This window comes from Salinimicrobium sp. TH3, from assembly GCF_026676115.1.
In the GTDB taxonomy this organism is placed as follows: domain Bacteria; phylum Bacteroidota; class Bacteroidia; order Flavobacteriales; family Flavobacteriaceae; genus Salinimicrobium.
The window spans coordinates 57,672-115,342 of the sequence record NZ_JAPONB010000003.1 but is presented as its reverse complement, the minus strand read 5'-3'; the positions used below and the strand labels follow the sequence as shown (position 1 = coordinate 115,342).

Sequence of the window (57,671 nt, the reverse complement as noted above, 5' to 3'; positions counted from 1 at the left end):
TGGGAAGGCAATGTAGCGCAGTAGTACCCGGCCCCAGATCAAAGAACTTCCCGGTTGACCTTGCGCTGTTGACCATTTGCTGCTTCTTAATCGAAATCACCTTGGGAGGCCCCGTGGAACCGGAAGTTTTTACCTCGATATAATCTTTGTCATTAAGCCAGTCAAGCAGAAAATTTCCCGCCTGACCTTCATATGGTTCCCCTTCCTTAATAAGACTATAGGCTACCGCAGCCAGTTCTTCATTGGTATAGTAGAGACCATTAAGCCTAAACTGGGGATGTGTTTCCGGTAAACTGAATTTAGTTTCCATAACTCTAGTCATATTTAACGCTTAAATGCTAAAGTTAACGAATTGTTCAGAACAAATTAAATCTCTTCAGGATAGTTTATGGTTTGCGGCGGACTCACCTTTCCAAAAATCCTTTCCTTCCAGTTATTCCACCTATAGGTTCTTGCCATTAGAAAAAGAAAGACAGGATAAACAACCAGAAGTGGAACAAGAATATCCCATCCCGCCGAAGGATCTGAAACATCTTTTAATACAGAATTAGTTTGAAATGCAGTCCAGTCGGCCGTAATTAATAGTGCTCCAATAAGGTTATTACCTGCGTGGAAACCCAGGGCCAGTTCCATCCCTTCGTCCATAAGTGTCATTATGCCCAGTAGAAAACCGGTACCAATATAATATGCCATAATAATGTATCCCAGTTTCTCAACCTCGGGATTGAAAATATGCATGCCTCCAAAGATCACAGAAGTTATCACTAGTGGCAACCACCTGTTTCCGGCTAAAACACCTATTCCCTGCATAAGGTAGCCTCTAAAAAGGTATTCTTCAAAACTGGTTTGCAATGGGACCATGATTAGAGCAATAGCTACAAGAATAAGAAAGGGAACCGTTTTAAAATTCCAAAGATAATCCTCGGGTTGCATGTTATAATCAACAATTGTGGTAACAAGTGAAAAAACGGCAACTATACTAAATCCAAAGAAAAACCTTCCCCAGTCCACTTTTTTTCGCGAAGTGGTAACGTCTTTGATCTTTTGTTCATGCAGGAATTTAACGACGAAAAAAAGTGTTGCCAGGCCTACAGCAAAGGACAGTAACAAAAAGAAAAATGTAAGATTTGAATCCAGGACCTGCATCATTTCCCCCTGGGTAAGTGTAAACACCTGGGGTCCTGCCTCAAGAACAAGAAGGCCCAACCACGGTAAAAACCCAAATAACTGCCACCCCAAAAAAATGATGATAACACCAATTAGATATCGCCACCATTCGGTTTTTGCTTTATAAGCTAATTTAATAAACATGATAAAATCTATAGGTTAAAATTCCATTTGTTGGAGGGTTGGCACCACAAATTTCCTTTCCTCACTTCAAGAGGAGAACTAAAGTTGTTGGTATACAAACCTCCTGTACCAAGGCCTTGTGGCATTGGATTTTCTAGCTTGAACGTATATTGTGCTATGGCATTTAACCCTACATTACTCTCCAGTGCACTGGTGATCCACCAATCGGTCTCCCTTGAGACCAGTAATTCTATCCACTCATTTGTTCCTTTTATACCACCTATTAAACTGGGTTTAAAAATTACATACTGTGGTTTTATTGTTTGTAAAAGCTCCCTCTTTTCTGTTACACCTGTCACTCCAATTAATTCCTCATCCAGTGCTATGGCTAGCGGGCTGGCTTCACAAAGTTTTGCCATTTCATGCGGTTGCCCTTGTTTAATGGGCTGCTCAATACTGTGAAGTTCCAGTTCACTAAGACGCTTCAGTTTTTCAAGGGCTTCAGAAGGCTCAAAAGCCCCGTTGGCATCTACCCTTATTTCTATTTCTTCCGAAGTGAATTCACGCCTTATGAACTTCAGCAATTTAATTTCAGTTTCGAAATCAATGGCGCCAATTTTCAGCTTTATACACCTGAAGCCATCTTCTATCTTCTCAACAATTTGTTGCTTCATGAACTCCTCCTCTCCCATCCAAACCAGTCCATTGATAGGAATAGAGGCATTACCCTGGGTAAAGTTTGAAGGAAACAGTAGAAAAGGATCTTTAGCAGCCAGCGACTTGAAAGCCATTTCTACTCCAAACTGTATACTGGGGAATTCCCTTAGCTCCTCCCACAATCTTTCTTCCCCCAGATCAATATTTTCGCATACCCATTTAAGCTTTTTCTCATAGTCGGGGCGGTCATCGTAACTAAGACTTCTTAAAATTCCGCACTCCCCTATTCCTGTTTTACCGTCCTGATTCAGAATTAAGAACCAGGTCTCTTTTTGTGTAAGGACGCCCCGGGAAGTACCACTGGGGCGTTTAAAATTTAGAATGTATTTATGATAATTTGCCTGCACAGGTTTATTTTAGAGCTCAATACTTTCCCCTGTCTCCAGCAACATGAGGTCTTTTCCTTTTTCGTAAAACTTTCTTTTTGCCTCCTCATGATCAATCTCTATATACCCAAAGGTATCATAATGGCAACCTAAAACTTTATCGCACTGCACAAAATCACTAGCAATAATTGCATCTTCAACCCCCATTGTGAAGTTGTCACCAATAGGAAGAATAGCAAGGTCCAGTTTGGTGTGCATTGGGATAAGTTTCATATCCATAGTGAGGGCGGTATCACCGGCGATATAAATATTCTTATGTTCCCCCTCTATGACAAAACCGCCGGGTTGGCCACCGTAACTACCATCTGGAAAGGAGCTGGTGTGAATCGCATTTACGTACTTCACAGTGCCAAATTCAAAGCTCCATTTTCCGCCGTGGTTAAGTGGATGTACTTCCAGGCCTTTATTCTCATAATGGGTAGCGATTTCAAAATTGCTAATTATTACAGCTCCCGTTCTTTTGGCAATGGCTTCGGCATCGAGCGTATGATCTTGATGTGCGTGCGTTAGCAGAATATAATCTGCCTTAAGATCATTAATATTTATCTTGTCTTTTACCTTTTCATTACCCGAAATAAATGGGTCGACCAAAAGATGAATTCCCTTAACTTCAATTGAAAATGTGCTGTGCGCGTAATGAGTGATTTTCATGATGTGATGTTTTCCAAACAAATTACAAAATCCTGACGGAAAGACCTTCCGAAAAAGCCATTTTTGGAACCTATAATATTTGGCCTATTCCAAACAGAACAGCCAATAAGAAAGTTCCTAAAGCCAGGGTCTTAAGTTCTGGATCCAGCAGAACGGGATTGGAATTTTCCATAACCCTTTTCAAGTGAAGCAGTAATGGAACAAAGGCAATGAGATACAAAAGATCATCCAATCCCGTGAAAGAAAACGCCGAATAAAGAATAATACAGGAGAAAGCCGCCAGCAGGAGAAAGTAATGATATTGCTTTGCACGAGCTGCCCCCATTTTTACTACGAGCGTATTCTTGCCGGCTTTAGCATCGGCAGCCCTGTCCCGCATATTATTAAGGTTAAGCACCCCCGAGCTAAGGAATCCAAAAGTAGCAGCCGGTAAAAATACCCGCCAGTCCCATTCAAGAGCATAGAGGAAGTAGCTGCCGTAGACCGCTACAATCCCAAAAAACAAAAAGACAAAAACATCTCCCAGTCCCCGGTAACCGTAAGCCGAATCCCCTACAGTGTACTTAACCGCTGCAGCTATGGCGGCTATTCCTAATATTAAGAACACAATTCCATAGAAAAGACTTCGCGTTCCAAATGCTATGTATATAAGGGCGACCGCAAAGAAAAAAGTAATTATTCCTGTACCCAGCATACCCCAGAACATTTCTTTCCTGGTAATCATCCCGCTTTGAAGTGCCCGTAGGGGTCCTACCCTGTCTTCATTGTCTGTACCTTTCACGAAGTCTCCATAGTCATTGGCGAAATTCGAGAGGATTTGTAGCCCAAGTGTAGTGGCCAGGGCCAGGGCAAAGATCACCGTATTAAATACATCGTGAGCTACGGCTATAGAACTTCCCACTAAAATTCCTGAAACTGAAAGCGGAAGCGTCCTTAATCTCGCAGCACTTACCCAGGTATCTATTGTTGCCATACTAATTAAAAATTTTTACAAGCAGTTCTTTTAAAAGATCTCCCTGCGGCACATTGGCAGCCCCTACTCCTTTTCCCTTCATATCGGCTTCCCTCAAAAAGGAAATAATACTACTCACCTTTTTCATATTGTAATTCCGCGCGGCAGAAACGTAGTCTTTTACAAAGAAACGGTTGACCTTAAGGACCTTAGCAACATTGGCTTCAGATTTATCATTAAGAGCATGATATTGCTGCAATTGAACAAAGAAACTAAACAACATACCCACAGTCATCACCATAGGATGGTCTTTCTCATTTTGAGAAAAATAGTTTATAATGCGGTGGGCTTTAAAATTGTCTTTACTACCAATCGCCTTTCGTAGTTCAAAAACGTTAAAATCTTTACTTATACCAATATTTTCCTCAATGAGTTCGGGAGTAATTGCAGTTCCCTTTGGAGCAATAAGCTGAAGCTTCTTTAGCTCATTATCTATCTTGTCAAGTTGATTTCCTAAAAACTCCAGGAGCATTTGTGCCGCCTTGGGAGCCATTTGATATCCGCGGGTATGCATCTCCTTCTGTATCCAGTCTACTACCTGGTTCTCATAAAGCCTTTTGTTTTCGTAAACAACCCCCGTTTTAGCAATGGCCTTGTGCAGTTTCTTTCGCTTATCCAGCTTTTTGTACTTATAATTAAAGACCAAAACAGTCGTGGGCTGCGGGTTTTCTGCATAAGCTACCAGTTGTTCAATGGTACGGGAAAGATCCTGGGCTTCTTTTACTATAATTACCTGGCGTTCGGCCATCATAGGAAAGCGTTTGGCGTTACCAACAATTTCATCTACGGTCACATCGCGACCGTAAAGCACCATCTGGTTAAAACCTTTTTCTTCTTCCTGCAACAGGTGATCTTCAATATAATCTGAAATTTTATCAATAAAATACGGCTCCTCTCCCATTAAAAAATAGATAGGTTTGATATCTCCTTTTTTAATGGCAGTCACAATACTTTTTACGTCATCCATTTACAGCTGGTTTTCGGGAGGGGATATAAAGAATTTTCTTCTGAAAAGTTCTACTTTTGAGCATGCATACACTTAACTTCCCCCGGTACTCATTTCGGTTCAAAAATAGCGAAAATAAAGTAGCTGTTTTTGATGAGCTTCGGAAAAAATTTGTTTTCCTTACCCCCGAAGAATGGGTGCGACAACACGTGGTGCAATTTCTTATACAGGAAAAGAAATTTCCAAAAAGCCTGCTCAATGTAGAGAAACAACTTAAGGTCCACGATCTCATTAAAAGGTACGACGTCCTGGCTTACCGACCCGATGGCAGCATTCACCTGGTGGTGGAGTGTAAAGCAGCTTCTGTTCCCGTAACCCAGGAAACTTTTGACCAGATCGCCCGGTACAATCTCGCACTGCAGGCAACTTACCTTATGGTTACAAACGGACTGCAGCACTACTTTTGCCAACTGGATTATGAGGCCGAAAAATATCACTTCCTCCCCGATCTTCCAGAATGGAGTTAAAAACACCCATTTTTGACACCCGGTAATGGAAGAGCTTAAAATCTCTCATTTTTGCTTTAATTTGCAGCAGTGAAAATAGCAGTAGTCATTCTTAACTGGAACGGAAGAGCATTGCTTGAGCAGTTCCTCCCATCGGTAGTTAATAATTCTTCTGAAGCCACTGTCTACGTAGCCGACAATGCTTCAACAGATGATTCTGTCCCGTTCCTGAAGAAGAATTTTCCGCAGGTAAAGATCATTCTCAATAAGGTCAACGGTGGATTTGCCAAAGGTTATAACGACGCCCTACGGGATCTTAAGGAAGATCTCTTCGTACTCCTTAACAGCGATGTGGAAGTCACCCCGGCATGGCTCCCGCCATTAATTGCCGAAATGGAAAATGATCCAGCCGTTGCGGCGCTCCAGCCAAAGATCCTTAACTACCGTAAAAAGGATTTTTTTGAATATGCAGGTGCCGCGGGAGGTTATATTGATGCTTTGGGATATCCATACTGCCGTGGCAGGATCTTTGAAACTCTTGAAAAAGACCTTGGGCAATATGACGATATCCGAGAAATCTTCTGGGCCACCGGGGCCTGTATGATGATAAGAAGAAATGCCTTTTTTGAGGCAGGTGGGTTTGATGAAGATTTCTTTGCTCACCAGGAGGAAATTGACCTTTGCTGGAGACTTTTTAATAAAGGCAAAAAAGTAAAAGCAGTGGGTGCATCCCGGGTCTTCCATCTTGGTGGCGGCACCTTAAATTCTATGCACCCCCGCAAAACCTTTTTAAATTTCAGGAACAGCCTTTTTACGGTTCTTAAAAATGCTCCCAAAAAAAAAGTTTTTATGCTGCTTTTCCTTCGATTAATACTCGATGGCCTTGCCGGAATAAAATTTTTAATCGCCCTCCAACCCGCTCATACTATTGCCGTGCTTAAAGCACATTTGGACTTTTACAGGCATTTACGAAAAATGTGGAATAAAAGAATTTCTTCTTCCAAAAACATAAAATATTACCACACTTCCTCCGTTGTACTTGCATATTATCTGCAGGGTAAGAAGACTTTTAAAGAAATGGAAAATATTTGAATTAAGTACTCTTTAAATTTCGCCGTGCCAACAGAATTTGTATTTTTGACACGTTTAACATTTAATCACAACAATTAAGAATTATGAAAAAATTCATGCTTTTATCGGCAACTGCTGCCCTCCTTTTTTCTTCATGTGTTTCATCGAAGAAGTATGCCGAGCTCGAAGCTCAACAACAGGAGACACAGGACAAGCTAAACACTGCCACCGTTAAACTTAACTCCTGTTTAGACGAAAAAGAACGTCTAAACCAACAAATTGGACAACTGAGCAATCAAAATACTGCTTTATTGAACAACGTTGGAGATCTTGCTACTTTATCTAAAAAAGAAGCTGAAAATCTTGAACGTTCTTTAGAAAGCATCAAGGAAAAAGATATGAAGATCCAGCGTATGCAGGATGCTATTACTAAGAAGGATTCAGTAACGCTTGCTTTGGTAACCAGCCTAAAAGGTGTGCTTGGAAACATGAGTGATGAGGACATCCAGATCAACGTAGAAAAAGGTGTTGTTTATGTATCTATTTCTGATAAACTACTTTTCGAAAGCGGAAAATACAATGTATCCGACCGTGCTAAAGAAGTACTAGGTAAAGTTGCTACAGTAGTGAAGAACCGTCCAGACATCGAGTTTATGGTAGAAGGTCATACAGATGACAAGCCAATTAGAAACGCAGTGCTTCAGGACAACTGGGATCTTTCTGTTAAGAGAGCAACTTCTGTAGTTCGTGTATTGCAGGAAGATTTTGGTGTTCAGCCACAAAGAATGACTGCTGCAGGAAGAAGTTACTACGTACCGGTTGCAACTAACGAAACTGAAGAAGGTAGAGCCAAGAACAGGAGAACACGTATTGTGATCCTTCCAAAACTTGACCAGTTCTACAATCTTATTGAAGAAGGTATGCAGACTGCCAAGTAAGCAGAAATCATTATATACTTTATAAAAGCCCGGCAGTTGCCGGGCTTTTATTTTAACATATTAATTTTCAGGCGATTCCATTTTTTAAGATTTTTTTAGTTAGATTCGACACTTTATTAATCAACTAAAGTTTATTATGTTAAAAAGTTTCAACAAAATTGCTCTGTTCTCTTTGTGCGTAGGCATCATTAGTGTTTCCTGTGAAAAAGATACAGAAGTGGAAGAAGTGATGGTTTCTGGATCTCCCGTTATGAATGCATCTCATTCTACATTAAATGTAGATGCGAAGGCCGCAATCAACCCTGATTTGACTGTTAATCCCGTTACCTATGATGGTCACAATCTTAGAAATGATGTTTTTAAAAAGAATGCTGTAGAACCTACTGATTGTAGCCCAACGGCGTTTAACAGCGAAATCAACAAAGTTATCCAACCGTTCTTCTCAGACCCTTTAGCTCTAACTTATTTTGATTTATATCTTGATTTAAATTTTTACATATCTTACCTCGATACTTCTGAGCAATATTTCGGCGAAAATGGTGAGTACACAAATTTCATGGCAAAAAGAGTCCGTGATCTTGAAAGATTTTGGGATATGCCTAATGAGATTCGTGTTAATGGCCAGCACACTGCAAGTTTGAACGATCGTGATAAATTGGCTAGTGTCTATATTTTCGTAGGTCTTTCGTCTGAAGTGGCCTATGCTAATGCAGATTTTCTTCTCTCAGTTAACGAGGCCTCACCTGTACTTCCGGAATCTCCATATTTTGCTATGGACGGATTTGCCACAGCAGGAAATCTTATTGTAATAGGTGATGGTATAACATCTGTTCTTTCCAGAACCGGAATCGATGAGGGTATTGTCTGGACTGGTATTCTTGCTCATGAATGGGCTCACCAAATACAATTCGACAACTATTCAGTATGGTATCCTGAAGGAGCTGCAGATAATCAACCCGAAGCTACCCGATACACGGAATTAGAAGCTGACTTTATGGCCTCTTACTACATGACTCATAAAAGAGGAGCGACTTATAACTGGAAAAGAGTAGAGCAGTTCTTCGAATTATTTTTCAACATTGGAGACTGTAGCTTCAAGAGCAACGGTCACCACGGGACACCACAGCAAAGAATGGAAGCCGCGCGTTTAGGATATGAATTGGCTAACGATGCTCAAAAGCAGGGACATATTTTAACCGAACAGGAATTACACGAAATTTTTGTTTCTGAGGTTATTGATGCTGTTGTAGCTCCAGAAGTAGGACCGGAATTTGTTACAAAATAATATTTTTATTTATACAGTATTAAAGCCCGGCAGTTGCCGGGCTTTTTGTTTTGTTTTCTATTTCAATACTTCCTTCAGCCTATAATTCATTAGCCTGTTCTGGAAAAGGTGCCTGCTATTTTGCAGTAATAAAGTTTTTCTCAAAGCACGTTATATCCTAATTGATACAGAACCTAAAGGATTTCAATACTACCTTTCCCTTCCCGTATAACTTCAGGTTCGGTGGTGGTAAGATCTATTACTGTAGAGGGAATATTGTCCCCATAACCGCCATCAATGACGATTTCTACCAGGTTATCCCATTTTTCAAGAATGAGTTCGGGATCTGTGGTGTATTCCAACACCTCATCATCATCACGAATGGAAGTGGAAACAATTGGATTACCGAGTCCGCTTACAAGTGCCCGGCAAATATTATTATCGGGAATACGAATTCCTACTGTTTTCTTCTTTCTAAAAACTGCTGGTAAATTGCTATTTCCGGGAAGAATAAATGTATACGGCCCAGGCAGGTTCCTTTTCAGGATCTTAAAGGTCCGATTATCTATTTGCCTCACATAATCGGAAAGATTACTCAAATTTTCACAGATAAAAGAGAAATTTGCCTTTTCAAGTTTTACACCCCTAAGCTGTGCTATGCGTTCTAAAGCCGCATTATTTGTTATATCACATCCAAGTCCGTAAACCGTATCTGTGGGGTAAATGATAAGGGCACCATCTTTCAAAGCTTCTACAACTCTTTTTATTTCTCTCGGATTTGGGTTCTCTTCATAGATCCTGATTAATTCTGCCATAATTAGTTTAGTTTAAATGCCTCCAAAAATTACGAAAATTCGGTACCATTTAATAATGGTTTCACAGAAAATTAATCATTCCTCTCCACCTCGCTCTCAAGTTTGAGAACTTCATTACCGTTTTCCTGCTGAATGAACAGAGCTTTATTGTCTGGCTTTCCCTTGCGGGTAACCTTCGTCCCTTTAATAGTGTGAGTAATTTCGTGATCAAAAGTGTTCTTTACCTTTCCATGTGCAACCCCTTTGCCCCACTTCCATTTTACTGCTGTGCCTTCTCTAATCATTTTTATTTTAAATATAAAAACACAAAAGCATCTAACCTAAAGAATAACAATTACTTAACCTCAGGACAGCATTTTCAGTTTTGCAAATTTTAGGAGCAGTTTCTTGATTCCACCTGTCTCAAAGTCGATTTCGGCCTTTTTATCCTGGCCCACGCCTTCAATACTTAAAACCTTTCCTTTCCCAAAGCGCATATGCTCCACTTCATTGCCGGCTTCCAGTTTTATGACCTCTGCAGAAGGAGCCGAAGTCTCTGGCGTGGTGGCAGGACGCAGCTTTCTTAACTTTCGCAGCTGCTCATCCGTAGGTTTATGCGACGGCGGCGGAGTTCCTTTGACTGGTTTGTTTTGGCGGAACTTGCTCTTGTCTACCTCACCAAATATATCGGTATCGATAAGCGGCTTGTACTTGTAGTCATCCTGCGGAATCAAAAAATCGAGGAACTTTTCATCAATTTCCTCAATAAAACGACTGGGCTCGGCATCCACCAGTTTTCCCCATCGATATCTCGATTGTGTATAGGTGAGAAAAGCTTTTTTCTCGGCCCGGGTGAGAGCCACATAAAACAAACGACGTTCCTCTTCAAGTTCAGATCTTGTATTCATACTCATGGCCGAAGGAAAAAGATCCTCCTCCATTCCCACGATATACACATAAGGAAATTCCAGGCCTTTAGCGAGATGTATGGTCATAAGAGCAACACGGTCATCATCCCCGGAGTCCTTATCCATATCTGTAGCCAGAGCTACATCTTCCAGGAATTCGGTAAGGGAGCCTGTAGCATCGGCTATCTCTTTCTGGCCTTCCACAAAATCCCGTATCCCGTTAAGCAGTTCCTCTATGTTCTCTATCTTGGCAATACCTTCGGGTGTACCATCCTTTTTTAATTCCTGAAGAAGTCCGGTTTTTTTAGCAACGGTTTCAGCAAGAGTAAAAGCATCGGCAGTTTCATTCATGATCTGGAAGCTTTTTACCATATTGATAAAGTTCTCCAGTTTATTTTTCGTGCCTTTGTTGATCTTCAGGTCAATTTTATCGAGGTTCTCAATCACCTCATAAATGGACCTTTTATAGTGGTTTGCCGCAATGGTAAGCCTGTCTACCGTGGTCTGCCCAATTCCGCGGGCAGGAAAATTGATCACCCGTTTAAGGGCTTCCTCATCTTTGGGATTGATCACCAGCCTTAAGTAAGAAAGCACATCCTTTATCTCTTTCCGTTGATAAAAGGAGAGACCACCATAAATTCGGTATGGAATGTCTTTTTTCCGCAGAGCGTCTTCCATGGCTCTACTTTGTGCATTGGTTCGATAAAGAATGGCAAAGTCACCATTGTTCATCTGGTTCTCCATTCGGGTTTCAAAAATAGATCCTGCAACAAACCTTCCTTCTTCCCCATCTGTAAGCAAACGGTTCACCACGATCTTTGGACCGTCATCATTGGCTGTCCATACTACCTTTTCAAGCCTGGTCTTATTCTTTTCAATAATGGAGTTGGCGGCTTCAACTATATTTTTTGAGGAACGGTAGTTCTGCTCAAGACGATACATTTGTACGTCATCATAATCCTTCTGAAAGTTGAGAATATTGTTGATGTTCGCCCCACGAAAGGCATAAATACTTTGTGCATCGTCACCCACCACACATATATTCTGAAATTTATCTGAAAGGGCTTTTACGATAAGATATTGGGAGTGGTTGGTATCCTGGTACTCATCTACCAGAATATACCTGAAGCGGTTCTGGTATTTGTGAAGTACATCGGGAAACCTGTTAAGTAATTCATTGGTTTTCAATAGCAGGTCATCAAAATCCATAGCTCCTGCCTTAAAACACCTGTCCACATACTCCCTGTAAATTTCACCCAGCCTTGGCTTTTTTGACATGGCATCGGCTTCCATTAATTCGGGATTTTGAAAATATGCCTTAACAGTGATCAGGCTGTTTTTATAAGAGGAGATACGGGAATAGACCTGTTTATATTTATAAACATCTTTATCCAGTCCCATTTCCTTAATAATTGCGGAGATAAGGCGCTGGGAATCCTGAGTATCATATATGGTAAAATTGGAAGGGTAACCCAATTTATCGGCTTCAAACCTTAGCATCTTTGCAAAGATGGAGTGAAATGTTCCCATCCAAAGGTTTTTCGCCTCACTGTTACCTACAATTTTAGCGATTCGCGTCTTCATTTCCCGTGCCGCCTTGTTAGTAAATGTTAAGGCAAGAATATTAAAAGCATCCACCCCCTTGCTCATGAGGTATGCAATCCTGTAAGTAAGCACCCGGGTCTTCCCCGATCCCGCACCTGCAATCACGATCATCGCCCCATCCTTCTGCAAAACAGGGGCCCGCTGAGCATCATTTAACTCGGCTAAATATTTTTCCAATTCTAACTTCTTTTAAGGGGTGAAAATAATTAAAATGAGGCAAAAATTAAGCCGTCAACTCATATCTTTTTAAGATTTCTCATCGATTGATTTTCCCATTTTACATTTTTTTTAAATAAATATATTTTGGAGGTGCAGCTATATGGAGTAACTTTTATTTTTTGTCAAAAATGTGGTTTATGGATAATGTTTTGGAATTTTTGGGAGATATCTCCTGGTGGATGTGGCTTCTTATTTTTATTGGGCTAGTTGTTATTTATGACATCTTTATAAACAAGAAACACACCATCCTCCATAACTTCCCTCTGGTTGGTCATTTTCGTTATATGCTCGAAAGCATTGGACCCGAATTAAGGCAGTACATCGTGGCCGGAAACCGGGAGGAACTGCCCTTTAACCGTATAGAACGAAGCTGGGTCTATGCATCTTCCAAAAATGAGAATAACTATGAGGGATTCGGGACAGATCAGGATATCTATGATGTAAATTACATCTTCATCAATAATGCAGTCATCTCTTATTACATGCCCGAAAAACACATTAACAGGGAAGATCCATACTTTGTAGCATGCGCAAAAGTAATGGGAGAGTTTCACAAACGCCGCCGGCCCTTTCGTCCTGCATCGGTTATCAACGTTTCAGCGATGAGTTTTGGCTCCCTTTCTGCCCGGGCAATTGAATCTTTAAACAGAGGCTGCAAAAAATCCTATGCTTTTCACAACACTGGAGAGGGCGGGCTATCACCTTACCACAAAAAAGGAGCAGATGTGGTTTTCCAGATTGGAACAGGGTACTTTGGTATTCGCAATGAAGACGGCAGTTTTTCAATGGAAAAACTTGTAGAAATGGTAGAGGAATACCCCAGCGTGAGGGCTATTGAAATTAAACTTTCCCAGGGGGCGAAACCGGGAAAAGGTGGAGTGCTTCCTGCTTCGAAGATCACTCAGGAAATTTCTGAAATAAGGCATATACCCTTGGGAAAAGATGTCCTTTCACCACCAGCACATAGTACCTTCAATGATATGCAGGGATTGGTAGACTGGATAGAAGAAATTGCCGAACACACAGGCTTACCCGTAGGCATAAAAGCAGCGATTGGAAAACTGGATGAATGGCGGGAACTGGCAAGCATTATGGCCGAGACCAACCGGGGACCAGATTTCATTTCCATTGATGGAGGAGAAGGAGGAACCGGGGCTGCCCCTCCCAGTTTTGCAGATCATGTTGCCCTGCCCTGGATCTATGGATTTACAGATATTTACAAGATCTTCCAGGCAAGGGATCTTACCAACCACATAGTTTTTATAGGTAGTGGCAAACTTGGTTTTCCCGCAAAAGCAGCCATGGCCTTTGCCATGGGAGCCGATTGTATCAATGTGGCCCGGGAAGCCATGTTAAGTGTTGGTTGTATACAGGCTCAATCCTGTCACACCAATACCTGCCCCACAGGTGTGGCAACGCAGAACCGCTGGTTACAGGCAGGTATAAATGTCAAGGACAAAGCAGAACGTGTTAATTATTATTTCAATAATTTTAGGAAGGAACTACTCGAAATCACCCACGCCTGCGGATATGAACATCCTTGCGAATTTACCATGGATGATGTGGAGATCAACTTAGGCGACAGGTTCATTGCCAAAACACTTGCAGAAACTTTCATGTATAACAAAACAAAAGTTCCGTTTGATTCTGTTGCTACTTTGGCAGGATGTCCTAACTTAGGCGGCTCGTACCGAAAAGGCAAAGAAACCGATGTGAAGGAAGTAGAAACTGAAGACACCTCGGTAGCAGATCAATAGTAGACCTATGACAGAAGATTCAATTTTACAATTGCTGTTCTATCTTTTACCGGCAGTTGTTGTTGGCGTTATCGCTTTCTATTTTTTCAACCTCCACACCCGTAATGAGGAACAGCGCAGGCGTTTCCTGCTTCACAAAGAAACTCAAAAACATGCATTGCCTTTGAGATTGCAGGCCTATGAAAGAATGGCTCTTTTTCTGGAGCGCATCGCGCCGGGTAATTTACTGGTGAGGATCAAACCTTCCGGAAGTGATAAAGAAGCCTATTTAAACCTTCTTATAAAAGCTATTGAGCAGGAATTTGAACACAACCTTGCTCAACAAATCTATATAAGTGATGAGTGTTGGAACGTAATAAAAGCATCTAAAAATGCAACGATCACCAATATTAGGAAAACTTCGGCTCGCGAGGAAATTACTACTGCAAACGAGCTAAGACAGCAAATTGTGAGTTCTCTCATTGATCAACAGCCACCCAGCGAAACCGGTCTTTCTTTTATTAAAAAGGAAGTAAAGAATCTTTGGTGATTCCGGTGGGTTTACATTTTCATAAAAACTTACTTTTGCAAAAATTAATATGATGAATAAATTCTTCTATTCAGTTGTCTGCATTCTCTTTATAATTTTTGGAGCGTGTAAAAATGAAGCGGGTGAGCCCTCTGTTTCCAAAAAAAAGGTTGTTGAAAAACAAGAGAAGACTACCAAAACAAATGCTCGACAGGAACCATGGTCCGAGCAGCAACTACTGGAACCAAGGGATCTTGCACAAATCGTGGGGAACTCCCAGGATAGTCTGGTGATCTTTAGCCTTGGTGCGGGCGGTATAATTCCGGGGTCAAAAGACACCGGTCCATCCGGAGAAGAACAGAGCCTTAACAACCTGAGGCAGGAACTGGAAAAACTTCCGAAGGATTCCGATATTGTGATCTATTGTGGCTGTTGTCCTTTTAATAACTGTCCCAATGTACGTCCTGCTTTTACTCTGCTTAACGAAATGCAGTTTACTAACCATCAACTGCTCAACCTGCGCGATAATATAAAGGTAGACTGGATAGATAAAGGTTATCCGGTTGCGAATTAACTATTGAAGCTCTGCCAGTAGTTTATCTAAGTGCAGGGCTTTGGAAAACATTTCCAGTGAGCCATCCCTTTTTCGGGGCCATTCTTCTTTAGGGCGGTCATAATAAAGCTCTACTCCATTCCCATCGGGATCATTGAGGTAAAGTGCTTCCGAGACCCCATGATCTGCAGCACCCGTTAATGGATATTCGGCATTAAGAAGCCGCTGCAGGACCTCTGCCAACTCTTTTCGTGTTTCATAAACAATAGCTGTGTGATAGAGCCCTACGCCACTCTTTACAGCTTCGGGAGCTCCTTTGCTGTGCCAGGTATTAAGTCCTATGTGATGGTGATACCCCCCGGCCGATAAAAATGCTGCCGAATCGCCTATCCTTTGTGTTACCTCAAATCCTAAAATCCCATTGTAGAATGACAAAGCTCGTTCCAGATCTGAAACCTTTAAGTGGACGTGACCAATTCTAGTTTTCTCAGGTACTCTATATTTCTCATTTGCTGCCATCAACCTTTTTTTATTCAGATAAACCGGGAACAAAAATTTCTCAACCGCTCTTCACTTCCTGAATTTTAAAGATCTATCAAAAATGGCATTTTTAAAAGCTATTTCTGAAGAAAATTTGTTCCTATTACTGGTGCTTTTGCCTGAAATTCAAGGAATAAGAAGATATACGCTTAAGTTAAGCTTAAAAAAACTTCTGCTCCCTCTTAAAAATAAATTTCTGTTAGCTTTCTGAATATCTTCCCGAATTAGAATAAATTCATATTAATCAACTTCTTCATTATGCAAACAATTTTAGGAGCCGGAGGTCCGGTGGCGAATGCCCTGGCCCGGGAATTAAAAAATTATACAGCAGAAATAAGGCTGGTAAGCCGAAGTCCTAAAAAAGTCAATCCAGGTGATGACCTGGTTAAGGCCAATCTATTAAAACCGGGAGAAGTTATGAAGGCCGTTGAAGGCTCTGAAGTCGTTTTTCTCACCGCCGGTTTACTCTATGATCATAAGATATGGCGAAGAGACTGGCCGGTAATTATGGAAAATGTGATAAAGGCCTGCGAGAATTACAATGCTAAACTGGTATTTTTCGATAATGTCTATATGTATGATAAAAAGGAGATCCCGCACATGACAGAAGAATCACAGATAGATCCTCCTTCAAAAAAAGGAAAGATACGTGCAGAAATTGCAGCAAAATTAATGCAGAGGGTACAAGCCGGAAAGTTGAAAGCACTCATTGCCCGCTCAGCCGATTTTTATGGTCCGGAAAGTGCCGACAATAGTATATTGATGGAAACAGTATTTAAACCTCTCTCAAAAGGCAAGAAAGCAAACTGGCTGGGAAAAGCCGACAAACCTCACTCCTTCACCTACATACCCGATGCCGCCAAAGCCACTGCCTTACTTGGAAATTCTAATGAGGCCTTCGGGCAGATATGGCATTTGCCAACTGCCGCCAACCCTCCCGCAGGAAAGGAATGGGTGGCAATGATCGCCACCGAGTTGAATATGAAATCAAAATACCGGGTGGTGCCAAAATGGATGGTATGGATCATGGGCTGGCTTATGCCCATTATGAAAGAAACCGTGGAAATGATGTACCAGTATGACCGGAATTATGTTTTTGACAGCAGCAAGTTTGAAAAGAGCTATAACATAAAACCTACTTCCTATAAAATGGGCATTAGGGAAGTGATTAGCAGGAATTTCAAATAAATTGAAATAATCTTTTGAAAAAATTGAGAGTTGGAAATGGGGAGATTAAATTGGATAAAAAAATGGATCGGTAATCTGCCGGATCAAAAGGCTTCTTAAGAATCTTTAAGAGCAGATTAACAATAACTTAACCAACGGTACACCTTCAGCAGTTGGCAAAATCTACTTTTCTTTGGAAATTGTCAAAAACTCCGGTATGATCTCCATTCAAATTGAAAACAATATTGTTTATACTGTTGCAGAGGGAAAATTAACCAATGAAGATTACGAACGTCTTATCCCATTGTTGCAGGAGAAAGTAAGAAGCTTCGGAACTATTAGATGGTACTTTGAAATGAAAGAATTTGAAGGCTGGAGTCTTAGTGCTATGTGGCGGGATATAAAGTTTGATTTTAATAACCTGGAGAACATGGAACGTATTGCCATGGTAGGGGATGAAAAATGGGAAAAAGAACTAACTCAATTAATGAAACCATTTACAAAGGCTACCATCAAATATTTTAGTTTAACAGAAAAAGACGAGGCTAAAAATTGGATCAAGAAGATAGAAGAATAATCACCGGCGACTCTTATAACACCTGGGCAGCATCATATGACTCTATGGAAAATAAAACCCGAGACCTGGAGGGAGATGTACTGCGCAATACTTTTTTAAATCCGCACTACGGTAACATTCTGGAGCTGAGTTGTGGCACAGGAAAGAACACCGGCTGGCTTTCAAAAAAAGCCGATTTTGTTAAAGCAATAGATCTATCTGCTAAAATGATCGCCAAAGCTAAAGAAAAAGTAAAGGCAGAAAACGTAGAATTTATTGAAGCCGACATTACACTTGACTGGCCTGTAAAACCGGGTTGGGCAAACCTTATCACCTGCAGCCTTGTGCTCGAACATGTCGAGGACCTTAATTTTATATTTGCTGAAGCCGCAAGAGCATTAAAAAGAAATGGGAAATTCTATATGTGTGAGCTTCATCCCGGGAAACAGTACGCCGGTAGCAGGGCCAAATTTGAAACCGGGCAGGGAATTCAAACACCACCTGCCTTTATCCATCATCTCTCCGACTTTCTAAATGCTGCCAAAGAAAATAAATTTAATTTACTGGATCTCAACGAGCATTTTGATGATGATGACTCTAAAAACGTGCCCCGCCTGCTATCTTTGGTCTTCGAAAGTGGAATCTAACTTACCTGATATTCCTTTTCGAAAACCGCTGAAAAGAATCTGAACGTATCTTTTGCTTTTTCAATAGCTTCCTGTTCTTCAATTTCTGAAAAGTCATATTCCTCCAGCTCTTGCTTAAAATTCTTCCATTCCAGAAGATTCTCCTTATCACCACTAAAGAAATAGTGCCGGTTAATTTCCTGTAGGGCGGTACATTTTTCGAGGTTCTTTGCCAGGACCATTCCGCCCAGGGCAGATCCTTCCACCACATATGCAGCCCCCAGAGCTTCAGCGGTAGAATGACATCTAAAAGTGTCACTTTTGAAAGGATTTTCTACAGGTACACCTAACTGTTCCAGGTCCTTTTGCAACTCCAGGTGTTTTTTTGCCGGGTAAAGCGGCAGGAACTTCTTGATCTCAGATTCGGTGTTGCTGTATGCGCGGTAATTCTGAATCAACAACAGCTTGTATGTCTCCAGATCAATATTGTGATCAATTATATGTTTTGCGAGATTCTTTTCTTCGATTTGCTCATGCAATTCCCGCGTTTCCTTCTTAAGCTTTTCTATCATCTTCATTACTCCACAAATTATTTTTCTTAATAGTCTCTTTTATTTTGCTAATATTTTGCTTTTGTTCGCGATTATCGGCATTAAGGTTATCAAGGTAGTCATAGATCTGGTTAACCGCAATTTTGTTGTTCCTAAGCCGTTCCCTTACTCCTTCCTTTTCTGAAAGTTGAAAAACCACCTTTTTTAGTAACGGCCCCAGTTTTTCCTCCAGAGTATTCATATGTTTCTTGAGTATAAAGCCCGAAGCCCCGGCTAAAATGGTGTTTGCAGCGAGCTCTTCATCATGCATAGTCCCTGTGAGGAAAATAAATGGCAGGGCAGGATTTTTTTCATGCACCAACTGTAAAATCTCAAATCCTGTGCAAGTAGGAAGATTATAATCTGAGATCACCACGTCGGGGATAAAACTATTCATTTTTTCTCTGCAGGAAGAAAGATCTTCTACCACTTCTATTTCGGGACTTTCAATAAGTTTTTGTAAAGTACGCCGGGTTATAAGCACATCGGCTTCATTATCCTCCACCAGCAAAATTCTCAAAGGGATCGTGATCATTAGATGCTCTTAAATTAAATTTCAATATAAAAATAAAATATGGAACCCTTCCCCTCCTCGCTTTTAAGCCAAACTTCCCCATGGTGTTTTTCAATTATCCTTTTGACGATTGCCAGACCAATTCCGGTGCCTTTGAACCTGCTCCCGACTCCTCTCTGAAAAGTTTCGAAAATCTTCTTTTTCATTTTCTTCGGAACCCCAATTCCATTATCCTTAACATAGAAAACTTCCCGGCCTTTTAACTGTTCTGTACCTATTTCAACAAAGGGATTTTCTTCTTCTGAAGAATATTTAATGGCATTGTTTAATAGATTAGACCATAGTTGAAAAAGCATACCGCGATCGCCCTCCATAGAGGGTAACTCCGGCAGAATTTTTACCGTTGTTTTTGGATAACTCCCCTCTACATTCACGAACTTAAGCACCTCCCCTATTAATTCTGAAGTATTAACAGTTTCTACTTTAAGTCCATCCGCATGATTAAGCTGCGAATATTCAAGAATATTATCAATGAGATCATTCATTTTTTCATTGAGATCCCTGCTCATTTGAAGCAACGCCTGGCCATCTTCACTTAACTCTTTCCTGTGATCTTCGTCCAGAATGGCAAGAATTCCTTCCATACCTCTCACCGGAGCCCTTAGATCATGTGAAAGCCCATAGCTGAATAATTTCAGTTCTTCATTGGCCTCCATTAATTGAGTATTTAAAGCCTCGATCTCCTTTTGCTGTTGCGCCAGTAAAGTATAACTGATATTCTCTCTTAAAGCCCGCGCTACATCCCTGTCATTTTCCTGCCAGGCTTCAGAAATCCCTGTAAGTTTTTCAGACCATTTTTCAAATGACTTACGTGGACTAAGCCGATCTTCTTTTTCATTGTAAAAGGCCTTGGCCTGTGGGTTCCCTCCCCAATTCACCTCCTGGATCTGTTCGGGCCTAAACCAGAAAATATATTTATAATCAGCGATCTTTAAACATAAAACCCCCGATGCTACTTCTTTATAAGCATTTGCTTCAGGAAATAATGTAGATAGCTTACTGGTCCAAAATAGGTTTTTTGGCTGCTTTTTTATAAAGTTGAGCAGGCTTTCCAGTTGCTTTGTTTCAGGAGTATTTCCTATAAGTTTCCATTGATCTTTAATGAAAATGGCACCCCCACCGCAGGAAATAATTTGAGTGAATTTTACATTCCCTTCAGAAAGTGCCGTTACCACATCATTTTCCTCCTTCATTTGCACCACCAGTTGCCGCCTAATATTCTCAGAAAGTTTTGCCCTACTAATCAAAGCTGTGTTTTCCTGTAGAGTAAGCTCTGTAGAGAACATTTGTGCTAGAAACCGACAACTTTCCCGCTGGTAAAAATCCAGGTATTTTGCCGCTTTATGGTGACAGGCAATCAATCCCCAGAGTTTGCCCTTTACAATAATCGCAGCCGAAAGAGAAGCGCCAACCTCCATATTTTTGAGGTATTCAATATGAATTGGTGATACTGCTCTTAGGCCGGATCGGGAAATATCAAGAGGCTCTTCATTAAGAGGAGATATTTCGGGCGTAATTGGAACCGGAGTGTAATGAACATTGGAAATCACCCGTACCTGATGCTTTAGAAAAAGCTCCCGGGATTGCGCAGGGATATCTGTAGCGGGATAATGTAAACCCAGCCATGAACCCATATCTTCCTCTTTAATTTCGGCAATTACTTCCCCATTCCATTCCTCATCAAATCTATAGATCATAACCCTGTCGTACCCAAACATTTCTTTGGTAAGAATAGTCGCGGCATTGCACAATTGATCAACAGATTTTGAAGCTTTAAATTTATTGAGAACCCTTGTTAATTGTCTTTGAAAATGATAGGAGCTATCCACCTCCTGCAGGGGTTCAAAGTCAAGAATAAGATTGAGTCCTGAATTATGGGCCAGCATCAAAAATTTAATGTTGTTGATCCAAACCTCACGTGGAACTGAAATTTCTTCGGAGTTTAGCAACTCCACAACTCCTGTCATTTGTTCCTCTCCCAGAAGATAAGTGAGATCTTTCCCTAAAAAACTATCAAATGCCTCCCCAAAAAACTGGGTCGCATTCTCCCCCACCTGAGTAATTATAAAATTTTCAGGATCAACGGATACAAGTACTCCATGGGCCTGAGTTTTGCCAATAATATGAATTGGCTCCCGGGCACAGTTATCTAAATCTAACTTGCCTGGATACTCAGAGATGTGGGTCATATTTATGCTTTTAATTTAAAGTAGAAAGAACTTCCTACTCCTTCCTGTGAATCCACCCAGATAGTACCGTTGTGAAGAAGAACAATCTTTTCCACATGGGCCAGACCAACGCCTGTGCCCTCATTATCCTGATTTTTCACCCTGTTAAATATAGTGAAAATATGAGCCTGATCTTCTTTGGAAATTCCTATCCCATTATCAACTATGGAGAAAACCCAGTATTTTCCTTCCTTGTAAGCAGAGATCCTTACTTCGGGAGATCGCTCTTTTGGCGTATATTTAATGGCATTGGAGATAAGGTTCTGGAAGAGAAGTCTTAATTCCACTTCATAGCCCATGATCTTTGGCAATTCTCCGCTGTGTACCTTTGCATTGGTGTCTTTGATCCTTTTGCCAAGATCATATTTTACCACCTCTACAATTTCTTTGGTATTGACTAATTTCTTCTTTCCGTTCCTGCCTATTCGGGAGTGTTCCAGCAACGCACGAATTTGTTCTGAAAGACGTGTGGAAGCCTGTTTGATGTAAGTGACATAGTTCTGTCCCTTTTCATCCAGCTTAGGAGCATAGATCTTTCCGAGGATATCAATTCCAAACTTAATGGTTGAAAGTGGCTCCTGCAGGTCGTGAGAGCAAATAGAAACGAACTGCTCCAAATCCCGATTGGCCCTTTCAAGATCGGCTTTCTGTTCCCGAAGCTGATCTTCGGCCATTTTAAGTGCTGCAATTTCCACGAACGTATAGCGAATAGTGAGGATGTTGTCATCTTCATCTTTTTCAGAAATTGCATTGAGGATCACCGGCAGGGTTTCTCCTGTTTTGGTAAGAATATTCTGCTCCTGGTTTACCAGCACCCCATTATCTGTAAAAGCTTTACTCGATTTGAGGGCTTCTACCTGAGCTTCTTCATTATAAAGGTCGTAAATAGACTTTCCTACTAACTCTTCTTTGGAATCATATTTTAGCTGCTTCACTGTCATCTTATTACAGTGAATAATTTTAAAAGTCCGTGGATGTACACTAATGTGCATCACAGGATCTTCTTCATAAAAACTTTTAAACCTCTTTTCACTCGCCTGGAGTTTCTCTTTGGATTTTTGAAGGTTTTCAATATCAATGAAAGTAATCACAACCCCTTCCACCTTTTCATGGGAATTAATATAGGGGGAGATCCTTCTTAGATAATGAACGCCATCTTTGGAAGTTATAGACTTTTCAAGTGTAATTCCGGTTCTTAAGACCTTTTTACATCTTTCTACCAAATTGCTTTTTCCCATATTACCTGTGAAATGGCTAATTGGTCTTCCAATATCGGAATTTAAAAAGCTAAGGTGTTTCTGGATCGCAGGAGTGAATTTTCGAATTTTTAATCCTGAGTCTAAAAATATTGTACCTATCTGTGTGCTTTCCAGGAGGTTATTAATATCGGCATTAAGCGCTGCGAGATCATCCATTTTTTGAAGGTTCTCTGCATTTACGGTATTGATCTCCTCATTCACACTCTGCAATTCCTCATTGGTGCTTTGCAGCTCCTCGTTAGAGGCCAGCAGTTCCTCATTGGCTGCCTGTAATTCTTCATTACTGGTCTCTATTTCTTCAAGAGAAGAATTGAGTTCTTCCTTTGTTTGCTTAAGCTCCTCTTCGAGATTAGATACATATTCCTGTGTGCGGGTGGTGAGAGTGACATTATCTACTGTCTCTACATTCTCAAGATTTAGTTCCTTTTCAAGGAAAGTGATCATAAAAGTACTCCCCAGGTCCACGCCCTCCATAGAAAGAGGTTTAACCAATAAATCAACAGCTTTTTTCTCTCCATGAAGCTCAAAAATGGCATCTTTATAATAAACTTTTTGCTGAAGCTTTTTTGCCTTTTTGAGACTGTTCTGCACCAGGTATTTTAAATCTGTGCCCAACATGTCAAGTAGATTCGTAGAGAACCCGCTCACCGGAAGACTGGCATATTTCCTGAATTCCCCTATTGCCTCGAGGATGTTATAATTTTGATCTACGTAAACGCTTGCAGCTCTAAAATGATCCAGGACGGTTTCATTAAAGTCACTGGTGAGTTTCGTGAAATTTGAGGTAACGGGTTCCCTGTTCAAAAGCCGCTCTTTTACCGTTTTGTTTGCAAGCGGTCTTCCCTTGGAAGGGGGGGTATGGGAAAATCCCGGCTCAAGCCTCTTATTTGCCCGAATATTCTGGTAGATTTTCCACTTGCGGCTAATTTCCTTGAAATTATCCTGTTGTGTGTAGACACTTTCACTGGTCCCCAACACCAAAATACCATCCTTTTTAAGGCTGTAATGAAGAACCTTTAAAGCTTTAGTTTGTATTGCATGTTGAAAATAAATAAGAAGGTTACGACAGGAAACAAGATCCATGTTGCTAAAAGGCGGATTCTTGATCACGTTATGTTTTGAAAAGATCACCGCCCTTCTTAAATTCTCAACTACTTCATATTTTTGAGGTTTACTCACGAAATATTTTATAAGAAATTCCGCAGGAACATCTGCAGCAATACTTTCGGGATAAAAACCTTTACTGCCTATTTGCAGGTGTTTTTCTGCAATGTCTGTAGCAAATATTTTTAATTCAATATTTTTCCCCTGATTTTCAATTTCTTCCAGGAAGCACATAGCATAAGAATAGGCTTCTTCACCCGTACTACAGGCCACATCCCATATCTTTATTACATCGCCGTCCTTTCGTTCCCTAACCAGGGCAGGAATGATCTTATGACGTAATTCGTCCCATACTTTACTGTCCCTAAAAAATTTTGTTACCCCAATGAGGAATTCCCGGTAAAGAATATCAACTTCTTTCTCTGTAGAGGTGAGATAGGTAAAATATTCGGCAAGGGAACGGCACTTACACACACTAACCCTTCGGGCTACCCTTCGGGCAAGTGTTGCTCTTTTGTACTCCCTAAAATCCAATCCAGCCTGTTCGTTGACATAGTTAAGGATCTTCATAAGTTCTGACTGGTCATTAGCCACATCCCCATCCTTGAAATGGAATATGGAAGGAGCCGAAAGGAAGTTTTTCAATTCGTTCCCCATCTCCTTAACAGGAAGAACATAGTCTACCAGTCCGGTATTGATGGCACTTTTAGGCATACCGTCAAATTGTGCTTCGTCCGGTTCCTGTACCATGATCATCCCATCATTCTCTTTTATCGCACGTGCACCTCTGGTCCCGTCACTTCCCGTACCACTAAGAATAACCCCAATAGCCATATCCCTGTGCTCCCTGGCCAAAGACTCAAAAAACATGTCTATAGGCAGGTTTAGCGTCTGGGTTTTAGGCTTATCCAGAAGATACAAACAATGATTCTTTATTATAAGATTGCTAACCGGGGGAATTATGTAAATATGTCTCTGCAAAATCTCCATTCCATCCTGCACCTCAACAATAGGTAAGCCGGTACTTCGGGAAAGAAGTTCTCCCATCATGCTCTTGTAGTCTGGAGAAAGATGTTGAATAATTACAAAGGAGTTTTGTGTATCCTCAGGAACATTTTCAAAAAAAGCTTTAAGAGCTTCCAGTCCTCCAGCACTCGTACCTACCGCAACGATTCTTGCTTTTTCGGAAATACTGGAATTATTAGGATTTTGTATAGTCGGAGAGGTATTTATCTTCTTACTCATAGCGGAAAAGGAGGCTCTTAAAAGGACCTGTCACTATTAAATAGTCACAGGAAATCCTACTCCTTGAGAGCAGGAAGTTCAAAATAGCCAATTCTTGAAATTATTCAGCGTAAAATTACTTCTTAGCAGGATTTATTAATGTTAACGATCTGTTAAGTAACTATTCGAGATAAAACAAATGTTACCTCATTTGATATTATTTGAGGGATTTTAAGCTAAAACAATTGTTATAGCACTATTGTATGTGTAGTAGGGGCCAATTTGTAGGAAAACCACTCAAAAAAAGGAAGAGAGAGATTAACAAACCTTCTTCCCCTATATAAGGTTTGCTATACCTGACCCTCTTCCTGTAAAACCAACAAATTATATAATTGGTTGATTTTTAGACTAATAAATATAAAGAACTTAGTGAAAAAATGAAAAAATTTTCCCTGGGAATTTCCCCCATATCTACTCTTAAAATTTTTAAACTCTATCTTAACAATTAATTAAAATTCAGTATCTTAGAAAGAGTAATCTCTTAAAAAATATGCGCCATGAGAAATCAAATTTCATTTTTCGCAAGGCCCCTTATAATCCTGTTATTTTTTAGCCTGTCATTTGAAGTTTTGGCCGCACTTCAACAAACCACAGACAGGTATACCGAATATAAAGGACAGGTAGTGAACAGCCGGAATCAGGATCCCCTGGCCGGGGCTTATCTTTCTGTTCAAAACACCAATATTTCAACGGTGACAAACAATGATGGAGAATTCTCCCTAAAGATTCCGCAGGACCTGGAAAATGTGAATGTTCTGGTGTCTTACCTCGGCTTTCAAAGTCGCACACTTCCCTTAGAGTTTTTCCAAAAAGGAAATGTGGTCATTGAACTTAAAGAATCTCTGGAAGAGCTTGAAGAGGTAAGTATCTTCACCTACACAGATCCTAAAGCTCTGGTTCGAAATATGCTGGATAACCGGGGTAGTAATTATTTCACAGATCGTACTACCATGACGGCCTTTTACAGGGAAGCTATTAAAAGAGGACGAAAAAATGTTTCTCTTTCTGAAGCGGTGGTAAAGATCCACAAACAACCCTATGATTCTAACGCCGATGATGATATCGCTCTTGTAAAAGCACGTAAAACGGCCGATTATGACCGGCTGGACACTGTAGCCTTAAAACTTCGGGGTGGTCCTTACAACCCTTTGAGTATTGACCTCATGAAAAATCCCACTCATATCTTCAATGAAATGGATCTATCCAACTTCAAATTCACCTTTGATGATCCCACCAAAATTGATGATCAATACCTGTACGTGGTTGACTTTGAAGAATTAAACAAACAAATGCCCTGGTATTACGGAAAACTGTTTATTGATGCCAACACTTTCTCCCTGGTGAAAGCCTCCTTCAATCTTAATGTCGACAACCGCTCGGCCGCTACAGATCTTTTTGTAAAGAAAAAACCGGGTGGAACGAAAGTTTATCCTGTTGAAGTCAATTATGACATTACCTACAGGCAAAAGGATGGTCGCTGGTATTTTGGGTATGGACATACTCAACTGGAATTTGTTGTGAACTGGAAACGCAAACTTTTTAATTCCCGTTATAAGGTTGATAGCGAACTTGCAGTAACAAATTGGGAGATCACCAAAGAGAAAGTTAAAAAAGACGACAGTTTTTTGAGCCGAAGAGTAATCATGAATGATGATGTTACCGGCTTTGCCGATCTTACCTTTTGGGGAGAGAACAACATCATTGAACCCGATGAATCCATAGAAAGTGCAATTGATAAGATACGGGACAAGCTGGAGAACAATTAGAACAGTTTCCTTTTACTTACTTCTGAAAAATGCCATTTTTGACAGGTAATTTACTTGCGACATGTTTTGTCGCAGGAGTGATTAACTTTGCAGGACATTAAGCTTTCCTTTACCTTCGGAAGCTGAAAAATTGAACCTAATGAAGATCCTGCATACGGCCGACTGGCATATTGGAAAGAAGCTACACAAAACCGAACTGGCCGAAGATTTCGACCTCTTTATTGACTGGCTTTGCAAGATCATTGAAGAGGAAGAAATTGATCTATTGCTGGTTTCGGGGGATATTTTTGACCTTGCCAATCCGTCATCTGAAGCACGCCGGCAATATTACCGCGCCCTGGTCAAGATGAACCGCTTTGACTGCAAGATCATCCTCACCGGTGGAAATCATGATTCCCCTTCCATGCTTGAAGCTCCCAAAGAGATCCTGAAGGAGCTGGATATCGACATCATTGGCGGGATGCCGTCTAATCTGGAAGAATTAATTATTCCCGTTCACAACAGCAACGGTGATCCCGGCCTGGTGATCGCTGCTATACCATTTCTAAGAGATGCCGACCTTCGAAAATCAGGAGATGGGACCACCTACGACGACCGACTCGAAGCCCTAAAAAATGGTATCCAGAACACCTTTTTTGAGGCTTCAGAAATTTGTGCTTCAAAATATAAAGGAATTCCTGCCATTGCCCTTGGACACCTGTTCACCGCGGGAATCGAAACTTCAGAAAGTGAAAGGGAAATTCAAATAGGGAACCTGGCAGCTTTTGAAGCTTCGAGGTTTGGAGAGTATTTCAAATACATTGCCCTTGGCCACATCCATAAGCCACAACGGGTTGCAGCAGCTGTGCCGGCATTTTACAGCGGCTCTCCCCTGCCTCTTTCCTTTAGTGAACGCAAGGATGAAAAAAGGGTATTAATAATTGACACCAATACAGGCTGGGAACCCCGCAGTCTTCCTGTACCTGTTTTTCGCTCCTTACTCAAAATAAGTGGCGACCTTGAGGAGCTAACCTTTAAATTACAGGAACTACAGGAGAAAAAACAACTCGAAAGTCTTATAGAGGTAGAGCTTAAGGAGGAGCAATATGATGCTTTAAAGATCTATGCCCTGGATGAGTTAGTATCAAATTTCCAAAAGCAGGGCTACAGGATTGTAAAGCATCGTGCAAGTTTTCAAAATCAAATCAAGGGCGCTGCCCAGGCTTTTGGAGGTGAACAGCAGTTGCAGGACCTGCAGCCTAAAGATGTGTTCCTGGAGCTCATCGCAAAACATGAATACGACGAAGAAACAAGGCAGGAAATATTAGCAGCCTTTGACGAAATTTTAGAGGAGTTGCACAGGGACGAAAATGCAGAAATATGAAGATCTTAAAAATTGAATTTGAAAATATAAATTCCTTAAAGGGAAGGCACGAGATAGACTTCACAAAAGCCCCTTTTACCGTAAGTTCCCTTTTTGCGATCACCGGTCCCACAGGAAGCGGCAAGAGCACGATCCTGGATGTGATTTCCCTCGCCCTTTTTAATATGGTCCCCCGTCTCGGGAAAATAAGTAAGAATGATATTATCAACAAAGGAGCTCTTCTTACCCGCAACCAAAAAGAGGCAAGTGCCAGGGTAACTTATCAGGCAAAAAAAGGGATTTTCGCTTCAGAATGGAGCATTTCTACGAACCGTAACAACAACCTGCGCGATTATGAAATGTTCATCTACGATATGGCTACAGAAAAGCCGCTGGACTATAAAAAATCTGATGTGCCTTCCAAAAATGAAGAGCTCATCGGGCTTAATTACAATCAGTTCATAAAATCTGTGCTTTTAGCCCAAGGGGATTTTGCTCAATTTTTAAAAGCTAAAAAGGACGAACGCGGAGAGTTACTGGAAAAAATTACAGGCACGGGGATTTACAGGCAGGTAGGGGTAAAGGCATACCAAAAGTTCAAAAGCGAAAATGCCGAAATTGAGGAAAGGCAACGGGAAATAAACCTGCTCAAAAATGACCTTTTAGAAGAGGAAGTTTTGAAGGAGCTAAAATCAACTTTAGCAGAAAAAACAAAGATCTGTGAACCTTTGGAAAAGGAAATTCAGCAGCTGGACAGGCTTATTCAGCTAAAGAAAAATATTTCTGAACAGGAGGCACAGATCCTTACACAGGAAAAATTAAAGAATGTAGCTGTAGAAAACATCTCTCTTTTTGAAGAAATAAATGGCCTTAAATTAAAGCAACATGAGGAGGTTCAGGTTTTTGCCGAAGACCTTCGCGCCTGGCAGCACCTGGATAAAACCTGCACAGAACTTAAACAGGAACTTGCCACCCATAAGCGGGGCGAAAAGGAAAATACTCAAAACATTTCCACCTGCCTGGCCAAGATTAAAAACTTTCTCAAATCTGAACCCGAAACCGGGGAAATTGAAACTCACTTACAGACCTTTTCTAAAAATGTAAGGAAGCTGCAGCAGCAACGGGATGAAAAACTTACCCAGTACCGGCATCTGGAGAAACAGTTTAACTCAGAATTACGGGAAGTACCATTCCAGCTGATTGGCAACCTGGAAGCTGAAGAATTAAAACTGAAGGAATTAAAAGCTGCCGGAGAGAACAACCTGGTGGCATTAAAGCAGAACCTGAAGCAGGTAAACCTGGAAAAACCTGAAACCGAAAAAGCACGGTTAAAGCAGATGCTTCAGCAGGGACGAAAAGCACAACAGGAATGGGTGGCGATCACAAATCTTTCCGCAGAAGTTGAAAAGGCAACAAAAGAGGAAAAAGAACTTCTTCCGCAGATAGAAGTGCTGCCGCAGGAGATATCTTCAGCAAAAAAAGAAATGCAAATCCTTCAGAAGGATGTCGAGAACCTGCAACTAAAAAGGGAAAACGAACTTCTCAAAGCCAGCCTGGAAGAACACCGGCACAATCTTGTAGACGGTCAGCCCTGCCCTCTTTGTGGCAGCACAGAACATCCTTATGCGAGCGACTTACCTTTCAAAAATGACAATTTACAGGAGGCAATTTTAAAGCTGAAAAAAGAAGTTTCTGAACTTGAAAGACAGATCATGACCCGGGACACCAGCCTTGCCCATCACCAAAAAAGGCTTTTAGAACTTCAACTGCTTATCCAGGAAAACAACAGGAGACTGGAGCTTCAAAAAAGGCATTTTGAAGAGGAATATTTAGCGATCAATCCATCGGGTGAAAATTGGGAAGAATTTTGTAGCAGCAGGGAGGAAAAGCTTGACCTGCTTGAAAGGTTTGAGCAGGAAAAACGGAAACTGAGTGCTGTCTTGGCGGGACTTCCAATAATTTCTGAAATTAAAGCTGTTCTTGTACAGGGGAGACAAATTAAAGAAGAACTGGACAGCCTGTACACCGGTAATGACATTGAAACCGACTGCCTTGAACTGCAAAATATATGGACAAAACTGCAGCATGAGAAAGCAACTATGACCCGGCAGGGAAAAGAGCTCAACCAAAAGATGGATGAGAGAACTATTGCGCTTGAGAAGCTTGAACAAAGCCTGCAACCGAAAATCACCGAAGCGAATTGCCGTGAGATCAAAGAAGCTCTGCAAAGATTACTTTCGGAAAACGAATATTTACAGCTTCGAAAGAAGCGGGACGAATTAACTTCAGAAAAAGCAAAAATTGAAGCCTCTTTAAAAACTCTAAGGGAACAGCTGGGGCAGCTACAGCAAAAGGATGTTCCGGAACCTTTAGCAGTACTTAAAGATAGATTAAAGGAAGTGAATTCACAGCGCAGCTTACTTAATGAACAATGCGAGGAGCTTAGAAGAAAGCAGCGAAATGACAAGGAGCGCAGGGAAAAGATCGACAACATTGAAGCCCTCCTCAAGTCCACCAAGGCCCGAATCAAAAGATGGGAGTTACTCAACAATTTGATAGGCGATGCCACGGGGAAAAAATTCAATGATTTTGCGCAGGACCTAAGCCTGTCTCAGCTTCTTGTGCTGGCTAACAGGCGACTTATTGATCTTAGTGACCGTTATCGCATAGACAAACCTATGGATGAGGAGGATGACAGCCTGGTGGCAATAGATGAACACATGGGCGGGCAGCGACGATCTGTCAAAACTTTATCGGGCGGGGAAACTTTCCTGCTGAGTTTATCCATGGCCCTTGCATTAAGCGACCTGGCCTCCAAAAATGTGGAAATCAACTCCCTCTTCATTGATGAAGGCTTTGGGACGCTGGATCCTGAGACCCTGGACCAAACCCTGGATACACTGGAAAAATTACAGGCAGAATCTTCTAAAACAATTGGTATAATTAGTCACGTTGATTCCCTTAAGGAAAGGATCGCAACTCAAATACAACTTAGCAGGAATGGACAGGGATACAGCTCCCTGGAAATAAAGGGTTAGGTATTGGCAGTAAATATTAATTAAAAGATAAAGATTTGGCTGCTTCGGGAGGATTTGGTAAACTTCATTATAAGAAAAATAAAATTTTATGAAAAAGATACTAGTTATCCTTACCTCAAATAGTGACCTGCTCGATACAGATTCCCATACCGGTGTTTGGCTTGGGGAATTCACAGATCCTTATTACGAATTCATTGATAAAGGTTATGATGTTACCCTGGCAAGTCCAAAAGGAGGTAAACCGCCCATAGACCCCAGAAGCCAGTTAACGGAAAATATTACCTCTTCCAACCGCCGTTTTAAAAAGGATGAAAAGGCGCAAAAAGATTTTGAATTCACACAGAAGCTTTCGGAGATTACAGCCGATAATTTTGACGCGGTATTTTTCCCGGGTGGCCACGGCCCCATGGGAGATCTCGCCACAGACAAAGATACTTCCCGCCTTGTCATAGAATTCTATAAACAAGACAAACCTATTGCCGCGGTGTGCCACGGCCCCGCAGCATTACTTACTGCTGCTATTGAAGAACCGGAACTGTTACAGGGAAAAGAAGTTACCGCTTTTTCAAATAACGAAGAAAAGCTGGTAGGTCTCCGGGACAATATTCCTTTTAGCCTTGAGGACCGCTTAAAGACTTTGGGTGCTAAATACAGTTCGGCTACATTACCATTTACCTCCAGGGTAAAAGTTTCGGGTAAACTGGTGACAGGGCAGAACCCCGCTTCGGCAGAAAAAACAGCAAAGGAGTTGATCAAACTGTTGGAATAGTTTTCATTCCTCGTTGAGCCAATATTTCAATAATTGCCAGACAGGAAAGATCCAAAAAACCGATTGGTTATAAGAGCCGGGAATTAAAAAATTTCCGGCTTTTCTAATCATATCTTATACTTAAAGATAAAGGTCGAAACTTTTATCCTTTCATCGATTTATTGGAGCATTTTTCATTAAAAACGTTAGATTTGATTAGTTTTATTGAAAATAAACAAAGGATTTGGAAAAAACTTTTGAACAAAAGCTGGAAATATTTTCTGCTTGTGCCGAATTTATGCCATGTGTCATCGTTATTCATGAACTGAGAAAAAAAGATTTTAAAGTAGTCTTTATGAGTTCGCGAGGTCTTGATCAATTGGGATTAAGTTTGCAGGAACTTTCGGGCATGGGACCCGAATATCATGAAAGATTTTTCAATAATGAAGACATGGAGGACTTCATGGTAAAATTGAGAAAACTGCTTGAAAAAAAAGATCCTGATGAGACTTTTACATTTTTCCAGCAAGTGAGGTTTAAAGATAGGAAAGACTGGGTGTGGCACATTGCATCTGTTCGTATTTTCCACCAGGCTCCAGATGGAACTCCAACTCACATTGTCACAGCCGCCATTCCTATTAACAGGATGAAACATATAGAGAATAAAGCAGAGCGCCTTCTTAAGGAAAATATGTTCTTCAAGGAAAATCTCTCTAAGTACCTTTGCCTTGGGAAAAGGGCAAAAGAAGTTTTACGATTGGTTGCGCTTGGAAAGAGTTCAGCCGAAATAGCCGAGGAACTTAGTATTTCCATAGATACCGTGCATACCCATCGCAAGAACATCAAAAAGAAACTGGAGATCTCTTCCAGTTTTGAGTTTACAGAATACGCCAGAGCCTATGACCTCATATAAAGACAAAAAAAAATCGGGGCCCCCTACTTCCCCGATTTTTTACTCATTGTATCTAATTCATTTCAGAATTAATTGCAATACAATTTCATAGCGTAAAAATAAACGTTCCTAATACTTCCTCCAATACCCACTTTTGGGGATTTTTTGATTAATCTATAAAAAAGGGACAACATTTATTTTCCTTCTCGAACACCTAAGTTTTATCTTTGTAACATATTATGCACAGACACTTCAGGATATATAAACCTTATGGATTTCTAAGTCAGTTTATTACCAACCAGCGAACCCGCAGGAATAAAAGAATGCTTGGTGAACTTTATGAATTCCCGCAAAACACTATGTCTATTGGTCGCCTTGATGAAGATTCCGAAGGGCTTCTATTATTAACCACAGATGGTAAGATTAGTGCAGAAATTACCGGAAATAGTGTAGAAAAAGAATACTATGTACAGGTGGATGGGGAAATAGACAGTAGTGCCATTGAAAGAATGAGAGAGGGAGTGGAAATAGGAATAAACGGCAATAAATACCTCACCCAACCTTGTGAGGCTAAAATCCTGTTAGCTCCTCCAGCCTTTTCGCCACGTTCAAGACCTATAAGAGACGCCAGGCATGGGCCTACAAGCTGGATCTCGGTGACGCTCACAGAAGGAAAGTTCCGCCAGGTTAAAAAAATGACTGCAGCAGTAGGATTTCCCACCCTAAGGTTAGTAAGGGTAAGAATAGGAGAGGAATATTTAAAAAATATGCAGCCGGGAGAGGTACAGGAAGTGGCCAGTTTTAAGTGTTGAACAAATCACAATTTTCATCTTTCCAAGGGGTATTTTTCGTAACTTAACAGTGGAAAATATTGGGCCATGAAAAATGTGATTATTCCAATGGATTTTTCTTCATCATCTACCCGGGTGATCCTTTATGCACTTGGTTTGATGAGAGAAGAGGAATGCACATTCTTCATGTTGAATCTTCCTGAAGCTGCCGCTTATAGCTCTACAAAATTTGAGGATAAAGAATGGATCAACTGTATCCAGAATGAGGCCGGTCAAAGACTTCAAAAACTTCAGAAAGAAATTGCAAAGATCTACCCTTCCAAAAAGATTAATATACAACTTCTTTTTCCCGGAAAAGCCCTGGAAGAGCAGGTAGATCCCAACTCACTTATTATTGGAAGTACAGCAGTATTGGAAAAAACATTGCAGTTGCCTTATGAGTTTTTCCGGAATTCAAAATCACCTCTACTTTTTATTCCAAAGGAGAAAAAGTTCACCCTACCTAAAAGGATTCTGATAACACTACAACCTCATGTGGAAATAAAACAGGCCACTCTAACTCCCTTTAAAAGGCTTTTTGGAAACCATGACCTGGATGTGGAAATTATCAAAATGTATTCAGGCAAAATAAATCATTCCCAGGTAGCAAGAGATGAATATGAACTAAATCAATTGTTTGAAGTTTACCATCCTAAAGTCGGAACATTGATTACAGATCACGTTGCAAGCCATTTAGGTAGAACTATGCAGAAGGACAATTATGATTTGCATATAGTACCTCTTTCTCAATCAATTTTTCCTGCAGGGCCAACTACCTCTCGCATCGTGAATGCAATAGCCGACAGTAAAATTCCTGTAATGATTTTACAGGGAATCCCACAAGAGCAGCAAATACCATTTAGAAGCCCCAAAAGAACCAGGAATAAAACTGCTACAGTTCAATGAAAGTTCTAATCTCACTCTTATTATTATTACATGCTATTCTACACCTTATGGGGCTTGTCAAAGCTTTTTATACAGACTTTCTTCCCACGATTTCCAGAAAGATTAGCATCTCTGAAGGGGCTCTTTGGTTCGCATGCACTGTACTTCTGGTTTTAGCTAATGTTTATTTCCTCAACGCCTACCCCTTCTGGCCAGTTTTATCTATAAGTGGAGCTTTGCTTTCGCAGTTTTTAATTACCCTTAACTGGGAAGATGCAAAATATGGCACAATAATAAACCTGTTAATCCTGGCGGTAAGCTTTCCCGCTTTAACTTAGTTATGGGATAAGGGCTTCAAAGGTTTTTCCCATTGATAGATCGCCGGTTTGAAATCCTTTTGAAAACCACTCCATGCGCTGTTTGGAGGTTCCGTGAGTAAAAGCATCGGGCACCACACGGCCAGATGTTCGTTTCTGAATTGCGTCGTCCCCAACAGCACTCGCAGCACTCAGGGCTATCTCTATGTCTCCCTGCTCGAGGTATTCCCTGTTGTAATGCGCCCATATTCCGGCATAAAAATCGGCTTGTAATTCAAGAGCTACAGAGAGTTCATTAGCTTCGGTTTGATCCATTCCCTGTTGTAATTGCCGCACTTTCCCCGAAGTACCTAAAACAGTTTGAACGTGATGCCCCACCTCATGAGCAATAACATAGGCTATAGCGAAATTGCCTTCTTTCGCCCCAAAACGGGTACGTAGTTCTTCAAAGAATCGCAGGTCTATATATATCTTTTGATCTGCAGGACAATAAAATGGCCCTGAAGCAGCTGAGGCTCCTCCACATGCAGTTTGCACGGCATTACTAAAAAGCACCAGGCCAGGTTCGGGATAGGAGGATCCATTCTGCTCAAAAAGGGCATTCCATACATTCTCTGTGTCGGCCAATACTACTCCCGCATAGTCTCCAAGCTCCTTTTCTTCTACCGAAAGTTCCCGGGTCTCCCCTGCGGGCACCTGCTCCTGGAGCTGGTTGAAGATCTCCATAGCATCACCACCTGAAAAAAGCTGAATTGCAATAAAAATAATGGCAATGATTCCTCCCCCGGCTGCAATTTTACCTTTAGAACTACCTCTTCGATCTTCTACATTATCACTCTTTCTGCGCCCCCTCCATTTCATACTTTCCAGATTTTGTCACAAATTAGAAAATTATTCTTCACGATAATCTAGTGGTTTTCTTAATTCTCCTGCTGAAGTTAAAAAGACCAGAAGTATTTACTGAAGCATCGGGACTTTACACCTTAAAAGAGTTTAATTTTCCGCATTATGATTTATGATCCTGCCGTCTTCCATTGTTATAATTCTATCTGTACGCTTTGCAAAATCACTATCATGGGTAACTATTAATAAAGACAGCCCCTGTTCATCACTCAATTGCCTGAAAATTCTAAGCACATTTTCTGAATTGTGACTATCGAGATTCCCGGTGGGTTCATCCCCCATGATAATTGCAGGATCATTTATGAGAGCCCTGGCGATAGCAACCCGCTGTTTCTCTCCACCCGAGATTTGAGATGCTTTTTTAACTGCGAGATTTTCAATGCCAAGCATGTCGAGCTTGTAGAGGGCATTTTTCCTAATCTCTTCAGTAGATCGTTCTCCAAGCTTTCGGGCAGGAAGCATCACGTTTTCAAGTACGGTAAATTCGGGCAGGAGGTAATGGAACTGGAATACGAAGCCAATATATTTATTTCTTACATAAGCCAGCTTATTGGGATGTTGCCCGGTAAGCAAATCTCCGTTAAGAAAAAGCTTCCCGTCATAATCCCGGTCCATTGTTGATAAGATGTAGAGAAGGGTAGATTTACCGCAGCCCGACTTTCCCATGATGGAAACAAATTCTCCCGAGTTTACGCTAAAGTTTATATCCTTAAGCACATGAAATTCTACCGGTTTCCAAAAATGTTTATCAATATGACTGGCTTCGAGAATTGGCTTCATACCTATATACCTGTTATGATCTTCACAGGATCGATTTTTTTGGCTTTACGCGAAGGGAGATAGCCCGCCAGAAAAGTAAAAAGCATTGCGAAACTAATCCCAAATATGTAAAAGCGGATATCAAAATTTACAGGATAGGTTTCTACTGTTGGCAATGCCTCGGTATTAAAGGGAGTATGACTTATTAAAACTGAAAGGCCGTACCCAAGCAAAAGTCCTAAAATCCCACCTAAAAATCCTATAATTAGCGCCTGACTCATAAAAATGAGCTGTACGTCCCTGCCCGAAAAACCCGTTGCTTTTAAAATGGCAATATCGTTCATCTTTTCATAGATCAACATGTTGAGAATGTTGTAGATGCCGAAACCGGCCACTACCAGCAGCGTAACTGAAACGGCATAGGTAATAAGATTTCGAACAGTGGTTCCCGTCTCAAACTGGGCATTTGCTGTTCTTACATCAATTGCAGTAAGATCGAACTGCTCCTCAATAAATTCTGCTATAGAAACTGCCTCTTCAATATCATTCAACTTTACGTTTATATCTGTGATGTAGCTTCCGGGTTCTCCAAGGATACGTTGGACTGTGTGAAGATTTGTAAAGCTTTGAACATTATCTATTTCTACGATCCCGCTTTGATATATCCCCACGATCTTTAATGGAAAAACATCCCCTTTTACAGTGGTTACCTGCACGCGATCTCCTACTTCCAAAGACAATTTATCTGCCACCCCTGCCCCAAGAATAATTCCGTTGGAGGTGTTATGAAGATCCCTGGCGCTTCCCTCTACTATATAATCTCCAAGATTAAAAAGCTCTTCTTCTTTCAATATCTCTACTCCCAAAAGATTTCCTCCCAGCTCTATAGAACCTGAAATGTAAAAAACCTGTGTCTTCACCTGCGGAATAGCTCCTCTTACCCGGGGATCCTCCTCAAGGTACTCCATTAAAGGTTGTGCATTATGGATCTTCTTTTGAGTAAGCTGGGGCCTAACCGAATGTATTACCGTTAAGGATTCATCCATGCCCTCATAAAGGGTTGCAGGCTGGTCCCGGGTAGGCTTGATCTCATTGAAGATATGAACATGAGGAGTTTGATTTAAAATGAGATCATCCAGCATCTGGTTAAGGCCCGTCATAAAGCTTACAAGAGTAATATATGAACCTATCCCAAAAGTAACCCCGAGAGCAGCAATAAGGGTTTGCCGCAGTTTGCTTACCAGGTGTGTTTTTGCAATACTCAATATTACCCGATAGTTTCTCATTCCTCTGGTGGAAATAATTTTGTATTTGCTGTAATTCCTTCTTTAACCTCAACGGAATCAATACTCTCCAGGCCGGTGGTAACCTCAACGATACCATCTTCTGTTCTTACACGGTTATTTCCGATCAAAAATTTCCGGGGAATAACGAGTGCTTTTTCCCGTTGTGCCACCACAATGTTTCCTTCTCCAGAAAGCCCCGGCAGGAGTACTTCTGGCGCATCTGTAAAGAGAGCTTCCACTAAAAAAGTCTGATTCCTTTCATCCTTCTTGGGATACACCTTATCAACTTTAGCTCTAAAGATTTTTTTAGGATAGGCATCAAGAGTTAAGTAAACAGTCAATCCCTTTCTTACTCTTACGATATCCTCCTCATCTACAAGCATCTCCACAATAAATCTATCTGCACTACCTAAAGTTACCAGTGGCTGGGAAGCATTGACTATCTCCCCCGGCTCTTTATGAATGGCATAAACTTTTCCGTTTATCTTACTGGTAACAGAAAAATCGGTAGTATTAATTAAAGAGGATCTATAAGTATTCTCTGCCTGTTTTAGCTGGGTTTCCAACTCCTTTTGGGTGCGTTGGTATCTGTTTTGAAGTATTTCAAGGGCGGCTTCAGATTTTTCAAAAGCGAGTTTTCTACTTTCCAGGGTGGACCGGGAACCAATTTGCTGCTCCCAAAGCCGCTCCTGCCTTCTATAGTTGACGGAGTCATTAAGAAACTGAAGTTTTGCCGCTTTAATTTCTTCCTCCAGGTCCGAAAGGATTGCTGCGCCTCCTTCAAAGTTTTCCCGTGCCAGCTGCAGGGCCAAAAATGCGTTTTTTGAAGCCAATTCTGGATTGGTTTTAATAATCTGTACCAGCACATCGCCTTTTTGTACCACATCCCCCTCCTCCACAAGGTTCTCATCCACAAGACCATTTACCACTGCAAATGCCTGATAAAGACTATCGGGCTGCACAGTGACAGAAGCATAAACAGCTTCGGTGATCGAGGTCTCCACCGGAAATACCGAATTTTCCTGCTGGTCACAGGAAATAAGACTGAAAAGAGCTACAGCCGGTAAAAAATATTTCAACATGGGTAATACTTTTAACCAAATTTAGCTGAAAACCCCGATCCTGTGAATGATATTCATCAGGTCATAAGAACCGGTAATTTACTGGGCTTCTTTCTTCCGGTAGGTAAAGCTTCTCTCCTCCCCTTTTCTCATGACAAACTCCTCTTCATTTACCACAATTTTAATAAGGTCCTGCCAGCCACCATGGCTTTTAAGAAATAGAACGTCCTGTGTGAGTTTTACCTCCAGCCAATGCCGCCGGTACCTACATCTAAAACTTATTTCTTCAACATTTTGAGGTAATCCCGGATTGAAGTATAGGCTTTCTTTTTTAAATTCTATTCCCGTGTAGCAGCGGTGAATTAGATCTACAGTACCCGCCATGGCTCCCATATGTACACCCTCGGCAGTAGTCCCTCCCTGCACGTCTGAAAAATCACTAATTAGAGCTTCTTTAAAATCATGCCAGGATTGCTCCCTGTGAGACCTGGCATAAACCCAGGAATAAACAACTTTACTCAAGGTAGAACCATGAGAGGTGATCGCCTCGTAATAATCAATATTTGCAGGAATTTGCTCTTTGGGGTCAAAGGGGTATTTCATTAGATCGAAAAGTTCTTTGAGCTCTTCGGAAGAAAAAAGAAAAAAGAGCATTAAAACGTCAGGTTGTTTTACCGCCTTGTAATTTTTGACATCGTCTCCCTCCTTCTCAAGGATACGGTCCAGTCTCATGGTCTCTCCATATTTTTCGTGGTACCATTTCCAATCTAAATCCTTCAGCTTATCAAAACCTTCAAATTGTTCGATTATCTTTCCATCCTCCAGAAACGGAACGAACATATTTTCACAAATGTTCTGCCAGCGGGAAAGTTCTTCATCATCTATTTCCATTAACCTCAACAGGTCACTTGCTCTCCGATTATTTAGTTTTTGAATGGTGAGGAGTGCGTGTTTCAGCGTCCATACAGCCATTATATTTGTATAGGCATTGTTTCGAAGACCGGGCTCTGAAGAATTGGGATAGGAGGTATGGTACTCATCGGGGCCAACTACTTCATGTATCTCATATTTTCCTCTCTCCTCATTGTACTTCACTTTGCTGGCCCAGAATTTTGCAATATCCAGGAGCAATTCGGCACCATAAAATGCCAGGAACTGCAGGTCACCACTCACCTGAAAATACTGCCACACATTATAGGCTATAGCTGCATTCACATGCCGCTGTAAATGAGTATTATCTGGCAGCCAGTTCCCCGATTCGGGGTTAAGGTGAATAATTTGTGTTTCTTCCCTCCCGTTGCTCCCACTCTGCCAGGGAAACATAGCACCTTTGTAGCCTTCGCTACTGGCTGCAAACCGTGCCTCGGGTAATCTCCTGTAACGGTACATGAGCAATGCCCGGGTGAGTTCGGGAATAGTGATGTTGTAGAAAGGAAATATAAAAAGCTCATCCCAGAATACATGCCCGCGATAGGCTTCGCCATGCCATCCTCTTGCGGGTATACCTACATCTTCATCAATGGTTTTCAAGCTAAAGGTTTGGAAAAGATGGAAAATGTGCAGCCTTAGCAACAATTGATCATTATTCCCATCAGCTTTTAAAAGGATATCACTCTGCCCCCAAAGTTCCTCCCAGGCCATTTTGTGAAACCGCAGAAGCTCGCCAAATCCCGGAATTCGTGTTACCAGCTTCTTTGCCTCGCACAGAGGATCGGCAATGGCCATGTCCCTGGAAGTATACACTGCTACCAGCTTTTCAACAGTTATGGCCTTGTTTTCCCGGGCTTCAAAAATGAGTTCCTGGGCCACGTAATCCTTTTCGATGATACTTCTCCTCTCCACGGAAGGTTCATAAAGTTCAAAGCTTACCCTGGTTTTACAGGCCTGGACCATTACAATTTCAGACTGGCTGCTTCTCACCTTTAGATAAATACCGTCTTCTTCAAAACTCCCCGTATCGAGCGGGACAAGATGTTGACCATTAAGGGCTCTATACCTGGCAACTCCTGTATTGGAAACTTTTCCATTTAAGGCGGAATGAATGGTTATTGAACCTTGCCAATTTAAAGGCCTCAATTCCCACTCTATTGCTGCCAGATGCATCTTTGACATACTTACAACCCTGCGACTGCAAAGCTGTGTTTCCCTGTTCTCTTTGTCCCTAAATTTCATTCTACGCTCCAGGATCGCTTCGCGAAGGTTAAGAGACTGTTCAAACTCAAGGATCTCAACAGCATCTATATTGAACCAGTCGCCATTTTCCAGTCTAAACCTTAGCAGCGTCCAGTCTGGCCAGTTCACAAGGTCCTCATTTTCAATGACCCGTCCGGCTATGGTAGTTTCAAGACGGTTGTATCCCCCGGCGAGATATGTGCCGGGATAATGGTTTTCTCCAGCTACAGACCCCTCTGCAGCTGCCCGGGTAGCAAAATACCCGTTACCCAGAGTGCAAAGCGATTCTCGCAGCAACTCCTCCTGTGGGGAGTAATTATCATATTTTAAGATCCAGTCTTTCATTTTTCACACCTCAGGTTTTAATAAGGTTTCTAAAAAAGGTTTTTACTTCCTCCAGGTCCTGCAGAGAATAATCGGCGAAAGTATCCTGGTCGTGGTCTCCCACAAGAATTCCCAGGCTATGATCCACTTCCCTAAAGGCATCTTCATCTGTGACATCGTCACCCACATAGATAGAAAAAGGATTCTCTTGATTTGAAAGTTCCCGCTTCAGGAATTCAACTGCTCTTCCTTTGTGCCAGTCAATATTGGGTCTTATTTCAATTACTTTCTTGCCCCCGGCTGCGGTAAGTTCGGGGTAGTCTCTAAGTACTCCATTCACCCTGTCATGAACTTCCTGCTCAAATTCGGGCTTTACCTGGCGATAGTGAATGGCAAGGGTAAACTTCTTTCGCTCAAAATCCACTCCCTTAATACCCTGAAGCTGCTCCCTAAGAATGGGTTCAATTTCGTCGAAAAGCGGAAGGACCTTTTGAGCTTCTTCATTTTCTTTAAAAAAACCGTCTGGACCGGAGATCTCATAGCCGTGACTCCCGGCATAATAAAGTCCTGGAAGGTTGACCCGCTGCTTAACATCACCCATTCCCCGACCGCTTATCACCGCCACCGGATAAACTTCTGCCAGTTTCCTCACCAGTTCCCTCATTTCTTCAGAAATTGCTGCGTCTGCATGATGTTCTACTATAGGTGCGAGTGTTCCATCAAAGTCGAGAAACAGCAAAGGTTTTTTCTGCAGATATTTTTCCTTTATCTCTGGAAAATTCTCAATTGCCGACGGTAGTTCTTTTGGTTCACGGCCTTTTTTAAACTCCAGATCTAATTCCTGAAGATTCTTCACTGCCAAATGTGCACCATGTTCCAGTAATTCCTCTTTGGAAGAAGCATTTTCAATTCCTATTATCAACCTGAAGTTTCCATTTCTTCCTGCTTCTACTCCAGCCTGTGCATCTTCAATGATCATGGCGAGGTCGGGTTTAACACCCAACTCTTTTGCTGCTTCCAGGAAAATACCGGGTGCCGGTTTCCCCTCAATGTTCCTTTCTGCAGAAGTAATGCCATCTACTACAGTGTCAAAAAGGTCATTTTGAAGACCCGCAAGTTTCAGGATCTCCCTGCAGTTCCTACTGGCAGAAATGAGTCCTATTTTAAGCCCCTGTTTTTTCCAGTCCCTTAATTGCTGAACGTTTTTTTCAAATATATCAACTCCTTCTTCCTCGATAACCTGTCTAAAATTCTGGTTTTTAAGATTTCCAAGCCCGCAGACGGTTTGGAATCCAGCGGCATCTTCGGGAGAGCCAAAAGGTAGTTCCAGCCCTCTTGAAACAAGGAAATTATTTACTCCGTCGTAACGCGGTATTCCATTTATATATCGGGCATAATCATTTTCAGAAAAAGGAAGAAATTCTTTTTTCCATTCTCTCTTCCTCCGCTCATTGTAATCATCAAATGTTTTTCTCCAGGCTTTTTCATGTTGCCGGGCGGTACTTGTGATCACGCCGTCAAGATCTGTTATTATCGCTTTTAGGTAGTATTTCATATCAATTATTTAAAAATCTTTTTTAATGTGTTTAATTGTTTGAATGACCAGGGTGGGTAAAATACTGGCAATGGCGATTAGACCCCAATGTCTTGGCTGTAAAGGCTGTAAATTAAGAACCTCGGCCACTACGGGAATGAAGTAGGCTGTAAAAACAGCAGCTATACAAAAGATCACCGCCATCCATACATACTTGTTACGCGTAACCTGGTTATTGAAAACCGGTTCCCAACCCTCGCGCATATTCAAAACGTGCAGAAACTGAGAAAAAGCCAGACTTAGAAAAGCAATATTATTGTTGATCCCTTCTGTCTCATCCCAATAAAAGTGGGAATAAAAATAAGCACCTGTAACACTTATGGCTATAATCACTCCGTACACAACAATTTGCAGCCAGTTCTTTCGGGTGATAATAGGTTCTTTGGGATCTTTTGGTGGCATCTTCATAACGTTATGGGTCCCTTCCCCAATTCCAAGAGCCAGTGCCGGAAAAACATCTGAAAGCAGGTTAAGGAAAAGCAACTGCAAAGGCAGGATAGGCAGAATGAATAAAGAGAAACTTACAAGAGCAATAAGGATGATTTCGGCCAGGTGATAGGAAAGTTGATAAAGAACAAACCTTCTTATATTTCCAAATATGATACGCCCCTGCTCGACAGCTGTGACAATAGAATTAAACGAATCATCTTTTAGCACCACATCTGCCACTTCCTGGGCCACCTGTGTGCCTCGTTTTCCCATAGCGATCCCAATATTCGCTTTTTTGAGAGCCGGGGCGTCGTTGACACCGTCTCCCGTCATGGCCACTATTTCCCCCAGTTCCTGAAAATGGCTTATTAAGTTTAACTTTTGCTCTGGGTCCACGCGTGAAAATATCGGGGTATTTACCAGTTTTTCCGGGTTCTCCCTCTCAAATTCTTTATTCAGATCCTTCCCATGAAGAACGGCTTCCCCTTGTTTTTCTTCTTTTTTTGAAAAGATCTTTACCTCCCGCCCCACGTTTGTGGCTGTTCCTGGATGATCTCCGGTTACCATCACCACCTTTATGCCGGCAGCTTTACAGGTTTCTATGGCCGCCGTAACTTCTTTACGGGGAGGATCCAGGAACCCCAGTAGTCCAACAAATACCAGTTCATGTAAAAAATCTTCAGCCTCTTCCCCGGTGGGCAGATCATTTATTTTTTTGTAGGCAAAGCCCAGCACCCGCAGACCATCTTCTGCCATTTCATTATTCCTGTTCTTCCATGCCTCTTTTTCCTCTTCATTCAATTCTTCGGGTTTTCCATTTTTTAGAATCTTTTTGGAACGGGCCAAAATAGCATCTGTAGACCCTTTTCCGGCAACGTATAAATCCCCGTCATCTCTATAAATAGTTCCCATGACCATAGATTCTGAATCAAAAGGATCGTGTAGTTCCCGCTGCAATTGTTGCAGTTCCCCATATACTTCCGGATCAAATTTGCTTACAAAATCAAGCAGGGCAATCTCCAGGGGATCTCCTTTGGCAGATATTTCCCCGTCCTCCGCTTCGGGTTGATCATCTGAACCTTCGGAAGCTTCAGGATTACGGTTCACCTCCGACTTCTCTTTAACTTCAGCCTTTTCCGAAGTATTGTTTTCCGGTTCCTTGAGGGAGGCATCATTGGCCAAAACAGCAATTTTTAGCATCTCCTTAAAATTGGTTTCGCTGCTTTGTTGCTTCTCGCCATCCAGTTGAGGTTTATTCCCGTGCCAGTCAACCTTCAACAGCTTTTCCTGAGGCAGGCAAAAGCTATGGACGGTGAGTTCATTCTTAGTAAGAGTTCCCGTTTTATCTGTAAAGATCACCGTGGTCTCTCCCAGCGTTTCAACAGCGCCAAGGCTCTTTATTAAAACGCTCTTTTTGGAAAGCCTTACCATTCCCCGGGCCAGGGCGATACTTGCGACTATTGGCAAACCTTCAGGAATCGCAGCAATAGACCAGGCAATAGAAGTTTGTACCAGTTGATACAGGTCTTTCCCTGCGAGCCAGCCAAAGAAGAAAAAAGCGGCTGCCATAGCAAGGATTACCCAAATGAGCCTTTTGGTGAGTTTGTTCAGTTTGCTGTTAAGCGGCGTCTCTTCCTTGTCCTGCTCCTCTACCAGGGAAGAAATGTTACCAACCTGGGTATCCATACCGGTAGCAAAGACAAGAGCGATTGCCGTTCCTGCAGTGACGGCAGTACCTTTGTAAAGTATGTTCAGGCGATCGGCAACCTGCAGTTCCTCCTCAATTACTTCCGGATTTTTCTCTACTGGAACAGATTCTCCGGTTAATGGGGATTCGTCTACCTTTAGCTCTGTAGCTTCAAGAATCCTGGCATCTGCGGGAATGAGATCTCCGGCTTCTATTTTAATAATATCCCCTGGCGCTATTTTTTCTGCATTGATTTCCTTCTCTTCAGAATTCCTGATAACCGTGGCCATAATCTTATCGAGTTTCTTAAGCGCCTTCATAGACTTTTGTGCCTGAAATTCCATCCAGAAACCTATGATTGTATTGACGAGAAGCACTATAAAAATTGCAATACCCTCGGGAATATCCCCAAAAATAAGCGCGAGGGCAGCGGCTGCAAAGAGCAGGTAAATTACCGGATTGTTGATTTGTGACAGAATAAGGTCCCAGATACTGCGCTCCTCCCCCTCCTTTAATTTGTTCAGACCATGATTTTTCAGCCGCTTTTCCGCTTCCTCTTCTGTTAAGCCTTTTTCAAGGTGTGATGAAAGTTCGCCAGCCACTTTATCCCCCGTTTTTCGGTAAGCGTCTTTGATTTTATGATTCCGGTCTGTACTTTCTTCCATGATCTATTTTTTTAAATTTTTTCTCAAAGCGGAAAGTTTTTATATTTCAGATCTTTTTACCCTTTCCCATAGTTTGTTTAAGCAGCTTCTCATAAAGAAACTCCACATCTTTTTTCTGAAGTAACTCGGTACCCGGAGATTTTATAGTAGCACTACCACAGGCTAAACCATATAAAATAGCTGTTTCTACGGGATGTCCTTCCGCCAGGCTATAGACGATCCCAGCAACCATACTGTCTCCTGCCCCAATGGAACTTACATGCTCTACCTTTGGTGCAGGATAATGCCACACCTCTCCCTTTGTAGCCAAAAGTGCTCCTTCTCCTCCCAAAGAGAGAACAACGATCTCCACGGAGTATTCGTTAAGGATGTGCAGTAAAGCATTTTTTTGTTGTTCTAAGCTCTCTACTGCTTCCCCCGTGATATCCTTAAGTTCATTTTTATTAGGTTTTAAAAGGAAAGCTCCCTGCTCCAGTACGCCCTTATAAGATTTTCCGGAAGTATCAAGCACAAATTGAAGTCCGCAGTTATTTGCTCTTGCCGCTGCCCTGGCGTAGAAATCAGATGGTGCACCGGGTGGAAGGCTTCCGCTTGCAACAAGGAATGATCCTTTTTCGCATTTATCTACTTTTTCCAGTAAAGCTTCATATTCAGAATTCTCCAGTTCGGCTCCGGGAAAACCGAAACGGTAAAGATTTCCAGTGGAAGTTTCGGTAATGGCAAAGTTCTGTCTCAGGTCATTCTTCACCTTTACGGAATCCTCATTTACCCCCTCTTTTTTTAGCAAATCGGAGAAAAGTTTGCCTGTATGTCCGCCTTTGGAATAAACAGCTATTGATTCCCCTCCCAGTCTTTTGATGACCCGGGAAACATTCACTCCGCCTCCTCCCGGATCAATAAGTGGTTTTTTGCAACGGAGTTTTTCATTTGGCTCAAATTTCTCTGTTGTCGAATATATATCAAGAGCAGGATTAACGGTTAGAGTGATGATCATTGCTGGTTAAATAAATTAATAAAACATTCTCTCTAATTTACTGATTAGTTTTACATCTGTATAGAAATTACCATAATTACTGTCAATTTCAAGAACTAATATAAGAGCAAACAGATGCTTTTATAGCTTCTATTTTTTTCAAATAGAAAGTTCCTAACTCGGCCGGAATTTGGGATCTTTTGCTTTTCAACTGAAGAGGAATCTGGTTAAATTGAAACCGTATTTTATTCCATTAATGTTCTCCCTTTTCAGAACGTTCATCAAATATCCTTACCCAGGCGTTGTCTCAAAATGCTCTTTACCCGTGGGATACTCTCCACATCAAGCAGGTTTAATGCGGGAACACCACAAAGTTTTTCTACCAGCTCCCTACCTCCAAGAGTATTTGAAGAGATCCCGGTAACTATATCTGGTTTTAGATGAAATGCATCCATTATTCCCATAACAGCATAGGGATCTGACGCACTCAGGACAACACATTTTACCTGGTCTTTTATTCCCTTATATGCAAGTTCCCCATTGTAGGGCTCCAGCGGAGAGGCGCCAATTTCGATCACAGCAACATCTGGAGCCTCTGCACTTATCCTGTCCAGCATGTACTCAAGTTTTTTTGAATATTCTTCGGGAGGACAAATCGAAGATGGCAGTCCTGCATCCACGAAATCGAAGACAGCATCGGCTCCTACATCCTTAACTGCCAGGATATCTTTTTGTCTTCCAGTTCCGGTAATTTTTGCACCTACAACCTTTAATCCTGCCGCTTTAAGTATCCCTGTTACTATTCGAGCACTGGTAGTCTTGCCGGAGGACATGGAAGTGCCAATAAACAATATCACGGGAGTTTCAAACTTTTTGTGTTCTGCAGGTTTTACAAAATCCTCCATGGTTAGCTTTTTTCCAGCTCTGCAGGCATGACCCAAATACCGTATTTCCATAAACCTGGGCATGAATATCGACCTGGAGGTGAGTTTACCCAATAAACCTCCCCAGCTTAGAACATGAAGTATTCCATCCTCGCCCACCTCTTTCCATGTTCCGGTAGCCTCCAGGGTGGCATGTCTTATTCCCAAAGCTCCTACCAGTATATCCCCTTCCATTACACCGCGTAACCTGCCATTGGTGAGTTCAAGTTTTGCATCATTAGTGCCTACATCTGTCAATTTACAGACCACATAGTCTCCCGTGGCCCAATTCTCTTTATCTAATTTTTTAACCTCAAATGGATTATCTGCAAGATCTGAAGTTCGGGTAAGGGCCGTATAAATATATTTATAATCCATTTTTTTAGTTTTTCAGGTTAAAGGTTCCTCCAGCAACAGCACTGTAAGCAGCGCGGTACGCTCGGGAAGGTGTTTGGTAAAGATGAATTCATGTTGTGCATGCGCACCATCCCCGGTTGTTCCCAAACCATCCAGGGTAGCAGTATAGAGGCTGGTTGTATTTCCATCAGATCCTCCACCGGCAGTTGCCTCCTCCAGCTTTAGATCGAGGAGTTTACCTCCCGCCTTTGCACGATCCCAAAGAACCCGGTTTCTTTGGGTCTTTTCCATAGGTAAACGTCTTATCCCTCCCTCGATCTTCATCACTACCTCCTTATGGGAAGGCTTAAGGGATAAGATCTTTTGGGATATGTAATCGGCATCTTCCTGGTTGTACACCCGTACATCTACGACGGCGCTACTTTCAGAAGCTACTACATTGGCTGAGGTCCCTCCTTCGATCTTTCCTACATTTATAGTTATTCCTTTATCGGGATCGTTCATTTCATATAACTTCTGTACCTGTTTGGAGAGTTCTGCAATGGCGCTAACCCCTTTTTCGGGATCCAGACCGGCATGTGCTGCACGTCCCTGAACTTTAATTGTAAACTTCCCGATTCCTTTTCTTGCAGTCTTTAATTTCCCTTGCAACCCGAGTGGAGGTTCAAGAATAAATGCCCGGTTCGCAATGGCAGCCAAACGGGCGATAGCAGGAGTAGATTCCAGGCTTCCAATCTCCTCATCGGCATTGATAAGTACCGCAGGCATTACCTTATAGGAAAGCCCAAGATCCCTGATGCATTGAAGGGCAAAATATATTTGTGTAAGTCCGGCCTTCATATCATAAATTCCCGGCCCCATAAATTTTTCATCTTCTTCATGCACCGGCATTTTCTTCAAACTATCGAGCTCCCAAACGGTATCACAATGACCTATTACCAATTGTATGGGAGCATGCTTTTGGCGGTTGTTCGGCCTCGCATACAGGTAACCTCCTGTTTCCCTTCCAGGAACCCGAAACGTGTAAAACCCCAGCTTAATGAAAGCTGACTCGAGGAAATGCATTATTTTCTCCAATGCCTTTAGATCCCGCGAGGGGGATTCCATGCTTACCAGCTCCCTGAGAAATTCTTTCATTGGTCCTGCTTCAGACTCCAAATGATCCCTTATCTCTTTTGCTGTATGGGAGGTAGTTGTCATTTTCTGAAATTTTTAGGATAAGGGAATTGGTAGGTTTCACTTATCCGGGCGAAGCGGTCGGGAGCTATAAATGACAGTAGATTATGTTCTACCAGCTGGTTTTGGGCATCACAATCTGAAACCCTTCTATAATTCTTTTTTACAAAAGCAGCTTTTATCTCGCCGGTGATGATACTATTCTCTCCAAAGCCATCCACAATCTTATATGCCAAACATTCGAATATGAGGTAAGCATCACGAAGCACGGGCAAATCCATTGTTTCGGCGCTTACTACAGGCAGATTGCTTACCACCTCGTGATATTTTGATAAAATTTCCTCTCTTGATGTGGCACTAAGAGCTACCGGAATGACATCATCGGGCAAGGGAAAACTCACTGTGAATTCGCCTGTTGCCTTAATGTTTTGATAAGTCCCATGATTGGGAGTACACACAAAACCATAATAATTATTAAACCCTGCGGGAAAGGCCATGTGCTTGGGTGCCATATCATATTCTGTACCTTCACGGGTTCCCACAACAATAAGAGGCGCGACCATAAATATCCGGTCCCACACAGCAGTTGAAAGATCGAGAGAAGTATATTTATTTTTGTCTATAGTTTCCATAGCGGGCTACCATATCTTCTTACAATTTACTGATATAAAAGATTTTAATTAATGACAATAATCAGTTTCACATGTTTCCAAAAATGAATATTTGTATATTACATTATTCGTACGGGTTGTAAAAGGATCATTTATGAACTCAGCGTTTCTGCAGAAACCTGAGAGATATCATAGTTATCTTAGTAAATCTGAAGTAGTTTTAACTTAGAAATTTTGTGGTATGACCCGAAATTTTCCCATGGTCGCTAACCTTTCCTCCTTTTTTACGGAAACAGGAGCATTGGCACGTTTTGCAGGCCGGTTTTTTAAGGAATTGGTTAGTCCTCCCATTGAATTCCGGGAATTCTTGAGACAGTGTTACCAAATGGGCAATAAATCCCTTCTATTGGTTGCAGTTACAGGCTTCATACTAGGACTTGTTTTCACCCTGCAATCCCGGCCTACCCTTGAAGAATTTGGGGCCTCCTCCTGGATTCCCAACATGATAAGTATTTCAATTGTTCGGGAAATAGGACCAGTGATCATTGCTCTTATTTGTGCAGGACGTATAGGTTCAAGTATAGGTGCTGAACTGGGTTCTATGAAAGTTACCGAGCAGATAGACGCCATGGAAGTTTCGGGAACCAATCCTTTTAAATTCCTGGTTGTAACACGTATTCTTGCAGCAACACTCATGCTGCCCCTGCTCATACTTTTTGGAGATTTTGTTGCACTTATAGGTTCGGCCATTGTGGAAAATGTAAAGGGACAGGTGTCTTTCACCCTGTACTTTAATCAGGTTTTTGAGGCCCTGGCTTTTAGCGACCTCCTTCCGGCAACTGCCAAATCTTTCTTTTTTGGTTTTGCGATTGGATTGGTAGGATGTTTTAAAGGCTACAACAGCAGTAAAGGAACAGCCGGCGTGGGCCGGGCTTCTAATTCGGCTGTGGTATATACAAGTATGCTGCTTTTCATTATTGACTTTATAGCAGTTTTTCTCACAGACCTTATATACGGATAATATGAAGGAAGAAAATACATATTCCTCCTCTCATAAAGGAAAGCCGGTAATACAAATTCATAACCTGCAGAAGCAATTTGGAGATCAGGTTGTTTTAAACAATTTTAATCTGGAAATGTATGAAAATGAAAACCTGGTTCTTATGGGGAAATCAGGTTCCGGAAAATCGGTTATGATCAAATGCCTTATAGGTTTAATGGAACCAGATAGCGGCACAATAGAAGTCTTGGGCGAGGATATCAGCAAGCTGGACCAAACCAAAATGGATGAGTTACGGGCGGAGATAGGATTTTTGTTTCAGGGGAGCGCATTATATGATTCCATGACCGTGAGAGAAAACCTGGAATTTCCGCTAAGACGTCACACTAAGAGAATGAATATTGAAAATACTGAGGAACTTGTACTGGAAGCGTTAAATAATGTGGGATTGGCTAAGACAATCGATCTCATGCCCGAAGAGCTTTCCGGCGGAATGCAACGAAGGATCGCCCTGGCACGTGCCCTTATTCTTAAACCCAGGATAATTTTATATGATGAGCCTACAACAGGGCTGGATCCTATAACCGCAAAAGAAATTATTAAATTGATGATGGATATTCAGAAAAAATACAAGACTTCATCCTTGATCATTACTCATGATGTGGACTGCGCCAGGGTGATCTCAGACCGAATGATACTGTTACTGGAGGGAACCAATTACGCAGAAGGAACTTTTAAGGAACTATCAACTTCTGAAGACCCGAAAATTCAGGCCTTCTTTAAATGAAAAAAGATGAAAAATTCAAATACACAAAACCTGAGATTGGGAATCTTTGTGATCCTTGGAATCACCATCTTTGTTTTAGCGGTTTATTTTATTGGTAACCGCCAGAACCTGTTTGGAGATAATAGTATCATCATTTCGGTCTTTAAGGATGTAAGTGGCCTGCAACGTGGGAACAACGTGCGTTTTGCCGGAGTCAACGTGGGAACAGTAAAGGATATCCAAATAATCAATGATACCAGCATAGCAGTGAGTATGAGGGTTGATGAACGCACCATGAACCTCATTAGAAAGAACTCTCTTGCCACCATAAGTTCCGATGGATTGGTGGGCAGTATGGTGGTTAATCTCCTGCCGGGGGAAAATAATTCGGGCCTGGCGCCTCCGGTAAAGTTTGGGGATACTATTGCTTCTATAAGTAAAATTGCCACTGCCGACATGCTTACCACTTTAAATACCACAAATGAAAACGCGGCGCTCCTAACTGCCGACCTTTTAAAGATCACAAATAGTATAAACAAGGGTGAAGGCACACTCGGGGCTCTAATTAAGGATGAGGAGATGGCGGGCAACTTTAAAAAGAGCATAGAAGGTTTGCGGCAAACCACTCAAAATGTTTCAGCGATGGTCAACCGTATCAATGCTATTATTAATGAAGTGAGTTATAAAGAGAGTGTTGCAGGGGTATTACTTAGCGATACCACAGCTGCCAAACAAATTGAGGGGATCATTACCAACCTGGAAATTTCTGCTCTGCAAATAAGCAACATGACCACTAATCTCGAGCAGGTATCGTATGATATAAGGAAAGGTGAAGGTACTCTTGACTATTTGCTCAATGATCCCGGGGCCGTAGACAAACTCGATGCAACCCTGGAGAATATTGCAAAAGCCACTAAAAAATTCGATGAAAGCATGGAAGCGCTGCAGCACAATATTTTATTAAGAAGGTATTTTGAGAAGCAGGCGAGAATAAAACAAAGGGAAGAAGCAAAACCCGATGAATAAAAAAAGGCTTCCTGTGAGGAAAGCCTTATACATTTTGAGGAATGAAATTTATTCTACAATAAAATTCCCGCGCATTTGGATATAATGGCCGGGGAAGCTACAGATATATTCATAAGTTCCTGCCTCTGGAGCAGTAAACTCAATAGTAGTCTCTTCTCCACCGCCAATCATCTCTGTATGGACAATTACTGCGTCTGTTCCTTCAGGAATGTATTCGTTACCTGAAGCGGTAGCAGCTTTTTGAGCAAAATCCACTACATCTGTTCCTTGCTTAAGTAGCACAAAATTGTGCCCCATAGCATTTTCGGGCAGTTGTCCCACATGAGTAAGAGTAAGGCGTATTTTCTCTCCTGCCTTCACCTTTATTTCGTTGAGGTTGTACTGCATTTGGTCGTTACCGGTCAGGTTCACCTGTACTACTCCATCCTGGCGTATCACAGCCTCTCCAGATTGAGCATCTTCGGTAGTTGTCTCTGCAGTGGTTTCAACTTCTTCTAAACTACCTTCTTCTCCAATAGTTATTCTTTCCTGTTCCTTCTTTTCATCACCACAGCTTATTAAAACTATAGTCAAAAAAAGTGCAAGAAATCTCGTAAGATCTTTCATTTTATTAATCGTTTTTTGGTTTATAATTTCATCTCATTCTTTGAGATAATAGTCAAAGGTAGATAATAAAACGATTTTTTCTTAAAAGCTTAAGTTAAGGAAAGTCTAAAGTGAGTATACTAAAGGATATGAGTCATCTTCCACCTTTTAAGATCTGGGAGGATTTGGATAACCTGATGGGCTTCCTCAATGCTCACTTCGTCATGGTGCCTGGCCATATCCAGCAGCCTTTTTTTCATGTCATCTATAGTGAGGTGATGATCTGTGTATTTTCCATCTTTAAAACATCCCAGGCAATAATCTGAATTTTTACTTTGGTCCCTGTTTGTACCTCTCATTTTTTCTGAAAAAGGAAGTCCGCAGGATTGACAAATAAGTGGTTTCATAGCAACTTTTTTAAACAACTACTGTTCAGGTTGTTAGGTTAATAGAGGGTTTCTTTAAAGATAAAAACTGTGAACAAAAAAAAGAGATTTTAAGCTCTTAAATATTTCCTAAATAAACTTTTCTAATGTATCTTTATTAAGGTTATTAACTAGCTGATAATGAGATGTGTTTTCACCAAAAACTCCTCCTGTATTAGACTGTAAATCAACACCAATGGAAAGTTCGGTTCTCCTTATAGAAGATGATCTTGTGCTTGCTGAAAATATTCAGGAATTGTTGGAGCTTTCCGGTTACCGGGTTATGCTTGCTCACGAAGGAAAATCTGGATTAATAAAGGCATTTAAAGAACTTCCCGATGTCATAATTTCAGATATCATGATGCCTAATGTTAATGGTTATGAAGTATATCAGGCTCTTCAGCAAAACCGTTACACCAGGAATATTCCTTTCATCTTCCTCTCTGCTAAAGCTGATCCAGCTGATGTTCGGCGGGGTATGAATCTTGGGGCAGATGACTACATCACGAAACCTTTTAATGAAGAAGACCTTATTCTTGCCCTGGAAAGGCGCATAGCCAAACGAACACAAATACTAAGGGAGGAAGAAGAAGAAAGAAGAAAGAAGCCACAATTTCATCTGGAAGAATTTAAGGAGTACATTCGAACTTACGGGGAACAGATACAGGTAGAGAAAAATGAAGAAATCTATATGGAAAACAGGATGGCTTCAAACGTATTACTTCTTGAGCACGGCCTGGTAAAAACCTTTAAGCTGGATGAACATGGAAAAGAACTTATAACGAGTATACCTCAAAAAGGAGATTTTCTGGGCTTCTACAGTTTTAAATTCTCCAGGTATCCCGAGAGTGCGCATGCCCTGGAAAGGAGTATTCTTTATAGGATTTCGCTTGAAGAATTCATCCAGTTACTAAAGAAAAATCACGAATTGACCCTGGAGTTTGCCGAAGTACTTTCTCACAATCTTGATGTTCTAAAAACACATCTCCTGGAGATGGCTTATAGTTCAGTACTTAAGAAGACTGCCAGCACTTTGCTGGAATTTGCTGAAAAAGTAAAAAATGATGCCACTCCAATAATCAAAGTTTCCCGAAGTGACATGGCAAGTGTAGCCGGGATATCTACAGAAAGCTTTATAAGAAGTTTGTCCTGTCTAAAAAGGGATGGCTTGATTGACATAATAGGACGAAATATTAAGATCCTTCAGCTTGAAAAATTAAGAGAAATACATTAGGATTTTTCGCACTTAATTTTTTACTAAACATGACATTTCTCATTCTATTTAGAGCTAATGCTCTGTAAATTAGAAAGAAAAATTACTAACAAAAAACCTAAAGTTATGTCATTAGTAACCACAAAAAAGCGCAGGACTCCAATGTTGAGTAATGCCTTTATCAACGATCCTTTCTTTTCAAATTTCTTTGACCGTAGCGGAATGATGAAGAACTTCCTTAAAACAAACGGAGATTTGGATTTTAGTCCGGCAATGAACATAAAAGAAAAAGAAAAAGAATTTGAAGTAGAGCTTGCCGCACCCGGACTTAAAAAAGATGATTTTAAGATCACTCTTGACAACGGTATTCTTACTGTTTCAGCCGAAAAAGAAGAAAAAAAAGAAGAAGAAAAAGAAGGTTATGTGAGCAGGGAGTTTAGTTATAATTCCTTCTCAAGATCTGTAAGCATTCCAGAATCTGTAGATGAGGATAAAGATATTTCTGCCCGTTACGAAGATGGAGTTCTCAAGCTTAAATTGAACAAAAGAGAAGGTTCGGAAGCCAAAAAGCCAAAAACCATTAAGGTTTCCTAACCTGGGGGAGAGACTGCCGTACTGATAGAGAATCGTCATTATAATAATTTGCATCCTAAAAAGAAGCAAATTGCTCACCGAACAAGGTTTGGTTTGACGAGAACTTATCACTAGGACAGTCTCTTTTTCTTTTTATGACACCTGTCATGTTTCTTTTAGGAAACTTTCTCTAACTTTAATCAAAACGCCAGGAAATGAGAAAGATAATTATTCCTACAGACTTTTCAGAAAACGCATTTAATGCATTAAGATATGCTGCAGAACTCTTTAAATATGAGAGAAGCGAATTTTATGTGCTGCACGCTTATGCCGATGAAGTTTACAATTTTGAAGGAGTAATTACCCAGGATTTTCTGGAGGAATATAAAGCAACCGTAAAAGAAAAGTGTAGCCGGGAGCTGGAGAACACTATCTCCCGGATAAAAGAATTGTATTCCAATCCCAAACATTCCTTTCATCCCGTGCCGGCTTTCGGGCTTTTAATAGATGAAGTGAATGATCTTGCCGAAAAAGAAAATGCCGATCTTATCATTACTTCGACCCGTGGGGCAACCAATGACCGTAAATTAACTTTTGGCAGCAACACCCTGCAAATCATTAAATATGTGCAATGTCCTGTGTTAAGTATCCCCGAAAATTACAAATTTTCAGATCCCAGCCGGATATTATTTCCTACAAATTACCTTCTGCCCTATCAACGTCGCGAACTTAAATTAGTGGGTGGAATAGCACGGTCTTTCTGTTCAGAGATTCACATGCTGTATGTTTCACGTTTTGCCGAGGAGACATTGAGACAGAGAGATAATAAAGAAGCCATTTTGCAGCAATTTTATGATGTAAAGGTGCATGATCATCATGAAAAGGAATTGGAAAAGACACAAGCCATTGAAAAGATGATTGACAACCTCCACATTGATCTGCTTATCCTGGTCAATTCCCGCCACAGCTATCTTGAAAACATTTTATATACCTCAACAATCGATAAAATAGGGCTCCACCCAAAAATCCCCTTTTTGGTACTCCAAAATTTTTATCGCTTATAAATCCTTAGGCCATGAAAAAGATCCTGTTGCCAACCGACTTTTCAGAAAATGCGTATAATGCAGCGAAATACGCCGTTCAGCTTTTCAATGGGGAGGAGTGTACTTTTTATTTGCTCAATACCTATACCCCGGTGCTTTATGATAACGAGTACCTGGTCTACAGTGCTTCTCAACCCACCCTAACTGAAATCTACAGAAACAAATCCATGGAAGGACTGGAAAGGGTGCTAAGAAGGATCAAGCGAAATTTTAAGAACGAAAAACATCACTTTGAGAAGATTTCCTCCTTCAATCTTTTGAATGATGAGATTAAAGAGCTGGTTTTAAAGAAAGAAATAGATCTTATCGTAATGGGAACGAAAGGAGCTACTGGAGCTCAAGAAATTCTTTTTGGCACCCATACGGTGCACGCAATAAAAAAGGCCCGCTGCCCATTAATGGCAATTCCGGCACATTATGATTACAAGGCTCCCAAAGAGATACTTTTCCCCACAGATTATGAAGTGGAGATCCCTAAGCTCCTGAATATTTTAAAGGAAATTGCATTGAGTCACTCCTCAAAGGTGCATATTCTTCATGTCTATTTTGGAGTAAACCTTACCCCTACCCAAACCAGTCGAAAAAAAGCTTTGGGAAGGGCATTTAAAGATATTGGTCATCATTTTTACAGCATATCCGAAAAAAGTGTCACCAGGGCTATTTATGACTTTCAGGAAGAAAATGACGTTGACCTGCTGGTGATGATAAATAATAAGCATTCTTTTTTTGAGAATCTTTTATTTACACCTGTTGTCAATGAAATAGGTTTTAATGTTAAGGTACCATTCCTGGTCATTCCATCTAAAAAAAGGAAATAATGAAAAAAGTGCTTTTGCCTACAGATTTTTCTGCCAATTCCTTTAATGCGGCAAGATACGCCCTGGATATGTACCTGGAAGAAAAAGTGGATTTTATTGTAATGCATGCATATAAGGTTTTCGATTACCATGAAAAAAGCCAGTTATCTGCTACGCCGGGAAAGGCTGTACTTGAAAAAACCCGTCAGGATGCAGATATTAAGCTTAATAAGGTAGTCGAAGAATTAAAAATCAATGCAGGAAAAGACCATTCATTTGAAATAGCGGCACACAATTTACTTCTTACAGATGCCATTTCAAAAGAATTACGAAAAAGAAAAATTGAGTTGATCATTATAGGAAGCCAGGGCCATACCGGGGCCAAGGAAGTT

53 protein-coding genes (2 of these 53 cut by a window edge) are annotated in these 57,671 nt (G+C 41.3%); 26 read left to right on the top strand and 27 right to left on the bottom strand.

Features of this window, described 5'->3' with window-relative positions; genetic code table 11:
- From OU683_RS06270 to holA, 6 genes are all read right to left on the bottom strand, one after another.
- On the bottom strand, positions 1-310 hold the beginning of the coding sequence (locus OU683_RS06270) for an AMP-binding protein (protein ID WP_268136355.1). It extends 791 nt beyond the left edge of the window; 310 of the gene's 1,101 nt are visible here — the first part of the coding sequence; it begins with the start codon at positions 308-310; its stop codon lies beyond the left edge, outside the window.
- A 56-nt stretch (positions 311-366) separates the two neighbouring features.
- A complete protein-coding gene (locus OU683_RS06265; protein ID WP_268136353.1) occupies positions 367-1,311 on the bottom strand; it encodes a CPBP family intramembrane glutamic endopeptidase in 945 nt (314 codons plus the stop codon).
- A gap of 8 nt (positions 1,312-1,319) precedes the next feature.
- Complete coding sequence (locus OU683_RS06260; protein ID WP_268136351.1) at positions 1,320-2,354, bottom strand: o-succinylbenzoate synthase; 1,035 nt, start codon at positions 2,352-2,354, stop codon at positions 1,320-1,322.
- Positions 2,355-2,363: 9 nt separating this feature from the next.
- Complete coding sequence (locus OU683_RS06255; RefSeq protein ID WP_268136349.1) at positions 2,364-3,044, bottom strand: metal-dependent hydrolase; 681 nt, start codon at positions 3,042-3,044, stop codon at positions 2,364-2,366.
- A gap of 70 nt (positions 3,045-3,114) precedes the next feature.
- Complete coding sequence (gene menA, locus OU683_RS06250; RefSeq protein WP_268136347.1) at positions 3,115-4,017, bottom strand: 1,4-dihydroxy-2-naphthoate octaprenyltransferase; 903 nt, start codon at positions 4,015-4,017, stop codon at positions 3,115-3,117.
- A gap of 1 nt (position 4,018) precedes the next feature.
- Positions 4,019-5,023, bottom strand: a complete 1,005-nt coding sequence (gene holA, locus OU683_RS06245; protein WP_268136345.1) for a DNA polymerase III subunit delta — start codon at positions 5,021-5,023, stop codon at positions 4,019-4,021.
- A gap of 62 nt (positions 5,024-5,085) precedes the next feature.
- Here holA and OU683_RS06240 point away from each other — a divergent pair, with 62 nt between their 5' ends.
- From OU683_RS06240 to OU683_RS06225, 4 genes are all read left to right on the top strand, one after another.
- The gene (locus tag OU683_RS06240) at positions 5,086-5,529 is read left to right on the top strand and encodes a type I restriction enzyme HsdR N-terminal domain-containing protein (protein WP_268136343.1); all 444 of its coding nucleotides are present in this window, start codon (positions 5,086-5,088) and stop codon (positions 5,527-5,529) included.
- 69 nt (positions 5,530-5,598) lie between these two features.
- Positions 5,599-6,600 (top strand): glycosyltransferase family 2 protein, encoded by a 1,002-nt coding sequence (locus tag OU683_RS06235; RefSeq protein ID WP_268136341.1) that lies wholly within the window; start codon positions 5,599-5,601, stop codon positions 6,598-6,600.
- An 83-nt stretch (positions 6,601-6,683) separates the two neighbouring features.
- Entirely contained in the window at positions 6,684-7,517 is an 834-nt protein-coding gene (locus tag OU683_RS06230; RefSeq protein ID WP_268136339.1) for an OmpA family protein, read from the top strand.
- Positions 7,518-7,689: 172 nt separating this feature from the next.
- Positions 7,690-8,802, top strand: coding sequence for a hypothetical protein (locus OU683_RS06225; RefSeq protein ID WP_268136337.1), 1,113 nt, complete (start codon positions 7,690-7,692; stop codon positions 8,800-8,802).
- Positions 8,803-8,975: 173 nt separating this feature from the next.
- Here the strand turns inward: OU683_RS06225 and OU683_RS06220 are convergent, their stop codons facing one another.
- The 3 genes from OU683_RS06220 to OU683_RS06210 all read right to left on the bottom strand — a co-directional run bounded on the left by OU683_RS06220 (position 8,976) and on the right by OU683_RS06210 (position 12,265).
- Complete coding sequence (locus OU683_RS06220; RefSeq protein ID WP_268136335.1) at positions 8,976-9,596, bottom strand: L-threonylcarbamoyladenylate synthase; 621 nt, start codon at positions 9,594-9,596, stop codon at positions 8,976-8,978.
- Between the two features lie 71 nt (positions 9,597-9,667).
- The gene (locus tag OU683_RS06215) at positions 9,668-9,880 is read right to left on the bottom strand and encodes a hypervirulence associated TUDOR domain-containing protein (protein WP_268136333.1); all 213 of its coding nucleotides are present in this window, start codon (positions 9,878-9,880) and stop codon (positions 9,668-9,670) included.
- A gap of 60 nt (positions 9,881-9,940) precedes the next feature.
- A complete protein-coding gene (locus tag OU683_RS06210; RefSeq protein WP_268136331.1) occupies positions 9,941-12,265 on the bottom strand; it encodes an ATP-dependent helicase in 2,325 nt (774 codons plus the stop codon).
- Between the two features lie 179 nt (positions 12,266-12,444).
- On the opposite strand from OU683_RS06210, the gene OU683_RS06205 reads away from it, so the two are divergent.
- From OU683_RS06205 to OU683_RS06195, 3 genes are read left to right on the top strand one after another with little or no spacing between them, the layout of a single operon-like run.
- Positions 12,445-14,064, top strand: a complete 1,620-nt coding sequence (locus OU683_RS06205; protein WP_268136329.1) for an FMN-binding glutamate synthase family protein — start codon at positions 12,445-12,447, stop codon at positions 14,062-14,064.
- A 7-nt stretch (positions 14,065-14,071) separates the two neighbouring features.
- Positions 14,072-14,593, top strand: coding sequence for a DUF7935 family protein (locus OU683_RS06200; protein ID WP_268136327.1), 522 nt, complete (start codon positions 14,072-14,074; stop codon positions 14,591-14,593).
- A gap of 49 nt (positions 14,594-14,642) precedes the next feature.
- Positions 14,643-15,146 carry a rhodanese-like domain-containing protein gene (locus OU683_RS06195; RefSeq protein WP_268136325.1) on the top strand — a complete coding sequence of 168 codons (504 nt, stop codon included), beginning with the start codon at positions 14,643-14,645 and terminating at the stop codon, positions 15,144-15,146.
- Here OU683_RS06195 and OU683_RS06190 read toward each other — a convergent pair whose 3' ends face one another.
- Positions 15,147-15,644: a VOC family protein gene (locus OU683_RS06190; protein ID WP_268136323.1), complete on the bottom strand. Its 498-nt coding sequence runs from the start codon at positions 15,642-15,644 to the stop codon at positions 15,147-15,149.
- Between the two features lie 279 nt (positions 15,645-15,923).
- Here OU683_RS06190 and OU683_RS06185 point away from each other — a divergent pair, with 279 nt between their 5' ends.
- The 3 genes from OU683_RS06185 to OU683_RS06175 all read left to right on the top strand — a co-directional run bounded on the left by OU683_RS06185 (position 15,924) and on the right by OU683_RS06175 (position 18,035).
- On the top strand, positions 15,924-16,853 hold the full coding sequence (locus OU683_RS06185) for an NAD-dependent epimerase/dehydratase family protein (protein ID WP_268136321.1): 930 nt from the start codon (positions 15,924-15,926) through the stop codon (positions 16,851-16,853).
- 196 nt (positions 16,854-17,049) lie between these two features.
- A complete protein-coding gene (locus OU683_RS06180) occupies positions 17,050-17,409 on the top strand; it encodes a SpoIIAA family protein (protein WP_268136319.1) in 360 nt (119 codons plus the stop codon).
- Complete coding sequence (locus OU683_RS06175) at positions 17,385-18,035, top strand: class I SAM-dependent DNA methyltransferase (protein ID WP_268136317.1); 651 nt, start codon at positions 17,385-17,387, stop codon at positions 18,033-18,035. Before OU683_RS06180 ends, OU683_RS06175 begins: the two co-directional genes overlap by 25 nt.
- Here the strand turns inward: OU683_RS06175 and OU683_RS06170 are convergent.
- From OU683_RS06170 to OU683_RS06155, 4 genes are read right to left on the bottom strand one after another with little or no spacing between them, the layout of a single operon-like run.
- The gene (locus OU683_RS06170; protein ID WP_268136316.1) at positions 18,032-18,592 is read right to left on the bottom strand and encodes a biliverdin-producing heme oxygenase; all 561 of its coding nucleotides are present in this window, start codon (positions 18,590-18,592) and stop codon (positions 18,032-18,034) included. The two genes, OU683_RS06175 and OU683_RS06170, sit on opposite strands and share 4 nt — an antisense overlap.
- Positions 18,570-19,139, bottom strand: coding sequence for a response regulator (locus OU683_RS06165; protein WP_268136314.1), 570 nt, complete (start codon positions 19,137-19,139; stop codon positions 18,570-18,572). Before OU683_RS06165 ends, OU683_RS06170 begins: the two co-directional genes overlap by 23 nt.
- Before the next feature lie 14 nt (positions 19,140-19,153).
- Positions 19,154-21,367, bottom strand: a complete 2,214-nt coding sequence (locus tag OU683_RS06160; protein ID WP_268136312.1) for an ATP-binding protein — start codon at positions 21,365-21,367, stop codon at positions 19,154-19,156.
- Between the two features lie 2 nt (positions 21,368-21,369).
- Complete coding sequence (locus OU683_RS06155; protein ID WP_268136310.1) at positions 21,370-25,014, bottom strand: chemotaxis protein CheB; 3,645 nt, start codon at positions 25,012-25,014, stop codon at positions 21,370-21,372.
- Positions 25,015-25,550: 536 nt separating this feature from the next.
- Between OU683_RS06155 and OU683_RS06150 the strand changes: the two genes are divergently transcribed.
- From OU683_RS06150 to OU683_RS06115, 8 genes are all read left to right on the top strand, one after another.
- Positions 25,551-26,819 carry a carboxypeptidase-like regulatory domain-containing protein gene (locus tag OU683_RS06150; RefSeq protein ID WP_268136308.1) on the top strand — a complete coding sequence of 423 codons (1,269 nt, stop codon included), beginning with the start codon at positions 25,551-25,553 and terminating at the stop codon, positions 26,817-26,819.
- A gap of 139 nt (positions 26,820-26,958) precedes the next feature.
- Positions 26,959-28,182: an exonuclease SbcCD subunit D C-terminal domain-containing protein gene (locus tag OU683_RS06145; protein WP_268136306.1), complete on the top strand. Its 1,224-nt coding sequence runs from the start codon at positions 26,959-26,961 to the stop codon at positions 28,180-28,182.
- Entirely contained in the window at positions 28,179-31,199 is a 3,021-nt protein-coding gene (locus OU683_RS06140) for an SbcC/MukB-like Walker B domain-containing protein (protein ID WP_268136304.1), read from the top strand. The genes OU683_RS06145 and OU683_RS06140 overlap by 4 nt, the downstream gene beginning before the upstream one ends.
- A gap of 88 nt (positions 31,200-31,287) precedes the next feature.
- A complete protein-coding gene (locus OU683_RS06135; protein WP_268136302.1) occupies positions 31,288-31,968 on the top strand; it encodes a type 1 glutamine amidotransferase domain-containing protein in 681 nt (226 codons plus the stop codon).
- A 223-nt stretch (positions 31,969-32,191) separates the two neighbouring features.
- A complete protein-coding gene (locus OU683_RS06130) occupies positions 32,192-32,860 on the top strand; it encodes a LuxR C-terminal-related transcriptional regulator (RefSeq protein WP_268136300.1) in 669 nt (222 codons plus the stop codon).
- A 218-nt stretch (positions 32,861-33,078) separates the two neighbouring features.
- The gene (locus tag OU683_RS06125) at positions 33,079-33,651 is read left to right on the top strand and encodes a pseudouridine synthase (RefSeq protein WP_268136298.1); all 573 of its coding nucleotides are present in this window, start codon (positions 33,079-33,081) and stop codon (positions 33,649-33,651) included.
- A 66-nt stretch (positions 33,652-33,717) separates the two neighbouring features.
- Entirely contained in the window at positions 33,718-34,575 is an 858-nt protein-coding gene (locus tag OU683_RS06120; RefSeq protein ID WP_268136296.1) for a hypothetical protein, read from the top strand.
- Entirely contained in the window at positions 34,572-34,892 is a 321-nt protein-coding gene (locus tag OU683_RS06115) for a hypothetical protein (protein ID WP_268136294.1), read from the top strand. The genes OU683_RS06120 and OU683_RS06115 overlap by 4 nt, the downstream gene beginning before the upstream one ends.
- Here the strand turns inward: OU683_RS06115 and ypfJ are convergent, their stop codons facing one another.
- The 11 genes from ypfJ to OU683_RS06060 all read right to left on the bottom strand — a co-directional run bounded on the left by ypfJ (position 34,893) and on the right by OU683_RS06060 (position 49,812).
- Positions 34,893-35,732, bottom strand: a complete 840-nt coding sequence (gene ypfJ, locus OU683_RS06110; protein WP_268136292.1) for a KPN_02809 family neutral zinc metallopeptidase — start codon at positions 35,730-35,732, stop codon at positions 34,893-34,895.
- A 132-nt stretch (positions 35,733-35,864) separates the two neighbouring features.
- Entirely contained in the window at positions 35,865-36,554 is a 690-nt protein-coding gene (locus OU683_RS06105) for an ABC transporter ATP-binding protein (RefSeq protein WP_268136290.1), read from the bottom strand.
- Positions 36,555-36,556: 2 nt separating this feature from the next.
- A complete protein-coding gene (locus OU683_RS06100; RefSeq protein ID WP_268136288.1) occupies positions 36,557-37,819 on the bottom strand; it encodes an ABC transporter permease in 1,263 nt (420 codons plus the stop codon).
- Positions 37,816-38,901: an efflux RND transporter periplasmic adaptor subunit gene (locus OU683_RS06095; RefSeq protein ID WP_268136286.1), complete on the bottom strand. Its 1,086-nt coding sequence runs from the start codon at positions 38,899-38,901 to the stop codon at positions 37,816-37,818. The genes OU683_RS06100 and OU683_RS06095 overlap by 4 nt, the downstream gene beginning before the upstream one ends.
- A gap of 78 nt (positions 38,902-38,979) precedes the next feature.
- Positions 38,980-41,397, bottom strand: a complete 2,418-nt coding sequence (locus OU683_RS06090) for a glycoside hydrolase family 65 protein (protein WP_268136284.1) — start codon at positions 41,395-41,397, stop codon at positions 38,980-38,982.
- A 10-nt stretch (positions 41,398-41,407) separates the two neighbouring features.
- Positions 41,408-42,931, bottom strand: a complete 1,524-nt coding sequence (otsB, locus tag OU683_RS06085) for a trehalose-phosphatase (RefSeq protein ID WP_268136282.1) — start codon at positions 42,929-42,931, stop codon at positions 41,408-41,410.
- A 9-nt stretch (positions 42,932-42,940) separates the two neighbouring features.
- Positions 42,941-45,751, bottom strand: coding sequence for a cation-translocating P-type ATPase (locus OU683_RS06080; RefSeq protein ID WP_268136280.1), 2,811 nt, complete (start codon positions 45,749-45,751; stop codon positions 42,941-42,943).
- Between the two features lie 46 nt (positions 45,752-45,797).
- A complete protein-coding gene (locus OU683_RS06075) occupies positions 45,798-46,745 on the bottom strand; it encodes a 1-phosphofructokinase family hexose kinase (RefSeq protein WP_268136278.1) in 948 nt (315 codons plus the stop codon).
- 260 nt (positions 46,746-47,005) lie between these two features.
- The gene (locus OU683_RS06070) at positions 47,006-48,025 is read right to left on the bottom strand and encodes a DUF1611 domain-containing protein (RefSeq protein WP_268136276.1); all 1,020 of its coding nucleotides are present in this window, start codon (positions 48,023-48,025) and stop codon (positions 47,006-47,008) included.
- Positions 48,026-48,037: 12 nt separating this feature from the next.
- Positions 48,038-49,204, bottom strand: coding sequence for a M20 family metallopeptidase (locus OU683_RS06065; RefSeq protein ID WP_268136274.1), 1,167 nt, complete (start codon positions 49,202-49,204; stop codon positions 48,038-48,040).
- On the bottom strand, positions 49,201-49,812 hold the full coding sequence (locus OU683_RS06060) for a flavin reductase (RefSeq protein WP_268136272.1): 612 nt from the start codon (positions 49,810-49,812) through the stop codon (positions 49,201-49,203). The genes OU683_RS06065 and OU683_RS06060 overlap by 4 nt, the downstream gene beginning before the upstream one ends.
- A gap of 220 nt (positions 49,813-50,032) precedes the next feature.
- On the opposite strand from OU683_RS06060, the gene OU683_RS06055 reads away from it, so the two are divergent.
- The 3 genes from OU683_RS06055 to OU683_RS06045 are packed head-to-tail and all read left to right on the top strand — an operon-like array spanning position 50,033 to position 52,583.
- Complete coding sequence (locus OU683_RS06055; protein WP_268136270.1) at positions 50,033-50,812, top strand: MlaE family ABC transporter permease; 780 nt, start codon at positions 50,033-50,035, stop codon at positions 50,810-50,812.
- 1 nt (position 50,813) lies between these two features.
- Positions 50,814-51,578 (top strand): ABC transporter ATP-binding protein, encoded by a 765-nt coding sequence (locus OU683_RS06050; protein ID WP_268136268.1) that lies wholly within the window; start codon positions 50,814-50,816, stop codon positions 51,576-51,578.
- Positions 51,579-51,584: 6 nt separating this feature from the next.
- Positions 51,585-52,583, top strand: a complete 999-nt coding sequence (locus OU683_RS06045) for an MlaD family protein (RefSeq protein ID WP_268136266.1) — start codon at positions 51,585-51,587, stop codon at positions 52,581-52,583.
- A 48-nt stretch (positions 52,584-52,631) separates the two neighbouring features.
- Here the strand turns inward: OU683_RS06045 and azu are convergent, their stop codons facing one another.
- Together azu and OU683_RS06035 are read right to left on the bottom strand one after the other, a co-directional pair.
- Complete coding sequence (gene azu, locus OU683_RS06040) at positions 52,632-53,189, bottom strand: azurin (protein WP_268136265.1); 558 nt, start codon at positions 53,187-53,189, stop codon at positions 52,632-52,634.
- 119 nt (positions 53,190-53,308) lie between these two features.
- The gene (locus OU683_RS06035) at positions 53,309-53,575 is read right to left on the bottom strand and encodes a zinc ribbon domain-containing protein (protein ID WP_268136263.1); all 267 of its coding nucleotides are present in this window, start codon (positions 53,573-53,575) and stop codon (positions 53,309-53,311) included.
- 214 nt (positions 53,576-53,789) lie between these two features.
- Here OU683_RS06035 and OU683_RS06030 point away from each other — a divergent pair, with 214 nt between their 5' ends.
- The 5 genes from OU683_RS06030 to OU683_RS06010 all read left to right on the top strand — a co-directional run.
- On the top strand, positions 53,790-54,827 hold the full coding sequence (locus tag OU683_RS06030) for a response regulator (protein ID WP_228913312.1): 1,038 nt from the start codon (positions 53,790-53,792) through the stop codon (positions 54,825-54,827).
- Positions 54,828-54,932: 105 nt separating this feature from the next.
- Positions 54,933-55,400, top strand: a complete 468-nt coding sequence (locus OU683_RS06025; protein ID WP_268136260.1) for an Hsp20/alpha crystallin family protein — start codon at positions 54,933-54,935, stop codon at positions 55,398-55,400.
- Between the two features lie 194 nt (positions 55,401-55,594).
- On the top strand, positions 55,595-56,443 hold the full coding sequence (locus OU683_RS06020; RefSeq protein WP_268136258.1) for a universal stress protein: 849 nt from the start codon (positions 55,595-55,597) through the stop codon (positions 56,441-56,443).
- Between the two features lie 11 nt (positions 56,444-56,454).
- A complete protein-coding gene (locus OU683_RS06015; protein ID WP_268136256.1) occupies positions 56,455-57,300 on the top strand; it encodes a universal stress protein in 846 nt (281 codons plus the stop codon).
- Positions 57,300-57,671: the start of a universal stress protein gene (locus OU683_RS06010; RefSeq protein ID WP_268136254.1), read on the top strand. It continues 480 nt past the right edge of the window; only the first 372 of its 852 coding nucleotides appear in the window; its start codon is at positions 57,300-57,302; its stop codon lies beyond the right edge, outside the window. The genes OU683_RS06015 and OU683_RS06010 overlap by 1 nt, the downstream gene beginning before the upstream one ends.

Excerpts from the sequence above, each read along its gene's own strand:
- OU683_RS06265 (WP_268136353.1), bottom strand. The coding sequence starts at position 1,311 with ATGTTTATTAAATTAGCTTATAAAGCAAAAACCGAATGGTGGCGATAT.
- OU683_RS06255 (WP_268136349.1), bottom strand. The coding sequence starts at position 3,044 with ATGAAAATCACTCATTACGCGCACAGCACATTTTCAATTGAAGTTAAG.
- menA (WP_268136347.1), bottom strand. The coding sequence starts at position 4,017 with ATGGCAACAATAGATACCTGGGTAAGTGCTGCGAGATTAAGGACGCTT.
- holA (WP_268136345.1), bottom strand. The coding sequence starts at position 5,023 with ATGGATGACGTAAAAAGTATTGTGACTGCCATTAAAAAAGGAGATATC.
- OU683_RS06240 (WP_268136343.1), top strand. The coding sequence starts at position 5,086 with ATGCATACACTTAACTTCCCCCGGTACTCATTTCGGTTCAAAAATAGC.
- OU683_RS06230 (WP_268136339.1), top strand. The coding sequence starts at position 6,684 with ATGAAAAAATTCATGCTTTTATCGGCAACTGCTGCCCTCCTTTTTTCT.
- OU683_RS06220 (WP_268136335.1), bottom strand. The coding sequence starts at position 9,596 with ATGGCAGAATTAATCAGGATCTATGAAGAGAACCCAAATCCGAGAGAA.
- OU683_RS06215 (WP_268136333.1), bottom strand. The coding sequence starts at position 9,880 with ATGATTAGAGAAGGCACAGCAGTAAAATGGAAGTGGGGCAAAGGGGTT.
- OU683_RS06205 (WP_268136329.1), top strand. The coding sequence starts at position 12,445 with ATGGATAATGTTTTGGAATTTTTGGGAGATATCTCCTGGTGGATGTGG.
- OU683_RS06200 (WP_268136327.1), top strand. The coding sequence starts at position 14,072 with ATGACAGAAGATTCAATTTTACAATTGCTGTTCTATCTTTTACCGGCA.
- OU683_RS06195 (WP_268136325.1), top strand. The coding sequence starts at position 14,643 with ATGATGAATAAATTCTTCTATTCAGTTGTCTGCATTCTCTTTATAATT.
- OU683_RS06190 (WP_268136323.1), bottom strand. The coding sequence starts at position 15,644 with ATGGCAGCAAATGAGAAATATAGAGTACCTGAGAAAACTAGAATTGGT.
- OU683_RS06185 (WP_268136321.1), top strand. The coding sequence starts at position 15,924 with ATGCAAACAATTTTAGGAGCCGGAGGTCCGGTGGCGAATGCCCTGGCC.
- OU683_RS06180 (WP_268136319.1), top strand. The coding sequence starts at position 17,050 with ATGATCTCCATTCAAATTGAAAACAATATTGTTTATACTGTTGCAGAG.
- OU683_RS06170 (WP_268136316.1), bottom strand. The coding sequence starts at position 18,592 with ATGAAGATGATAGAAAAGCTTAAGAAGGAAACGCGGGAATTGCATGAG.
- OU683_RS06165 (WP_268136314.1), bottom strand. The coding sequence starts at position 19,139 with ATGATCACGATCCCTTTGAGAATTTTGCTGGTGGAGGATAATGAAGCC.
- OU683_RS06160 (WP_268136312.1), bottom strand. The coding sequence starts at position 21,367 with ATGACCCACATCTCTGAGTATCCAGGCAAGTTAGATTTAGATAACTGT.
- OU683_RS06155 (WP_268136310.1), bottom strand. The coding sequence starts at position 25,014 with ATGAGTAAGAAGATAAATACCTCTCCGACTATACAAAATCCTAATAAT.
- OU683_RS06150 (WP_268136308.1), top strand. The coding sequence starts at position 25,551 with ATGAGAAATCAAATTTCATTTTTCGCAAGGCCCCTTATAATCCTGTTA.
- OU683_RS06145 (WP_268136306.1), top strand. The coding sequence starts at position 26,959 with ATGAAGATCCTGCATACGGCCGACTGGCATATTGGAAAGAAGCTACAC.
- OU683_RS06140 (WP_268136304.1), top strand. The coding sequence starts at position 28,179 with ATGAAGATCTTAAAAATTGAATTTGAAAATATAAATTCCTTAAAGGGA.
- OU683_RS06135 (WP_268136302.1), top strand. The coding sequence starts at position 31,288 with ATGAAAAAGATACTAGTTATCCTTACCTCAAATAGTGACCTGCTCGAT.
- OU683_RS06125 (WP_268136298.1), top strand. The coding sequence starts at position 33,079 with ATGCACAGACACTTCAGGATATATAAACCTTATGGATTTCTAAGTCAG.
- OU683_RS06120 (WP_268136296.1), top strand. The coding sequence starts at position 33,718 with ATGAAAAATGTGATTATTCCAATGGATTTTTCTTCATCATCTACCCGG.
- OU683_RS06115 (WP_268136294.1), top strand. The coding sequence starts at position 34,572 with ATGAAAGTTCTAATCTCACTCTTATTATTATTACATGCTATTCTACAC.
- ypfJ (WP_268136292.1), bottom strand. The coding sequence starts at position 35,732 with ATGAAATGGAGGGGGCGCAGAAAGAGTGATAATGTAGAAGATCGAAGA.
- OU683_RS06105 (WP_268136290.1), bottom strand. The coding sequence starts at position 36,554 with ATGAAGCCAATTCTCGAAGCCAGTCATATTGATAAACATTTTTGGAAA.
- OU683_RS06100 (WP_268136288.1), bottom strand. The coding sequence starts at position 37,819 with ATGAGAAACTATCGGGTAATATTGAGTATTGCAAAAACACACCTGGTA.
- OU683_RS06095 (WP_268136286.1), bottom strand. The coding sequence starts at position 38,901 with ATGTTGAAATATTTTTTACCGGCTGTAGCTCTTTTCAGTCTTATTTCC.
- OU683_RS06090 (WP_268136284.1), bottom strand. The coding sequence starts at position 41,397 with ATGAAAGACTGGATCTTAAAATATGATAATTACTCCCCACAGGAGGAG.
- otsB (WP_268136282.1), bottom strand. The coding sequence starts at position 42,931 with ATGAAATACTACCTAAAAGCGATAATAACAGATCTTGACGGCGTGATC.
- OU683_RS06080 (WP_268136280.1), bottom strand. The coding sequence starts at position 45,751 with ATGGAAGAAAGTACAGACCGGAATCATAAAATCAAAGACGCTTACCGA.
- OU683_RS06075 (WP_268136278.1), bottom strand. The coding sequence starts at position 46,745 with ATGATCATCACTCTAACCGTTAATCCTGCTCTTGATATATATTCGACA.
- OU683_RS06070 (WP_268136276.1), bottom strand. The coding sequence starts at position 48,025 with ATGGATTATAAATATATTTATACGGCCCTTACCCGAACTTCAGATCTT.
- OU683_RS06065 (WP_268136274.1), bottom strand. The coding sequence starts at position 49,204 with ATGACAACTACCTCCCATACAGCAAAAGAGATAAGGGATCATTTGGAG.
- OU683_RS06060 (WP_268136272.1), bottom strand. The coding sequence starts at position 49,812 with ATGGAAACTATAGACAAAAATAAATATACTTCTCTCGATCTTTCAACT.
- OU683_RS06055 (WP_268136270.1), top strand. The coding sequence starts at position 50,033 with ATGACCCGAAATTTTCCCATGGTCGCTAACCTTTCCTCCTTTTTTACG.
- OU683_RS06050 (WP_268136268.1), top strand. The coding sequence starts at position 50,814 with ATGAAGGAAGAAAATACATATTCCTCCTCTCATAAAGGAAAGCCGGTA.
- OU683_RS06045 (WP_268136266.1), top strand. The coding sequence starts at position 51,585 with ATGAAAAATTCAAATACACAAAACCTGAGATTGGGAATCTTTGTGATC.
- azu (WP_268136265.1), bottom strand. The coding sequence starts at position 53,189 with ATGAAAGATCTTACGAGATTTCTTGCACTTTTTTTGACTATAGTTTTA.
- OU683_RS06035 (WP_268136263.1), bottom strand. The coding sequence starts at position 53,575 with ATGAAACCACTTATTTGTCAATCCTGCGGACTTCCTTTTTCAGAAAAA.
- OU683_RS06030 (WP_228913312.1), top strand. The coding sequence starts at position 53,790 with ATGGAAAGTTCGGTTCTCCTTATAGAAGATGATCTTGTGCTTGCTGAA.
- OU683_RS06025 (WP_268136260.1), top strand. The coding sequence starts at position 54,933 with ATGTCATTAGTAACCACAAAAAAGCGCAGGACTCCAATGTTGAGTAAT.
- OU683_RS06020 (WP_268136258.1), top strand. The coding sequence starts at position 55,595 with ATGAGAAAGATAATTATTCCTACAGACTTTTCAGAAAACGCATTTAAT.
- OU683_RS06015 (WP_268136256.1), top strand. The coding sequence starts at position 56,455 with ATGAAAAAGATCCTGTTGCCAACCGACTTTTCAGAAAATGCGTATAAT.